Raw genomic sequence first — 56172 nt, forward strand, 5'->3', positions numbered from 1 at the left:
CCCTGGCTGGACGGATCATCAAACGCTTCGGCCTGGGCGTCGCGCTGGCGATCCTGCCGGCCGCGACCGCGCTGGGCTTCATCGGGCTTGCCACCTTCGGCTCCTTCGCCGTGCTGGTGCTGCTGGAGGCTCTTACCCGGGCGGTACAGCGTGCCATCGCCCAGCCGGCGCGCGAGACGCTGTTCACCGTGGTCGACCGCGAGGACAAGTACAAGGCCAAGGCCTTCATCGACACCTTCGTCTATCGCGCAGGTGACGTCGCCGGCGCGCAGACCGAGGGCGCGCTGGGACGGCTCGGGCTGGCGATGGGGAGCCTGGTCAGCGTGGTCCTGCCGCTGGCTTTGGTCTGGATGGTGCTCGCCCTGTGGCTGGGGCGCGCGCAGTCCCGGCGGGCGATGCCGCAGGTTCTGCACGCCCCCCGCCCGGCCGACTCCCGCCGCGGCGTCCGGCGCTCGAGTGGCGCTCCGGCAGGCAATGCGACAGGGGCTGGCGGGCCAGCGAGAGTGCATGACGGAGATCCGCCGCAGGCTCACCCGCCTCCTGCAAGGCGTGAGTTGCCTGGCACCCGGCTGGGGGCACGCCCACATGGATCGAGTCCTTGACCGCGGCGGGCTCCCGCCAGTCGCGGAGGCGCGGAGCCCGCACCCGCGGGTTTGCATTCAGACACCCGGACGTCTGGTGACGGACGGAAAAATGGTGCATCATGTTTTGCACTAAGTGCAAATTTTAGTGCTCTTAATGCAAGTTTAACCTCGAACAGGATCCCTATCATGCCCCCCTGGACAGCAGCCGATATCCCCTCTCAGCGTGGCCGTACCGCGGTCGTCACCGGCACTGGCGGCCTTGGACTCGAAGATGCGCTGGCGCTGGCCCGTGCCGGGGCCCGGGTCATCATCGCCGGTCGAAGTCCGGCCAGGGGGGCGATCGCGGTCAATCAGATCCGTCAAAGCGTTCCCGGCGCGAAAGTGGACTTCGAGGCGCTGGATCTGGCGAGGCTGGATTCGATTGCGGCTTTCGGCAAGCGGCTGCGCGCCTGCGTGGAGGGCCTCGATCTGCTGATCAACAACGCGGGTGTGATGACGCCTCCGGCGCGGCAGCTGACTGCCGACGGATTCGAGTTGCAGTTCGGCACCAATCACCTGGGCCACTTTGCCTTGACCGCCGAATTGCTGCCGCTGCTGCGTGCAGCCAGCCAGCCGCGGGTCGTCACGCTTTCCAGCATCGCCGCGCGCAGCGGGGCGATCAACTTCGACGACTTGCAGTCCGAGCGCGGCTATCTGCCTATGGCTGCCTATGCCCAGTCAAAACTGGCCTGCTTGATGTTCGCGCTGGAGTTGCAACGACGCTGCGACGCGGCCGGCTGGGGCATCCAGAGCATCGCGGCCCATCCGGGGGTGGCGCGCACCGACCTGCTGCCCAATGGGGCCGGCGCGCGGAGCATTCAAGGGATGGCGCGTCGCTACCTGTGGTTCCTGTTCCAGCCGGCCGCGCAGGGGGCATTGCCGACGCTCTATGCGGCGACCTCGCCGCAAGCGCAAGGCGGTGCCTACTATGGCCCGAACAGGCTCAGCGAAACGCGAGGCTACCCCGCAGTTGCCAAAGCCCCTCCGCCGGCGCTGGACATCGGCAGCGCCGCAAGGCTGTGGACCGCGTCGGAACGGCTGACCGGCGTGTCTTTTCCCATGGGCCGGAGCCAGGACGCGAGCCTTGGCGCCATCCGGGCCACAAGTCCTGCTTGATCCGCCAGCTGACCGTTTTTCACGACTTCCCCCGAGCCGTTTCCCCCTTCAATAAGCGCTCCGTGCCGAGGGTGGCGGCCTCCCTTCCTGCTGAACGGATCTCATGCCCGATGAACGAGCAACTTGGTTTTCTACGCAACTGGGTCAGCGCGCCGGTGCGTGTCGCCGCAATCGCCCCCTCCAGCAAGGCGCTCGCCGCGCTGATCACGAGTGATCTTTCCCCCCGCGATGCGCCCATAATCGAGCTGGGTGCGGGTACGGGGGTGTTCACCCGACGGCTGCTCGAGAAGGGCATTCCGGAGGAGAAACTTGCCGTTGTCGAGTTCGACCCAGGCTTCGCGCGGCGTTTGCGAGAGGCATTTCCGGCTGCGAGCGTCCTCTGCATGGATGCGGCCCGGCTCCGGGAGGTGGAACTGTTCGGCGGAGAAAGGGGCGGCGCCGTGGTCAGCGGGCTGCCCTTGCTGCTGATGCCGCCTTTGCAGCTTGCACGCATCCTGAGGGGGGCGTTCTCGCACCTCCGCCCTGGCGGCGCCTTCTATCAGTTCACCTACGGCCCCCGTTGCCCGGTGCCCCGCGCCATCCTTGAACGATTCGGGCTGCGGGCGCGCTACATCGGCGGAACGCTGGCGAACCTCCCTCCCGCGGCCGTCTTTCGCATTTCCCGCAAGGCCGAAGCCCCTGCAGCCGAGGCCTTCCAGCTGAAGCGGCGCAGCTTGATCGCGGGTGTCGCATGAGCGATCTCCCGCAACGGCCGCCGACTGCCGGCTGGCGTGACGCCGGGATCGACGGCACGCCGCTCAACACATGGCCGCCAGAGACGCAAATCAACCTGGGACGCCGGCGGATGAACGCCATGTTGCTGCTGGCGGCGTTGGCGGTTCCGCATTCGGCAGCCAGGGCGCAGTGCGCCGAGCCGCGCTACCTGGTGAGCGATTTCGACTGGCTTGACCATGCGCGCTTACGCCTGGTGCCCGCCCGCCTGTACTGGCCTGCAGCGCCCCTGGCCGGAAAACCCGTGCCGCTGGTGGTGTTCTCGCATGGCATCGGCGGCTCCCGGGAGGGCTACAGCTATCTCGGAAGGCACTGGTCGGCCCGCGGCGTTGCCTGCCTGCATGTGCAGCATGTCGGTAGCGATGCAGCGCTCTGGCGGGGCAACCCGTTCGGCGTGATCGGCCGATTGCAGGCCGCCGCTCAGGAGCAGGAGGCCATTGCGCGGGCTGCCGATGTGCGCTTCGCGCTCGACCGCATGCTCTCGGTTCAAACGGGTGACCTCGGCGCGATGGTGGACCGCCAGCGCATCGTCGCCGCCGGCCACTCCTACGGCGCGAACACCACCCTGCTCACGGTGGGCGCGCAAGTGGTGAGAGAGGGCCGGACCATCGATTGCCTGGACTCCCGCTTTTCCGCGGCGCTGGTCATCTCCGCGCCGCCGTTCTATGGCGAAGCCGATCTGGCGGCGGTGATGAGCAATGTGGCGGTTCCCACCCTCCATGTCACCGCGACTGACGACGTGATCGAGATCCCGGGTTATCACTCCGGGGTGGAGGACAGGCTGGCCATCTTCAATGCGATTGCCCATCCGCACAAGCTGCTTGCCGTCTTCCGGGGCGGCGCCCACAGCATGTTCACCGACCGCTTGTTTCCCGGCGGCTGGTCCCTCAACGCCAAGGTGAAGCTTGCCACTGCGGATCTCGCCCTGGCCTTTCTCGACCTGATCTTCGAGCGCGATGGCGCGGCGCTCCTGCGGTGGGAGAAGGACTGGCAGCCCATTCTGGCGCAACCGCCCAGACCCGAGGCCGCGCCCCGCATCATGCTCACCGGCGGTGCGATTCCAGTTCCGCCCGTTCGGGCGGCCGCGCCCGATGAATACAAGGCCATCTGAGGTGCGAGGGCTCCCGGGGTCTGCCGCCGCTGGTGCAAGGCCGTCCGGGCTGCCGCCTGCACCGTGCATGCCGCTGTGCGTTGCGAGGGGGCGAGCCCGCGCTCCCGTTCCGGGAGAGGCATGCGACTCGACCGATCCCTCGTCCGAACCGACTTCCGCGATTTCATTACGCCCGCCCTCGTGGCGATGCGGCAACGGGCCATTACCGGTCCAAAAGGAGAACTGAGCGTGCACAAGTACCTTGTCTATTCGGCCTACGGCTGGCTCGCCCTGAGTGGGACTCTTCATTTCGTCATCGACGTCTTATCCCAGTTCCTGCGCGGGAAGCGCCCGCCCGGCATGGAGACAGCCTTGTACTACGGGCTGAATTCCGCCTACGCCCTGGGACAGGTTGCCTTCGGGTTGCTCGGCCTGTTCCTGGCGTGGCGAGCCATGAACGTGGTCAGCCAAACCCCGGTGCTGGTCCTGACGGTCGCTGCGGCACTGGGATGGCTTGCAATCACCTTCCTCTTCATGGAGTACCGGGAGCCGAAGTTCAACATCAGCATTTTCCTCGCGCTGACGCTGGCGGCCTTCTTCACGCGCTGAGGATGCCCGTCGGCCGCGGGCTGGCGTTCTGGATGCCAGCGGACGGGTGAGGTGGGCAAATCCACGCGTCACCGGCTGGCGGCACTTGCTGGATATTTCTGGAGTTTTCCGGATTGCCGGAGTGGAGCGGGCGAAGGGAGTCGAACCCTCGTCATCAGCTTGGGAAGCTGAGGTAATGCCGTTATACGACGCCCGCCTGACGGCAGGCGGAGGGCCTGCCGGAGGAAGGGCGTCATTCTAATGGGCGGCAGGGGAGGGCGCAATCGGCGCGGCCGCGCTCCGCCGCTGGCATGGATTGCACGGCAGGGGGAAATTTCGCGCCACGGCCGGAAGGCCGCAGTGCGGGGACCATGCGGGGTTCAGCCGGCCAGCCGCTCCACCGCTTCCCGCACCCGCGCCTGCTCGTCCATCTTCAGGATGCGCTGCACCCTGGGGGCGAGTTCGCCGAGGTCGGCGCGCAGCACCTGCTGCTTGATCTCCAGGATGTGGCCGGGGTGCATGGAGAAGTTGCGCAGGCCCATGCCGAGCAGCAGCAGGGTGTAGGCGGGATCGCCGGCCATTTCGCCGCAGACCGACACCGGCAGGCCAAAGCGGGCGCCGGTGCTCAGCGTGCCGCCGATGAGCTTGAGCACCGCCGGGTGCAATGGATCGTAGAGGTGCACCACCGCTTCGTCGGAACGGTCGATCGCCAGGGTGTACTGGATGAGGTCGTTGGTGCCGATGGAAAGGAAGGACAGCCGGCGCACGAACATGCCCAGCGCCAGCGCTGCCGCCGGCACTTCGATCATGCCGCCGATCTGCACGCCTTCGTCGAACTTCACCTTCTCCGCCCGCAGTTCCGCCTTGGCCTTGTCCACCAGCGCCAGGGTCTGGTCGATCTCATGGGCGTGGGCGAGCATGGGCACCATGATGCGCAGCTTGCCGTGCACCGAGGCGCGCAGCAGGGCGCGCAGCTGGGTGAGGAACATCTTGGGCTCGGCCAGCGAGTAGCGCACCGCCCGCAGGCCCAGCGCCGGGTTGGGCTCGAAGCGGGCGTGGGCGCCGTTGAGGGCCTTGTCGGCGCCGACGTCGAAGGTGCGGATGGTGACCGGCTTGCCGGGCAGGGCCTTGAGCACGCTGCGGTAGGCCTCGTACTGCTCGTCCTCGTCCGGCAGGGTGTCGCGGCCGATGAAGAGGAACTCGGTACGGTAGAGGCCGATGCCGTCGGCATTGACGGCCTTGACCTGCGCCATGTCCTTCGGACCTTCGATGTTGGCGAGCAGGGCGATTTCTTCGCCGTCCAGCGTGGTGGGCGGGGTGTCGCGCAGGCGCTTGAGCTTGGAGCGCTCCAGCTCCAGCTCGGCGCGGCGCAGGCGGTACTCCTCGACGATGTCCTCGTCCGGGCCGACGATGACCACGCCGCGGGTGCCGTCGACGATCAGCAGTTCGTCGTCCTGCACCAGGTCGCGGATGTGGTGCAGGCCGACCACCGCCGGGATGGACAGGCTGCGGGCAACGATGGCGGTGTGGCTGGTGGGGCCGCCGACATCGGTGACGAAGCCGGCGATGTTGTGGTCGCGGAAACCGATGGTGTCGGCCGGCGACAGGTCGTGGGCGACGACGATGGTGCCCAGGCCGTCGCGGCGGCGCGGCGGCAGGTGCCCGGGCTGGCCGAGCAGTACCTTGACCAGGCGCTCCACCACCTGGACGACATCGGCCTGGCGCTCGCGCAGGTAGGGATCCTCGATCTGGCGGAACTGCTCCACCAGCAACTCCATCTGCGCCACCAGCGCCCATTCGGCGTTGTAGCGGCGATTCTCGACCAGGCCGCGGGCGGCTTCTACCAGCATCGGATCGGCCAGCATCATCAGCTGCAGATCGACGAAGGCGCCGACCTCGCTGTGGCCCTGGCCGGCGGTGGTGGCCGCCTTGAGGCCGATCAGTTCGCCCTGGACGGTGGCGAGCGCATCTTCCAGCCGGGCGACTTCATCGGCGATGTGCTTGGGCGAGATGTGGTAGTGATTGACCTCCAGCAGCGCATGCGACACCAGGTGCACATGGCCGATGGCGATACCCTGGGAGACCGGCAGACCGTGCAGGGTGAAGGGCATGGCCTACTCCGCTTCGCCAAAGCGGTCGGCAATCAGCGCGAGGATCTCCGCCAGCGCGCGGTCGGCGTCCCGGCCCTCGGTTTCCACCGTGATGGTGGCGCCGCGGGCGGCCGCCAGCATCATCACGCCCATGATGCTTTTTGCATTTACCCGGCGGCCGTTGCGCTCCAGCCAGACCTCGCAGCCGAAGCTGCTGGCGAGCTGGGTGAGCTTGGCCGAGGCCCGCGCGTGCAGGCCCAGTTTGTTGATGATTTCCGCGTCCGCTTTAGGCATTTCCCTGTTCCCGCCTGGTTGTCGTTTTATGCGTTTTATATGTTTGCTACTTGATGTGCAGTACGCCGTCGCAACCGCCTGACACCGCACGCTGGATCAGCGTGGCCATATCGCGCTCGCGGTAGGTGAGCACCCGCAGCAGCATCGGCAGGCTGACGCCGGCGATGCCTTCGACGAGGCCGGGCTGCAGCAGCTTGGTGGCGATGTTGGAGGGCGTGGCGCCGTAGATGTCGGTGAGGATGACCGCGCCCTCGCCGTGATCGACCTCCACCAGCATGCGGCGTGCGATCGGCAGCAGATCCAGCGGGTCGTCCTGGGCGGAGACGCCCAGTTGGGCGATCTGCGCCGGGCGCCGGTTGAGCACATGGCAGGCGCACTGGATCAGCGATTCGCCCAAGGTGCCGTGGGTAATGAGGAGAATGCCGATCATGGCGCCGTCCGCTGGATATCCGGGCGATTGTAGCCGATGCGCCGCGCATGGCTCATCCGCTGGAGCCTGGCGGTGCGGCGGGCGATTGCCCCGGATGGTTTCCGGGCGGCGCGTCTTCATTCCCCTTCCGGGTGATGCCGGCCGGCACTCCATCTGCTCCGATGTTTCCGCAGGCATGCAGCCTGCGGACTGGGAGAGCCTTTCGATGAATTACAACGTCAATACCGGCGTCGGGACGACTGCGTGGAACCTGCTCGCCAATGCCAACCCGCCGGCGGTCGCCGGCCCGGCGATAGAGCATCCAGCCGCCAATGCCGCGGCCTACTTCTGCTTCGCCATGGATGGCGCCGCCTCGGTGGATGCCGGCGGTCCGTATGCCGGGCTTTTCACCTGGAACCTGTGCGGGTGCATCGCCGGCTTTCTCATCCGCACCAACGGCGGCGCCGTGCGCAGGATCACCGGCTATCACAAGACGTTCCAGGACACCGTTCCCGGCGCGGCCGTCGCCCTGTTCAACGCGGCAGGCGCCAATGGCCCCCAGCCCGGTGACGTGGATTACCTCATCGTGCCGGACAAGGTTTCGCATCCTCCCTCCGTGCCCCATTCCGTTTCAGGGTTGGTGGGCCTGACGATCCATTACTACATGAACCCGCAGCGCAACGTTTCCTGGGTGGTTTCGTTCAATGGCGACATGGGAGAAATGTCGGCGGCTTTCACCGGCTCCCGTACCGCAGGGCAGAACATTACCTGGGGGACGCAGGTGGTTCTTCCCCCACCCCCGCCACCGACGAACAGTGGCTGCTGTGTCCTCATTTGAGGGCGGCGTCCGCAGAGGGCAGCGCCAGCGTTTCACCGAAGGCCTTCTCCGGCATGCCCTGCCGCGTCACCACCCCATCCAGCGGCCGTACTGCCCGGAGAAATCCTCCAGCAGCCAACTGCGGTCCAGCGTTTCCAGCGGCAAGGTGCGGCTGTGGCCGCCGCGCACCACGATCTCGGCCTCGGCCGGCGCGGCCTCGTCCGGCGCCAGGTCGGCGATGGTGGCGGCGTAGCGCTGGCTGACGCGCCCCTTCACCACGTAGAAGAACTCCTCGCGACCGTCGCGCATCACCGTCACCCCGGCGTGCAGCGGATGGCGGTCGATGAGGATCTCGCGGCCGTTGCGCCGCATCTCGGCGGCTACCTCCTCCAGCGCCGGCAGCACCGTCTCGCGGATGAAGGCGGCCAGCGCCAGCCGCGCCGGGTGGCGCATGCCGCGGCCGGCTTCGCCACGGCCGCGGGCGGCGACATAGCGCAGCCGGGCGCGCCAGTCGTCCTCCACATGCGGTGGCAGGTTGAGCGCTTCGCCGGCGGGGGCGAGGTCTTCCGCCAGCGTGGCCGGGCGCGGGCTGTCGCGCTCGGCGCGCAGCGCCTTCAGCAGGCCGGCGCACATCGCCAGCATGATCACCGCGAAGGGCAGGGCGGTGGCGATGGCCGCGCTCTGCAGCCCCTGCAGGCCGCCGGCCACCAGCAGCACCGCGGCGATGGCGCCGGTGAGCACCGCCCAGAAGGCGCGCCGCCAGGCCGGGCCGTCGCTGCGGCCGCCGTTGACGATGGTGTCTATCACCAGCGCGCCCGAATCCGCCGAAGTGACGAAGAAGGTGGCCACCAGCGCCACCGCCAGCACGGTGGTGATCTGCGCCAGCGGCAGCGACTCCAGCATCTTGAACAGCGCGGTCGGCACGTCTTGCGCCACCGCGGCGGCCAGCTTGCCGCCCTGGAACAAGTCTAAGTGGATGGCGGTATTGCCCAGCACCGCGAACCAGAAGAAGGCAAACAGCGTGGGTACGAACATCACCCCGGCGATGAACTCGCGTATGGTCCGGCCGCGGGAAATGCGGGCGATGAACATGCCGACGAAGGGCGCCCAGGAAATCTACCAGCCCCAGTAGAACATCGTCCACGTCTTCTGCCATTCGGCGTGGCGGAAGGCGGTGGTGCGGAAACTGTTGAGCACCAGCTCCTGCAGATAGAGGCCGACGCTTTCTACGAAGGTGGACAGCAGGAAGACGGTGGGGCCGGCGATGAAGACGAAGCACACCAGCGCCACCGCCAGCAGCACGTTGAGCTCGGACAGCCGGCGCACGCCGCGGTCCAACCCGGAGGCGGCGGACAACGTGGTAACGGCGGTGATGCCGGCGATCAGCAGCACATGGTTGGTGGTGGTGGCTGGCAGCCAGCCGAGGAAGGCCAGGCCGGAGCCTACCTGCAGCACGCCGAAGCCCAGCGAGGTGGCGATGCCGAACAGGGTGCCCAGCACCGCCATCACGTCCACCAGGTGCCCCAGTGGACCGTGGATGCGCTCGCCCAGCAGCGGGTAGAGGGTGGAGCGCACGGTGAGGGGCAGGCCGTGGCGGTAGCCGAAATAGGCCAGCGACAGGCCGACCACGATGTAGATGGCCCAGGCATGCAGGCCCCAGTGGAAGAAGGTGGTCTCCATCGCCTCCTTGGCGGCGGCGATGCTGCCCGGCTCGGAGAAGCGCGGCGTGCCGAAGTGCAGCATGGGCTCGGCCACGCCGTAGAACATGATGCCTATGCCCATGCCGGCGGCGAACAACATGGCGAACCAGGTGAGGTAGCCGTAGTCCGGCTCGTCCTCGTCGTCGCCCAGGCGGATGCGGCCGTAGCGGCTCAGCATCAGCCACAGGCTGAAGAACAGGAAGATGGCCACCGAGAGGATGTAGAACCAGCCGAAGCGGGTGACGATGCCGTCCTGCAGCGCGCCGGCGAGCGCGGCGGCGCGGCCGGGGAAGAAGGCGGTAGCGAGGACGAACAGCGTAGCCACCACGGCGGCGACGGTGAACACGATGCGGGAGGCTGGCATGGCGGGTTCTCCAAGTAGTCGTGGGGGCCGCCGCGGGGCGGCGACGGCAGAAACGGCTGCGCCGCCCCGGGGGGCGGCGCAGTGTGTGCAGCCGGGCGTAGAAACCCGCCCGCGGGAGCCTGTCAGTGCTGGCCCGGCATCATTCCAGGCCCTGGCTGGCGAGGTACTCCTCGTAGGTGCCGCGGTAGTCGATGATGCTGCCGTCGAGCTTGATCTCCACGATGCGGGTAGCCAGCGAGGAGACGAACTCGCGGTCGTGCGAGACGAACACCAGCGTGCCGGCGAACTTGTCCAGGCCGGTGTTGAGCGACTCGATGGATTCCATGTCCAGGTGGTTGGTCGGTTCGTCCATCACCAGCACATTGGGGCGCGACAGCATCAGCTTGCCGAACAGCATGCGGCCCTGCTCGCCGCCAGAGATGACCTTCACCGACTTCTTCACCTCGTCGCCGGAGAACAGCAGCCGGCCCAGCGTGCCGCGCAGCAGGGTCTCGTTGTCCTCGCCGGTGGCGGCGGCGGTGATGCGGGAGTAGGGCGCGATCCAGTCGGTGAGGCTGACGTCATCGGCGAAATCGGCCGAGTGGTCCTGGGCGTAGTAGCCGGCCTTGGCCTTTTCCGCCCACTTGACCTCGCCCTTCTGCGGCGTCAGTTCGCCCACCAGCAGCTTGAGCAGGGTCGTCTTGCCGACGCCGTTCTCGCCGATGATGGCCACTCGTTCGCCGGCCTCGATGGCGATGGAGAACTTGCTGATCAGCGGCTTTTCCATGCCCTCGTAGGCGAAGCTGATGTTGTCCACCTCGCAGGCCAGGCGGTGCAGCTTGTCCTTCTCGTCGTAGTCGAAGCGGATCCACGGGTACTGGCGGCTGGAGGGCTTCACGTCTTCCGGCTTCAGCTTGTCGATCAGCTTCAGGCGGCTGGTGGCCTGCTTGGCCTTGGATTTGTTGGCCGAGAAGCGGCGCACGAAGTCCTGCAGATCCTGGATCTTTTCCTTCGCCCGGGCGTTGGCGGCGGACTGGCGTTCGCGCGCCATGGTCGACGCCTCCATGTAGTCGTCGTAGTTGCCCGGGTAGATGGTGATGGTGCCGTAGTCCAGGTCCGCCATGTGGGTGCACACCTGGTTCAGGAAGTGGCGGTCGTGGGAGATGATCACCATCGTGCAGTCACGGTTGTTGAGCACGTCTTCCAGCCAGCGGATGGTGTTGATGTCCAGGTTGTTGGTCGGCTCGTCTAGCAGCAGGATTTCCGGATTGGCGAACAGCGCCTGACACAGCAGCACCCGTAGCTTCCAGCCCGGCGCCACGTTCTTCATCGGCCCGTTGTGGAACTCGGTGCCTATGCCCACGCCCAGCAGCAACTCGCCGGCGCGCGCCTCGGCGGTGTAGCCGTCGTACTCGCCGACCTTGCCTTCCAGCTCGGCGGCGTGCATGTACTCGTCCTCGGTGGCGTCCGGGTTGGCGTAGATCGCATCGCGCTCCTTGATCGCCGCCCACAGTTCCTCGTGGCCCATCATCACCACGTCGAGCACGCGCACGTCCTCATACGCGAACTGATCCTGGCGCAGGTAGGCCATGCGCTCATGCACGTCCTTGGAGACGTTGCCGGCGGTGGACTCCAGGATGCCGCAGAGGATCTTCATGAAGGTGGACTTGCCGGCGCCGTTGGCGCCGATCAGGCCGTAGCGGTTGCCCTCGCCGAACTTGACGGAGACGTTCTCGAACAGGGGCTTGGCCCCGAACTGCATGGTGATATTGGCGGCGACGAGCACGGCGGAATCCTGTTTTTCAGCTAAAACAAAGCCTTGGATTATAGCCCATAAGGCTGGAGGCCATTCGAGGATGGCGGGGAGAGCAGGCGGACGCTCAGCCGGCCGACCACACCGCCAGTTCGTAGCCGTCCGGGTCCTTGAAGTGGAAGCGGCGGCCGCCGGGGAAGGAGAAGGTGGGGCGCACCACCTTGCCGCCGGCGGCTTCCAGCCGCGCCTGGATGGCGGCGAGGTCGTCGGCGTAGAGGATGACCAGCGGTCCGCCGGGTCGCGGCGGCTCGCCGGTGGTGAGGCCGCCGGTGAGCCGGCCGTCGCTGAACTCGCAGTAGGTGGGGCCGTAGTCGGTGAAGGTCCAGCCGAATACCTGGCCGTAGAAGGCCTTGCTGCGGGCGATGTCGGCGACGTTGAACTCGATGTTGTCGATCTGCCTGTCCTGGCCGCGAACGCCCATGGTGGTCTCCTGAAATGGGGTTGGATCGTGCTGCGGGATGGCGGAGCGCTGCTCCGCCGTGCTCAGAAACTGACTTGCCCCGGTGCCGAACGTTCGTTGGCCGCCTGCGGCGTGTTACCAGCGCCGGGCGCTTACAGCCACTTCTGCAGGAACAGCGCCTGGCCGGCAGCCGGGTCCAGCACGTAGGGGCGGAAGCCGGCCTGGTCGTAGGCGGCCAGCGCGCGCTGGTTGTTGGAGAGCACTTCCAGCGTCAGCTTGCAGCAGCCGCGGGCGCGGGCTTCGGTCTCGGCGGCGGCGAGCAGCGCCTGGGCAATGCCGCGGCCGCGGTGTTCGGCGTGGACGACGATGTCGTGCACATTGAGCAGCGGTCGCGCGCTGAAGGTGGAGAAGCCTTCGAAGCAGTTGATGAGGCCGATGGCCTCCGGCCCGGAGAAGGCGAGGAAGGAGACGAAGCCGGGCCGCCCGGCGAGGCGCTGCGGCAGCTCGGCGCGCACCGCCTCCGCCAGCGGCTTGCCGCCGCCCATGGGGTCGCGGGCGTAGTGGTCCAGCAGGGCGAGGAAGGCCTGGACGTGGGCGGGGTCGTCCAGCCGGGTGGGTTCGATCTGCAGCGGGAAGCTGACCATGCGGGGGCCCTCAGTCCGGATCGGCGACGCAGCGGTTGCGGCCTTCGTTCTTGGCGCGGTAGAGGGCCTCGTCGGCACGGTTCACCAGGCGCTGGTAGTCCGGGTGGCCGTCGTGCATGGCGATGCCTATGCTGCCGGTGACGCGCAAGCTGCGCCCTTCCGGCAGCAGGAAGAGCTCCTGCTCGATGCGGCCGCGTATCTTCTCCGCCACCCGCAGCGCATGCTGGCGGTCCACTTCCACCAGCAGCACCAGGAACTCCTCGCCGCCGTAGCGGAACACGAAGTCGCCGGAGCGCACGCTGTTCAGCAGCAGGCCGGCCATCTGCTGCAGCACGCGGTCGCCGGCCTCGTGGCCGTAGTCGTCGTTGATGCGCTTGAAGTGGTCCACGTCCACCAGCAGCAGGGCGAAGCCCTTGCCCTGGTTGCGCGCCAGCTCGGTTTCGCGGGTGAGGATGGCGGGCAGGAAGCGGCGGTTGAGCAACTGGGTGAGCGCGTCCTTGCCGGATTCGAGGTCGACGAAACGCTCGAACAGGGCGCCGATGAGGAACTTGAGCTGGGCGAGCTGGTGCTGGATTTCCTTCACCAGCCGACGGGCCTCGGCGCGGTCGCCGTTGTCGATCTGCTGGCCGCACAGCGGCAGCAGGGTGTGGTCCACCGTGTCCATGGCGTTGCGGATGGCGGGCAGTTCGGCCGAGCCTTCGAACACCGCGACCGCCTTGTGTTGCAGCCACAGGCCGAAGGTGGAGCCGTGGATGGGCGGTAGTTCGTCACCGGAGCGGGCGGTGACCATGGCCTGCAGGAAGCGGTTCTCCCAGTCCAGCAGCGAGGCGCGCTGACGCTCGCGCTCCAGCGGCATGTTCTGGCCATAGGAGAACACCCGGTAGGCTTCGTCGATGCGGGCGGCGCGCTCGTGCGAGGCGACGTAGGCGGAGCTCATGACCTCGAAGGCGAGGTCGATCAGGTTGTCCACATACAGCACCGCTTCCACCAGCGCATTGCGGTCCAGGCCGCTGCCGGGCAGGCGGCGGGCGATCTCGCCCTTGAGCAGGCGGGCGCCGCGGGCCACCAGGTTCACCGGCAGGTCGATGCGGGCGTGCACCTCGCCCACATGCCGTTGCATCGCCATCGCCGAGCCGAACTGCTCATGGGTCTCACAGGAGAACAGGGTTTCCAGCCAGCGCTGCATGGAGTGGCGCAGGCGGGAATTGACCTCGTCATGGGTGAGGAAGGGGTGCGCCTCGGCATCGCTCAGCATGCGGGCGTAGAAGGCGTCGCTCATTTCCGCCTTGTGCGCCAGCACCACGTCGCGGATGGCGATGCGGGCCGCGGGGCTGGCGCTGTCGAACAGCGCCAGCCAATCGGACTGGATATAGTCGGAAACCGGGTCGGGAGAGGCGTTGGCAGGGTGCATGGCGGTGGGGCGATCGTGGGTCGGGCTATTGTGCCATGCCGGAAATGGCCCCAGCTGTTGGAATCTGACATCGGGGTTATGCTTAAGGCATTATCCGGGGCGCCCGGCGGCCCACCGCGGGCTAATCGCCGGGGGCCGGGATTTTCGTTGTTACTGCGGTCGGCATAGAATGCCGCCACTTTCCGCGATCCAGCTCCCTATGCCGCACGTTTCCCTGAAGTTGCGCTTGCTCGAGGCGGTGATCCGCATCGTTCTGCCGTTTCTCGGCATTCTCTTGCTGGTGGCGGGCTTGATGGGGGTGGTGTCCTTCGCCGCCATGCCCCTGGCCGAGGCCATGCGCAGCCGGCAGTGGGTGCCGGTACCTGCTCATGTTGAGCACATCCAGGTAATGCCGGCGGATCTCGTGCGCAACCGCCCGCTGCCGCAGCTGCAGGTGGAGTACCGCTACCGTTACGAAGGCACCTGGTACTCCGGCGACCGCCACGATCTGCACCACGGCCTGGATACCGAAAAGGCGATGGACGCGCGCCTGGCCAAGCTGGAGGATGGCGAGCCGGCTACCGCCTGGGTGAATCCCAAGGTGCCGGAGCAGTCGATGATGGACCGCTCGCTGCACTGGCCGGTGGTGGCGCTGGCGCTGCCCGCCGGGGTGGTGGCGGTGCTGGGCGGCCTGCTGGTGTTTGCCGGCATGGTGGCCTGGAACGACTGGCGGCCGGCCTGGCGGCGCACCGAGGGCGAGTGAGACGTTTGCTGGCGCCCAGGCGCCGGAATGCGAAGAAGGGGCTGAGAAGCCCCTTTTCCGTTGATGCGGGCCGTTGCTCGGGCGGGCGGCCGGGCGTTCAGACGTAGCGCGCGATGTAGCAGGGCTCGCCCGGCGCCACGCCTTCCGGCAGCGGCATCCACACCCGGCGGCCGCTGCCGGGGATCAGGCTGAGCGGCTGGCCGTCGGCATCCTCGATGCGCTCGGCGAGCGCATCCCGCGGGCCGGCCGGGGCGACGAACTCCAGCCGGTCGCCGATGCCGAAGCGGTTCTTCACCTCCACCTCCGCCAGTCCCCGCTCGCCGCTGTAGCCCACCACCTCGCCCACCAGCAGGCTGCGGCCGGATTCCGAATGGCCGCGCAGGTAGTTCTGGTGCTCCGGCGTGTGGTGGCGCTGGTAGAAGCCGTCGGTGTAGCCGCGGCTGGCAAGGCCTTCCAGCTGGCCCAGCAGGCCGAGGTCGAAGGGCCGGCCGGCGACGGCGTCGTCTATCGCCTGGCGATAGCCCTGGCAGGTGCGGGCGACGTAGTAGGGGCTCTTGGTGCGGCCCTCGATCTTCAGCGAATCGACGCCGATCTCGACCAGCTTCTGCACATGCTCGACCGCGCGCAGGTCGCGGGAGTTGAGGATGTAGGTGCCATGCTCGTCCTCCTCCACCGGCATCAGCTCGCCCGGCCGGCTGCCTTCCTCCAGCAGCCACACCTTGGCGCCCTGCGCATGGCGGGCGCCGCCGCCCAGCGCGGTGCCGACGGTGCCCATGCCCTGCGGATTGCCTAGTGGCATGTTGCCGATGGGGCGGGAATCGCCGGCCTCGTCGTCCTTGGCCTCATGCAGCTTGTAATCCCACCGGCATGAGTTGGTGCAGGTGCCCTGGTTGGGGTCGCGGTGGTTGAAGTAGCCGGAGAGCAGGCAGCGGCCCGAGTAGGCGATGCACAGCGCGCCATGCACGAACACCTCCAGCTCCATCTCCGGGCAGGCGTCGCGGATCTCCTTCACCTCGTCCAGCGACAGTTCGCGCGACAGGATGATGCGTTTCACCCCCGCCGACTGCCAGAAGCGCACCGAGGCGTAGTTGGTGGTGTTGGCCTGCACCGAGAGGTGGATGTCCACCTCCGGCCAGCGCTCGCGCACCATCATCATCAGCCCGGGGTCGGCCATGATCAGCGCGTCCGGCCGCAGCGCGATCACCGGCGCCATGTCTTCCTCGAAGCTGCGGATCTTGGCGTTGTGCGGGTAGATGTTGGCGACGAGGTAGAAGGTCTTGCCTGCGGCGCGGGCCTCTTCCATGCCGGCGGCCAGCACGTCCAGCTTGCCGAAGCTGTTGTTGCGTACCCGCAGCGAGTAGCGCGGCTGGCCGGCATAGACCGCGTCCGCGCCATAGGCGAAGGCGGTGCGCATCATTTCGAGGGAGCCGGCGGGGGCGAGGAGTTCGGGGCGGCGGAGCGGGGACATCGGCAAACGGCGGGCGGGCAAAAGCGCATTCTACGCGGCCAGCGCGGCGCTTTCCGCCGCCGCGCTGGCCGTTCAGTCCTGGCCGTTGCCGATGCGGTAGTGCAGCTGCACCAGGCCCATGCTGTGCAACCGGCTGCTGCGCAGTTGCAGCGCGGCGGGCGCGGTATCGCCGCCGAACAGCGCAATGCCGCTGCCCAGGGTGACCGGCACCACCGACAGGATGAGATCGGTGAGCAGGCCGCGTACCAGGAACTCGCCGGCCAGCTGGCCGCCGCCCACCAGCCACAGATTGCGCGCGCCGGCGGCGGCGAGTTCGCCGATGACGGTGGCCGGGTCGTCGGTGGTGATGCGGACGGTGCCGCCCCCTGCCCCGGCCTCTTCCTCATGCAGCGGCCGGCTGCGGTCGCGCGAGAATACCCGGCAGGGCTTGTCCGCATAGGGCCAGGCGCCCAAGCCCCGGCAGTGCTCGTAGGTGCGGCGGCCCAGCAGCAGGGCGTCGATGCCGGCATAGAAGTCGGCATAGCCGTAGTCGTCGCCGCTGGCCTCGAAGGGCGCCAGCCAGCCGGTGCCGCCGTTGGCGGTGGCAATGTAGCCATCCACGCTGGCGGCCACGTAGTAGGTGATGCGCAGCTCGGCGGGCATGGCGACTTCAGCGTCCCGCGCGGGCCAGCCAGGCTGCGGCGGCGGTGCCGGCACGGTAGCCGGTGGCGAAGCAGGCGGTGAGCAGGTAGCCGCCGGTGGGCGCTTCCCAGTCCAGCATCTCGCCGGCGCAGAAAGTGCCGGGGCGCTCGCGCAGCATCAGGTTTTCGTCCAGCGCGGCGAACTCGACGCCGCCGGCGCAGCTGATGGCTTCGTCCAGCGGCCGGGGCCGCGCCAGCCGCAGCGGCAGGGCCTTGATCAGCGCCGCCAGCCGCGCCGGCTCGGGGGCCAGGGCGGCGAATTCCTCTGCCGTCACCGCTTCTCGCAGCAGCCCGGCCTTGACCCCCTTGATGCCGGCCTGGCCCTGCAGATGGCTGGAGAGGGAGCGGCTGCCGCGCGGGCGCGCCAGCTCGGCGGTGAGGCGCTCCAGGCTGCGGCCGGGCACCAGGTCCAGCTCCAGCACCGCTTCGCCGCGGGCGGCGATGGCATCGCGCAGCGGCGCGGACAGGGCGTAGATCAGGCTGCCCTCCACCCCGTCGGCGCTGACCACGAATTCGCCCTGGCGCTGCAGCCATTCGCCGTTGGCGGCCTGCAGGCGGGCGACCACCGGCTTCACCGGTTCGCCGGCATGGCGGCTGCGGAAATGCGCGCTCCAGCCGGCACCCGCCGGCCCGGTGACGTCGAAGCCGCAGTTGGCCGGCCGCAGGTTGGCGACCGGGATGCCGGCGCTGCGCAGCAGCGCCACCCAGGCGCCATCGGCGCCGAACCTGGCCCAGCTGCCGCCGCCCAGTGCCAGCACGGTGGCGTCGGCGCGGATGGCGCGCTCGCCCTCAGGCCCGGCGATGCGCAGGCTGCCGTCCGCATTCCAGCCCAGCCAGCGCTGGCGCACGTCGAAATGCACGCCGGCGGCGCGCAGGCGGGCGAGCCAGGCGCGCAGCAGCGGCGCCGCCTTCATCTGCGCCGGGAAGATCCGGCCGCTGCTGCCGACGAAGGTGGCGGCACCGAGTTCGTCCGCCCAGGCGCGCAGGGCTTCGGCGCCGAAATCGGCGAGCAGCGGCGTGAGTTCGGCCGCGCGCTCGCCGTAGCGGCCGAGGAAGGCGTCCTGCGCTTCGGCATGGGTGAGATTGAGTCCGCCGCGGCCGGCGAGGAGGAATTTGCGCCCGACCGAGGGCATGGCCTCGAACAGGGTGACGTTGCGTCCGCCACCGGCCAGTTGCTCTGCCGCCATCAGCCCGGCGGGGCCGCCGCCGATCACGACGGCTTCATGGAACTGCCCGTTTTCTGCCATTTGCTGCCGCTGGAGATGTGCTGGGGGAGCGGCGATTGTACGTGCTGCGGCATGGCCGCAGGCGTGCGGCTTGGCGCGGTCTGGTGGCATGTTTCAGCGGCGGGCGAGCGCGGCCAGCCGGCGGTCGTGCAGGCGGGAGAGCAGCAGCAGGGCGGCGACGGCACCGAGCAGCGCGCAGAACATGTCGGACTGGGTGTCCCAGGGATCGCCCTGGGTGCCGAGGAATTCGTCCGCGCCCTGGCCGAGGGCGAGGGCGGCACCCCATTCGATCAGTTCGTAGGCAGCGCTGATCGCCAGCGCGATGCAGACGCAGATGAAGCCCAGCATGCGGCGGCCCCTGACGTAGGCGCCGCGCAGCAGGATCTCGCGCGCCACCATCGCCGGCACGAAGCCCTGCATCAGGTGGCCGATCTTGTCGTAAGGGTTGCGGCCGAGCTGGAAAGCCTCCTGCAGCCAGAAGCCCAGCGGCACCCGGGCGTAGGTGTAGGCGCCGCCGAGGATGAGCACCAGCGCATGCGCGGCGATCAGCAGGTAGAGCAGATCGGTGAGGGGATGGCGCCGCCAGGTGGCCGCCAGCAGCGGCAGGGCCAGCAGCACCGGCGCCACTTCCAGCAACCAGGTGCCGCGGTCGTAGGGCGCGCGGCCGGAAACGGCGAGGGCGGCGATCACCAGCAGGGCGAGCGCCGCCGGCAGCGCCGGGCGGGCGGCGGCGCGTGAGGGCATCAACGGCTGGGAGCGGGCTTGCCTTGTTGCTGTTGGGCGCGGCGCTGTTCGTTCACCGCTTCCTGGATGGCGGTTTTCAGTTGCTGCATCAAGGGCGCCAGGCGCTCCTGCGTCATCATCATGCTCTTCTGCATCACGATAGGCATCTTGCGGGTGAAGGCGTGGCCGGCCTCGCTCTCGTAGAAGCGGATCAGGCCGTCGATCTCCGGCTGGGTGAAGGTTTCGGTGTAGAGCTGGACGTAGAAGCCTTCCATCTTCTCCCACGACAGTTCGTTGCGGACCTGGCCGGCCAGCTTGGCGATGACCTTGTCGGCAACCGCCTTGGCGGCGGCGGGATCGGGCGAGTTGGCCATGTTCTGCTCGAAGGCGCGGCGCATCATCACCTCCACCTGGCCCTGGTTCTGCTCCATCAGCTTGCGGGTTTCGGTGACCGCCAGCAGCTTGTCCACCGAGGCGCGGGTAGGCGTCTGCGCCTGGGCGATGCCCATGCCGGCGGTGAAGAGGAAGAGACAGGAGATGAGGCGGATCGCGTAGCGGTTCATGACTGCGGCTCCAGGAGGGGAGAGAAGGGCCAGCGCGGTGAGGCGGCTGAGTGCGGGGCGGGCCGCGGTGGGCCCGGGGTGGGCGGGATTATCGCATGGCCGAAGCATGGACGCCGGCGCTTGCTGGCTTCTGGCCGAGCAGGAAGGCGAGGAGTTCGTCCATGTCGTGGAGCAGGGCACGCGGGGCGGTGGCCTGAAGTGCGTCCGGCAGGGTGTAGCCCCAGGCGACGGCGGCGAAGTCCAGGCCGCAGGCGCGGGCGGCCTCGGCATCGCGGATCTCGTCGCCGATGGAAACCGCCTCCGCCGCCCGCACGCCAGCCTGGTGCAGCAGCTTCTCGTACTTGCCGCGCTTGCCGAACAGCGCGCTGCCACAGGCGAAGTGGCGGAAGCGGGCGCTGTTCTGCGGGCCGAGGATGCGCTCGGCGTTGGCGCGGCTGTTGGAGGTGGCCAGCGCCAGCGCCATCCCGGAGGCATCCAGTTGGGCCAGGGCGTCATCCACGCCGGGGAAGAGGCGGATGGTGGCGATGTCGCGGCTCATCAGCCGGCGCATGTCGGCCGTCACCGCCGGCAGCTTCCACAGCGGCAGGCCGACGTGGGCGAGGATCTGGCGCGCGCCCTGGCCGCGCAGCATGTCCACTTCGTGTGCCTCGACCCGGCGGAAGCGGTGGCGCCCGGCCATCAGGTTGATGGCGCCGAGGAACCAGCCGAGCGAGTCGGCGAGCGTGCCGTCGAGGTCGAAGATGGCGAGGCGGTAGGCGGGCGGGGAGGCAGGCATGGCGGAACGGAGTGGCGGTCTGTGGCGGGAGGCCGGGGCGTGGTGATAGCCGCGTTCGCTCGCGGCAATGTCGGCGGGATTGCGTGTGGCGCGGTGCGGCCGGCCAGGCGCGGCCGGCTAGGTGCGGCCGGCCAGGCACGGCCGGCGAGCTGCGGCTCAGCCGCCGGCGATCTCCCAGAACATCGCCTCTACCTTGTGGCCGTCGAGGTCGCGCACGAAGCAGCCGTAGTAAGGCTCGCCGTAGTGTGGCCGCGGGCCGGGGGCGCCCTCGCCGCTGGCACCGGCCGCCAGCGCGGCCTGGTAGAAGGCATCCACCTCGGCGCGGGAGCGGGCGAGGAAGCCGATGTGGGTACCGTTGCCGACGGCGGCCGGCTGGCCGTCCAGCGGCGTCTGGATCCAGAACTCCGGGTAGGCGCGGCCGTAGGCGGTGGCGCCTTCGTGCTCCAGCACCCGGCGGCAGCCCAGCGGGGCGAGCACCTGGTCGTAGAAGGCCTGGGCCTTGCCGTATTGATTGGTGCCCAGGGAAACGTGTGAAAGCAGGCTGACCGGCAGGTTGTCACTCATCGGCGGCTCCGGTGGACAGGCAAGGATTCAGCTGGCGGCGGCATAGGCCAGGGCGCGCTGGCGGAAGGCGGCCGGCAAGGGCGCGATGCGGCGGGTCTGGTAGTTGAAGAAGACAATGCCGCTCTTGCCGCAGGCGATCTCCCGGCCGCTGTCGCGGTCGCTCATGCGCCATGGCAGGTCGCAGCCGTACTTGTTGAAATCATCCACGCCCATCGTTACGACCATGGTTTCGCCGTGGAAGGCCTCGGAGCGGTACTGCACCGCGGCGTCGGCCAGGATCACGCCCACGCCTTCCACATCGGATTCCTTGTAGCCCAGCGCCTTGAAGAAGCGGGCGCGGGTTTCGGACACCAGCGTGAGCAGCAGGGCGTTGTCCAGGTGGCCGGCGGCATTGAGATGGCTGAGGTAGAGCGGCAACTCGACGCGGAAGGGAAGCTGCTCGGGCAGCTCGATCTGGATGCGTGGCATGGCGGCGGGAGGCCTTGCGAAGCGCGTGGGGAGGTGGGTGGGGAGGGGCAGCCCGGCCGCGGGCGAGGCTCGCGCGGCCGGTCGGGCGCTCAGCTCTGCGGCGGAATGCGCAGCACCTGGCCGGGGTAGATCTTGTCCGGGTGCTTCAGCATCGGCCGGTTGGCCTCGAAGATGCTGGCGTACTTGTTGGCGTTGCCGTAGTACTGCTTGGCGATGGCGGACAGGGTTTCGCCGCGCATCACGGTGTGGAAGCGCGCCTCCGGCTCCGGCGTGGCCAGGGTCAGCTTGTCCTCCACCTGGGAGACGCCCTTGACGTTGCCGGCGGCGAGCAGGATGCGCTCGCGGGTGGCCTGGTCCGGCGCGGTGCCGGACACGGTGGCGGTGGTGGTGGCGCCGTCGAAGCTCACCGCCAGATCGGGCGGCGCGAGCTGCAGGGAAACGATGTAGGTCTTGATCGCTTCGCCGGCGCGGGCATTGGCGGCGGCGATCTTCTCGGCGGTGGAGGGGGGCGCGGCGGCGCTGCCCGGCGGCGGTGCGCTTGCCGTGTCGTCGCTGCCGAAGAGTTTTTCACCTGCGTCCTTGATGAAGCCGAACAGTCCCATGTGGGTCTCCTGACTGTGGGGGAAGCGAGTTGGGCAGAGCATAGACCAAGATGCCGCCCCAGGCCTATTTGGGGCAATGCTTTCCCGCTGCCCATGCCGTTCGCTTTGGTCTAGACTGCCCCGCGGTGTTGGGAAGCCGATGAAATTTGAACCCGGGTTGCTGGAGGAAGAAAGATGTTCGATCAGGAAGACGGTGAGCTGAACATAGTGATGGGCGTGCTGTTCGGCATCATCGCGCTGGTGATTGCCTTTGTCATCGGCATCGCCACCTACGCCAGCCGCGGCCAGGCCGTGGCGCCGGTCGAGGTGGAGGTGGTGCAGCTGGACGGCGGCGTGGCCTTCGTCGAGGTGGAAGAGGTGGGCGAGCCGCTGGTGAAGCTGTACTTCGAAGTAGGCGAATACAGGCTGCCGGGCGGCTTCGAGGATGCGCTGTCGCGGGTGGTGTCCGAGCTGCAGGCGCGACCGGACGCGGTGGTGCTGGTTTCCGGCTATCACGATGAAACCGGCGGTGCCGAGATCAACGCCACCCTGGCGCGCCAGCGCGCACTGCAGGTGCGCGAAGCCCTGTACGCGGTTGGCGTGCCGGAGGCGAAGGTGAGGCTGCGCAAGCCGGCGGTGACCCTGGGCGACGGCGAGGCTGCCGAGGCGCGCCGGGTGGAGATCCGGGTGCAGTAAGCCTGCACCGGGCCGCCGGCGCAGGCGCTGGCGGCAGGAGGGAGAACGCGGCCGGGATACCCGGCCGCTTTTTTTTGCCGTCGCCTGCGTAGCTGCCCAGGCCGGGCTGGGCGCCGGCGCGGCTCAGCGGGCCAGCGTGCCGGCAGTCACCGCCTCCACCGGGGTAGCGAGGGTGCCGTTTGCCGGCGCCGGCAGCGCCGAGGCCAGCGGCACTTCCGGCACCCGCTCCAGCCGGCCCAGGCTGAGGCGCGCCTCGCCCTGCAGGCTCTTCAGACCCTGCATGCGGTTGCGGATCTCGCTGCCGATGTCGCGTACATCCTGCTCGCTGCGTATCACCCGCGGGGTGATCATCACCAGCAGCTCGGTGCGCACCGTGCTGACGGTGGTGGCGCCGAACAGGTTGCCCACCACCGGCAGGTCGTGCAGCACCGGGATGCCCTGCTTGCCGCGCGTCTTGTTGTCGCGGATCAGGCCGCCGAGCACGATGGTCTCGCCGGAGCGCACTGACACCCGGCTCACCACCTGGCGCTGGTTGAAGGCGCGCTGGCCGGTGGCGGAGTCTTCCTCGCCGACGTCGGTGATGGCCTGGTTCACGTCCAGCGACACCATGTCGCCGGCGTTTACCGAGGGCGTCACCGCCAGCATCACGCCGGTGTCCTTGTACTGGATGGAGCTGGTGGTGGTGCCGCCGTCGGTGATGGTGGTGGAGGAGCGTATCGGCTGTTGGTCGCCGACCTGGATGGTGGCGGTGTGGTTGTCCTGCACCATCACCGTGGGGTTGGAGAGCACATTGAGCAGGGAGCGGGTGGCGAGCGTGTTCAGCACCGCGCGCACCGAGCCGGCCGGGTTGATCGCCGAGTAGAAGAAGCCCTGGCCGGTGTTGCTGATGGCGCCGCTGTCGGTGCTGCTCAACTGGCCCTGGCCGGTCCAGCCGCCGCGCAGGCTGTTCTGGAAGTACCACTGCAGGCCGTACTTCAGCTCGTCGCTCAGCGTCACTTCGACGATGCTGGCCTCGATCAGCACCTGGGTGGGCGCCACGTCCAGCCGCCGCAGCGCGGCCTCGATGCGGCGGTAGTCGCGCCGGCTGGCGTGGATCAGCAGGGCGTTGTTGTGATTGTCCGCCACTACGCGGATGGCCTGCCCCTGGCCCAGGCTGACCTGGGTGACCGCGGTGCCGCTGACCTGCGCGCCGCTGCCGAAGGCGCTGGTGGTGCCGGTTCCGCTGCCGCCGAACGCGCTGGTGCCCGAGCCCAGGCTGCCGAAGCTGGTGCCGGTGCTGCCCTGGCTGCGCGCCAGGCCGTTGGCGACGCCGCTGCCGCTGCTGCTTTCGATCTGGCCGCTGCCATAGAGGCCATTGAGCAGGTCGGCGAGATGCTGGGCGGAGCCGTTCTGCACCGGATAGACGTAGAGCTGGCCATCGGCGTCGCTGTCCTGCGGATTGTCCAGGCGTTCTATCCATACCCGTACCTGCTCCAGGTAGTGGGCGCGCGGGGTGACCACCAGCAGGGCGTTGAGCCGCTCTATCGCCATCACCCGGACAAGGCCGGCGAGCGGGCCGGCCTGCTCGGTGTCGGTGGTGGCGTTGGCGCCGTTCTGGTTGCGCTGGGCGGCGCGGTTGGCCTGGGCGTTGTTCGCCTGGCTGGGCGTGCTGCGGCCGGCCGAGGCATTGGCGGTGTTGCGGCTGGCCGGCGCCTGCGCGGTGCTGGCGCTGCTGTCCCGCTCCAGGATCACCGTGCTGCTGCCGAGCAGGGCGTTCAGTTCCTGGGCGAGGTCGCGGGCGGAGCCGTTGTTCAGCGGGAACAGCCCGACCGACATGCCCTTGAGGAAATCCACGTCGAAGGTGGCGATGATCTCCAGCCAACCGTCGAGCTGGTTGCGGCTGCCGGCGAGCATCAGCAGGTTGCGCACGGTGTCCACCCGCAGCAGCGCCTCGTTGCTCGCCACCGGGCGCAGGATGTCGGCCATCTCGCCGGCGCCGATGTACTGCAGCGGCACGATCACCGTACCGGCGCCGGCGGCCAGTGCGCCGGCCTGGCGCGGCAGCGGCACCGAGGATTTCAGCGCGTCCGACTTGCCCACCCGGTAGCGGCCGGCGGCGTCCGCCACCATGGCGATGCCGTTGGCCTGGAGCAGGGATTCCAGCAGCGGCAGCACCTGCTCGCGCGGCACCGGCGCCTGGGTGTGCAGACTGATTTCGCCGCTGAGCGGGGTGACCAGCGCGTAATCCACTTTCAGCAGGTCGCCGAGGATGGCGTGCACCACCTCGGTGACCGGCGCCTGCTCGAAACGCAGCGAGATGGCCTCGCCGCGGCCGCTGATCTGGCCGCGGGCGGAGGGCGTGGCGATCATCAGGTCGCTGCCCGGCTGCAGCGTGGGGGCGAGGCGGCGCCCGTCGTCCGGCTTCTCCTGCGGCGGTAGCGGGCGCGGTGCCCAGGTTGGCGTTCTGGTTTCCGCGCTGGTGGCTGCACTCGCCGCCGCACTGGCCGCCGCAGCGGATTCCGCCAGGCTGCGCTCCAGTGGCGGCGTGGTGCCGCAGGCCGCCAGCGGCAGGGTGAGGGCGAGGCAGTAGGCTGTCTTGAGCTTCATCCGGAATCGCGGCCTGTTCATCAAGAGGAAGAATCGGGTTGGGTGGGGTTCTGCGCTTGCGGCTGGGCCCGCCGGGGCGGCGTGGGGCGGGCCTCGCGCCGCGTCTGGCGGGCGGCGTCGGCGGCGGGCGCGGCCGGGGCGTCTTCGTTCTGCTGCTGGGCGGGCGCGGCGTTGTCCGCCGGTCTGGCGGCGGCGGGGGCTGCTGCGGGCGCTGCCGGCGCGGGCGGCTGGGGCGCGTGCTCCAGCTGCAGCTCCCGCGTCTCGTCGGCGCCACGGCCGAAGCGGGCGCGGCGGCCTTCGGCGCCCTGCAGCGCCCAGCCATCCAGCTGGTCGCCCGGCTTCAGCCGCAAGGTGGTCTTGCCGCTGCCGACGATGGCCACCGTCTGCTTGCCGCTGCCCAGCAGGCCGAGCAGGCGGGCATCGCCGAAGGCGCCGGACTTGCCGTCGCCATTGCTTTCCGCGGTGCTGCCATGGCGGCCGGCGATGAACAGCGGGCGTTCCTGCATGGCGTGGGCGGCGGCTGGCTCCAGCGCGGGGCGGGACACCGGCTGCAGCGCCAGCGTCGCCGGGTCGGGCGCCATCGCTGCCGCCGGCTGCCAGGGTGGCGCGGCGTACAGCCAGAAGGCGACGAGCGCGGCCAGCAGGGCGAGGTTCAGGCCGATGAGCAGCAGGCGCGGCGAGAGGTCGGGGAGCGGGCGCAGACTCATGACTGCCGCCTCAGCACGCTGAAGCGCACCTGCATGTTCAGCCGCTTCTCGCTGGCGCCACGGCGGCGCTGGGCCTGGATGTTGACGCTGTCGGCGTACACCGCCGGCGCCTGCTCGGCCAGGGCCTGCAGCATCTGCTGCAACGGGCCCAGCTCGGCTTCCAGCGTCATCGACACCGGGATCTCGTCCAGCCCGTCCTGCGGTTTGCCGGCGACGATCTGGCTGCCGACCACCGCCACGCCGGCGGCTTCGGCGGCGGCGCGCAGGCGCTGCTGCAGATCGGTGCCCAGGCGGTCGGCGTTGCTGCTGGCGGGGTAGGCGTAGCGCTCCAGCCGGGCTTCGGCCGCGGCGGCGGCCTCGGTCACCGGCGCGGCTGCATCGCGCAGGCCGGCGAGGCGGGCGTAGCGCGGGCCGACCGCTTCCAGCGTTTCGTCCGCCTGCGCGGCGAGCTCGAACAGGTGGATGAGCACCAGGCCGACCGGCAGCAGCAGGCAGAGCAGGGCGGCGGCGATGCTGAGGCGGGCGCGGTGGCGCAGCAGCGTCATCTGGCGTCCTCGGCGAGCTTGAATTCGATGACGAAGGATTCGCGCCCGGTAGCGCGGTCGCGGGTAATGGCCGAGGGGGCGCGGACGTCGTGGAAGTCCGGCTGGCCGCCCAGGGTGTCCATCAGCCCCGCAGCGTTGTCCGCCAGCCCGGCGACGATCACCGTATGGCCGCGTATCTCCAGCCGGGTGAGGTGGACCGGGTCCGGCAGCAGCGCGGTGAGGCGGGCGAGCACCTGCAGCGGGTCCGGCCGCGCGGCGAGGTAGGCGGCCACGGTCTGCAGCTGCAGATTGGTCTTGCCCAGGGCGTCGCGGGCGCTCATCGCGGCGGCGGCCTCGCGGCCCAGCGTCGCCAGCCTGGCTTTCGCCTCGGCGGCCTGCTGCTGGCGATGCAGCGCCGGCGAGGCGGCCAGCGCCAGCAGCAGGACCAGCGCGAGGCCGGACAGGGCGGCGGTGTGGAGATGGGCGCGGCGCTCGCGGGTGTGGCGCCGGGCTTCGTCGTAGCCGGTCAGCGGGATGAAGGGCGCGCCGTCGGCCCAGACTTCCACGCCCTGGCCAGGAAGGCGCTTGCGCACGGGATGTTCCGCTGCGCTGCCGCTCTCGCCCGGCGCGTCCTCGAACAGCTGCGCCAGCCAGGCGGCGATGTGGGCGCGCGAGGCGATGGCGATGTCCGCCTGCAGGCCGCCGCCGCGTGCCTCCACCTGGCAGCCCCAGGCGATGGCCTCCGGCGGGAAGGGGCTGGCGGCGCGCACCGCCAGCGCGAGTGCTGCCGCCTGCTGGGCGGCGGGCAGCAGCGGCAGTTGCAGGCGCTGGCGCAGCACCTGGGCTTCCGGCAGCAGCACCGCCAGGGTGCGCGGCGTGGCCTTGGCGCCGCCGGCGCGCGCCGGCCAGTCGCTTTCGCGGCCATCGGGGTGCAGCAGGCACACCGGCTCAGCCGGCAACAGGCGGCGGAACAGCGGCCAGCGGCGGGCTTCGGCGCAGCCCTGGCGCCAGTGCTCCCACAGCTGGCGCAGGTCCAGGCCGAAAAGACTGAAGTTGTTGCGCGGCTGCGCCATGTCTAGCTCCTGGCCGGGTCGGCGCGCAGCCGTACCGGTTCGACGGCGATGGTGCGCCAGGGCGCGCCACCGGGATGGGCACCCAGCAGCAGCCAGCGGCCGCGTATCGCGCTGCGGCCGCCCTCCAGCGGCAGGTGGGCTTCCACATGCAGGATGGTGCCGAGGGTGCCGTTGCGGATGAAGCCGGCCTCCAGCTGGGTGAGGTCCACGCCCTGCTCGCCGGCGTCGCGGGCGACGGCGATGCGGTAGGCGACTTCCTGCTTGCCGCGGGCGGCGAGGTAGAGCACTTCCGGCGGCGCGGCGTAGGCGTTGATGCCGGGCGCGCCGCCGGCCCAGACGGTGATCAGCGGGCGGAGGCGCTGGTAGAGGTCGAAGTCCATGCCCAGCACCTGCATCAGGTCCTCCGGCACCAGGAAGCTGCCGTTCCTCGGCCGCCAGGGCACGCTGGCGGCTGCATAGGCGGGCGCCTCGGCGCCGCCGGGCAGCTCGACCTCGTTGCGGTCGCGCCAGTCGACGATGCGTTTCGCCATCGTCTCCGCCTCGGTCGGCGCCAGGCCGCCGCCGAACTGCAGCAGCACCGCCAGCAGGGCCTGGGAGGCGGTGTTGAGGTCCACATAGCCGCTGGCAGGCACCAGCCGCACCGCCACCGGCCGGCCTTCGACCAGGTAGTCGGTGTGCAGCAGGCGGTCCGGCGCGGGCGAGCGCGTTTGCCAGTCCAGCACCGCCAGCTGGATGGCGGCGTCGCCCAGGGCGGTGGCCTGGGCGAGCTCGCTGCGCACCTGGGTGGCCTTCACCTCCGCCCGCGAGATAGCCAGCATGCCGGCCACCAGCAGCGACAGCGCGGCCGTCATCCACAGCACGGCGATCAGCGCCATGCCGGCGCTGGGCGGAGAGGGAGGGGATGGGCGCGGCATGCTCATCGGGTGGAGGGGGTATTCACCAGGCGCAGGCCATCGCTGTTGTCCACGCCGGCGATGGTGATGAAGAGCGGCGGCCAGGTTTCACCGGCGGCGGCGATGTCCAGGCGCACCCGCTCCGGCAGGCGCTCCGGGTCGGTCCAGCTGTCGCTCCAGACCGCTTCCTCGGCGGGCGTCACCGGCCGGCTCTGGTAGGCGATGCGCAGGCCGTCCAGTGCGTCCGCCAGCACATGCACCGCGGCGCTTTCGTCCATGGCCGCGCTCACGCCGGTGTCGGGCACATAGGGCAGGTATTGCAGCAGCAGCCGCGGCGGCGAGCCCGCGGCGGCGAGGCGGAAGCGGTGCAGACCGCCGCTGCCGTAGCGCGCCGGCATGGTGCCCAGCCAGCTCAGTTCGGCGGCGTCGCCGCGAAAGAAATTGACCTTGCTGCCGTCCGGCAGGGTCTGCTTGAGCTGGCGCACGCCGCTGGCCAGCGCGGTGCGCAGCAGGCCGCCGACCAGCCAGGCGTCGCCGGCACGGCCGGCCCGTTCGTCCAGCCGGCTGGCGGTGGCACCGAAGCCGCCCAGGGCACTGACCAGACCGAGCATGATCAGCGACACCAGGCTGAGCGCGATGACGACTTCGACCAGGGTGAAGCCGCGCGCCGCGCGCCGCCGCGCATCCCGAGCTGCCCGGTTCCGCGCCGAAGACGCCGCCAGCCGGCGCGGCGCGCTCACTGGACTACCCTTGTGTCGCTGCGCGGCGGAGGGCCGGCTTTGCATGGCCGGTCCGCTGCGCAGGCGTGCAGCAGTGCTGCGCGAAACCCCTGCTTCGCCCTCTCCAAGGGAGGAGGTGCGCCCCCTGCGGGCGGCCGGGCGCTGCGCGCTCATTCCGCCCGCTCCAGCGCGGCCCGCCGCTCCGGCAGCAGGCTGACCAGGCTCAGTGCCTGCCCGCGCCGGCCCTCGCCCCAGGCCACCGCCGCCTCCACCCGGTACAGCGGCCAGCCGGGGCTGGCCTCGTGGCCGGTGGGGTAGGGCCGGGCGCTGAGATGCCAGCGCAGGCCGGCGTCGCTGCCGCTTTCGTCCAGGCCGCCGGCCGGGATGGTGCTGCGCGAGTCCAGCAGCGACAGTGCAAGGGCCAGCGCCCGGGTGCGCGTTTCGCCGGTGTGCACGCCGCGCACGCTGCCGCCGGCGGCGTGGTAGAGGGCGGCCAGTGAGAAGGCCATGATGGCCAGCGCCACCAGCACCTCCATCAGCGAGAAGCCGGCGGCGGTCGGTCGGGCGGGGAGGAGATGGCAGCGCAGCAGCGGCCTCATCCGGCGATGCGCTCCTGGCTGACGTGGCCGAGCAGCCAGTCCACCCGCAGGCGGACGCCGCCGCCCTGGGGGCGGCGCAGCTCCAGGCTGCCGCCGGTGGCGCCGCCTTCGGGCTGGAAGCGGATGTAGCCGCGCGCATGGCTGTCGCGGAGGCCGATCGCCTCGCTGCCGGCGACGATGAAGCGCACCTCCAGCTCCTCCGGAAAAACACTCTCCGGCCGGCCTTCCACGCCATAGCTGCGGCGCCCCAGATCCACGCCGAAGGCCACCGGCCGGCCGCTGCGCTGCGCTTCGCTGCGGGCCAGCTGCAGGCCGGCGAGCATGCCGCGCACCGTGCTCTGGTAGGCCATGGCCTGCTGCAGCCGGCTGTAGTTGGCGGCGGTGGCACCCACCGCCAGGGCGACGATGGCGAGCGCCACCACCAGCTCGACCAGGGTGAAGCCGCGGGCGGCGCTCATGGTGGCGGGGCCTCGATGGCGCAGCAGCAGGCCGCGTTACTGCCAGTTGCCGACGTCGGCATTCTCGCCATCGCCGCCGGCGGTGCCGTCCGCACCCAGCGAGTAGATGTCGATGTCGCCGCGCTTGCCCGGCACCTCGTAGAAATAGGGCTTGCCCCAGGGGTCTTGCGGCACGCCGCCCTTCTTCAGGTAGGGGCCGTTCCAGCCGGGTGCGCTGCCGGGGCGGCTGACCAGCCCTTCCAGCCCCTCCGCCGCGGTGGGGAAGCGGCCGACGTCCAGCTTGAACAGCTCGGCCGCGTGCTCCAGGTCCTTCACCTGCACCGCCGCCGTCTTGCTCTTGGCGCCGCCGAGCTGGCCGAGCACCCGGGGGCCGACCAGGCCGGCGAGCAGGCCGAGGATGGCGAGCACCACCAGCAGCTCGACCAGGGTGAAGCCGGCGTGGCGGCGATGGGGCGTGTTCATGGCGGAGGCGGGGTTCGGGTTCATGGGTGGGCGCATGGCGTGGTCAGGAAAATGGGAAGGGCTCTGTTGGGAGGGACTCAGTTCGCCAGCTCGTTCACCGACAGGATGCCGAGCAGGATGGAGACGATGATGGCGGCGATGACCGCGCCCAGCAGCAGGATGAGCAGTGGCTCCAGCAGGGTCAGCGTGCGCTTGATGCCGGCCTGCACCTCGCCGTCGGTGACGTGGGCCAGCTCCAGCAGCATGGCGTCCAGCCGGCCGGTTTCCTCGCCCAGCCGCACCATGTTCAGCGCCAGCGGCGAGAACAGCGCGCAGCCCTGCAGCGCATCCGCCAGCCGGCCGCCCTGCTTGATCGCCGGGGCGACGCCGGCCAGCGCGGCGCGCAGGCGCTGGTTGGACAGGGTGTCGGCAGCGATGCGCAGCGCCTGCACGATGGGCACGCCGTTGCCCAGCAAGGTGCCCATGCCGCGGGCGAAACGGGTGACTTCGTATTTGCGCACTACGCCGCCCAGCACCGGCAGGGCCAGCAGGCGGCCGTCGCGCCAGTCGCGGCCGGCGGGTGTGGCCAGCCAGCGGCGCAGCGCCCCGGTGCCGGCTGCTGCGGCCAGCGCCATCAGCCAGCCCCAGTCCGCCACCAGGTGGCCGGCGGCGACGATGAGGCGGGTGGGCAAGGGCAGGGCGTCGCCCATGTCGTCGAACAGGCTTTCGAATTGCGGCACGACGAAGCCCAGCATCAGGAAGACGGAGATGGCCGCCACTACCACCAGGATGGCCGGATAGGTGAGTGCCGAAATCACCGACTCGCGCAGCGCCTTCACCCGCTCCAGGTGCTCCGCCAGCCGTGCCAGCACGTCGGCCAGCTGCCCGCCTGCCTCGCCGGCGCGCAGCATGTTGACGTAGAACTCGCCGAACAGCGGCAGGTAGGGCTGCAAGGCCTGGGAGAGGCCCTTGCCCGCCTTCACCGCCTTCAGCACTTCGTCCAGCAGCGCGGCCACCGAGGGCTTGGTGGCCATGCCCTGCAGCACGCGCAGAGCGCGGTCCAGCGGCAGCCCGGCGCGCAGCATCACCGCCAGCTCGCTGGTGAAGGCGTGGACGTCCGCCGAGCTGGGGCCCTTGTCACTAGCCAGGAAGCCGCCGGCGAAAGCTTTGCGGCCGGGCACGGCCTGATCGATGGCGGCGGATGGCGCGGCCTCGCCCCGGCCCGCCTCCACCTGCAGCGGCGTCAGCCCGCGTGCCTGCAGCTGGCGGATGGCGGCTTCGCTGCTGGCGGCTTCCAGCGTGCCGCTGCGCAGCTGGCCGTCTCCGGCGGCGGCGCGATAGGCGAAGTCAGGCATGGCGCTGGTCCTGGGTAACGCGCAGCACCTCGTCCAGCGCGGTTTCGCCCTGGGCCACCTTGCGCAGGCCGTCTTCATACAGGGTGATCATGCCGCCGCGACGGGCGGCGGCGTGCAGGCTGGTGGCATCGGCGCCGCCGAGGATGGCCTCGTGGGCGGCGGCGTCCATGACGAAAAGCTCGTGGATGGCGCTGCGGCCGCGATAGCCGCTGTGCTTGCATTCCGGGCAGCCGCGGGCGGCATAGACCTGGCGGCTGCCGGCGGGCAGGAAGCGCGCCAGCCCGGTGCGCTCCACGATTTCGGCAGACAGTTCGGCCGGCGCCTTGCAGGCGGAACAGAGCCGGCGCACCAGCCGCTGCGCCAGCACGCCATTCACCGAGGAGGTGATGAGGTAGCGCTCCACCCCCATGTCCTCCAGCCGCACGATGGCGCCGGCGGCGGTGTTGGTGTGCAGGGTGGACAGCACCAGGTGGCCGGTGAGGGCGGACTGCACCGCGATCTGCGCCGTCTCGGTGTCCCGCATCTCGCCGATCATGATGATGTCCGGGTCCTGGCGCAGGATGGAGCGCAGCGCATGGGAGAAGCTCATGCCGATCTGCGCCTGTACCTGCACCTGGTTGATGCCGCCCAGCTGGTACTCCACCGGGTCTTCCACGGTGAGTATCTTCAGCGCGGCGGCGTCCAGCTTGGCGAGCGAGGCGTACAGCGTGGTGGTCTTGCCCGAGCCAGTGGGGCCGGTCACCAGCAGGATGCCGTGCGGGCGCGCGATCAACTCGCGGTAGCGGGCCAGCGTGTCGGGCGAGAAGCCCATGTCCTCCAGGTTCAGCCGGATGCTGGCGCGGTCCAGTACCCGCATCACCACGCTTTCGCCATGCACCGTCGGCAGGGTGGAAACCCGCAGGTCCAGCTCGTGGCCCTTCACCCGGTTCTTGATGCGGCCGTCCTGCGGCAGGCGGCGCTCGGCGATGTTGAGGTGGGCCAGCAGCTTGATCCGCGAGGTGACGGCCGCCGCCAGCGACAATTCGGCCAGCTCGCCCTCCTGCAGCACGCCATCCACACGGTAGCGGATGTGCAGGCCGTCCTCGAAGGGTTCTATATGGATGTCGGAGGCGCGCAGGTCGATCACCCGGGAAATGATCTGGTTCACCAGCCGGATCACCGGCGCCTCGCTGGCGAGGTCCTTCAGGTGTTCGACGAACTCGCTGTCGCCGGTGTCGGTGGCGAGCGGGCTGTCGCCGCCTTCCTCCACCTCGTCCGGCTCCAGGTAGAGCCGCTCCAGCGCCGCCTGCAGTTCCGATTCCAGCGCCAGCCGTGGCGCCACCTTCAACCCGGTCGCCAGCCCCAGCGCCTTCAGCAGGAAACCGTCCTGCGGCGTCGCCATTGCCGCCAGTAGCCGGCCATCGGCTACCTGCAGCGGCAGTACCGCATGCGCGATCAGGTAATCCGGCGACAGACCGGCCACCTCCACCGGCAGCTCCGGGAAATCGGCCGCCGCCACCAGCGGCATATCCAGCTGCTCCGCCAGCGCCCGCCCCACCTCGGCCTCCGACACCAACCCGAGGCGAACCAGCACCCGGCCGATCAGGTCGCCGATCTCCTGCTGCGCTGCCAGCGCCTGCTCCAGATCCCGCGGCGAGAGGCGGGCCGCCTGTACGAGCAATTCGCCCAGCCTGGGCCGCGCTGCCGGAAACGCGGGGGCTGTGTCTTTCGAGGGAAGCGCCGTGGAGGGCTGCACGATATATAGACAGGAACGCAATGACGTAAGGGTTCTTTACTGCTAGGCAAATAGTGAGCCAATCGGCATCCGGGAGCCTTGGCAGGCGCGATCTCCCGATAGCAGTAGAAAGGGCGGTATCGGGAATGTCGGATATGGGACAAAGCTGTTCTTTTTTGTTTACATGACTACATATATAGGTGCGTCATGGATGAACAGGCAGGCGCCCTGCCCGAGGGCGCCGCGGCGCCGCTTGCCCGCGTGCCTTTCGGATGAGTCGAGGCCTCCGGAGACGGGCATCCCCACCGCGCTCGCGTCAGCGCGCTACTTGTCTGTGAGCGCGGCCAGATCGAATCAAGGAGGCTGTTTTTCGCCAGGATGCGCAGATTTCGTCCCGAGCCTCCTTCCCTCTGCGCTACAGCGTGTTTCCCCGTCGCGCTCAAGCGGGTGAATTGAACCCACGACCTTGTGGGTACCTACTGCCCAGCGCCGAAGCGTGCCCGTTCTGTTGGGTCGACGACAGAAAGTTCGATTCCTACGTCTTATTGTCTACTTGACTACATATAAAAAATAAGACGGTCGATGAAGCTTTGTCACACGACGTTCAAAACATCCCGGAAACAAAGCCGCTACAGGCCGATACAAGGAGGGATAAAACATTCATGCAAATGATGTTATGACCTTGGCACGAGGGTTGCTGACGAGACGTTATATTTTCACGGATATTGAAAATGCATTTCTCTCAGTCCTCATCAATGCAGTGCCGGAGAACGCGGATCGCGGTGGCGATCTCCGCTGCGTTGGCTGCTTTTGTCTCCCCTTCCTTTGCTGCGCCCACCGGAGGCGTGGTCACCAGCGGTAGTGCATCCATCTCGCAATCAGGCAGCGTGACCTCGGTTGCCCAAAGCTCGCAGAAAGCTGCCATCAACTGGCAGAGCTTCAGCATCGCGCCCACCGAAACGGTGAACTTCAATCAGCCCAACGCGGCTGCCATCACCCTCAACCGCGTTGTGGGCAACGAACGCAGCGTCATCGAAGGCACGCTCAACGCCAACGGTCGCATCTTCCTGATCAACTCCAACGGCGTGTTGTTCACCCAGGGCAGCTCGGTCAATACCGCCGGCCTGGTCGCAAGCACGCTGAACCTGAGCGATGCCGATTTCGAGCAGGGAAACTATGTGTTCCAGGGCAATGGCAGCGGTGCCTCCGTCATCAACCTCGGCACGCTGACTGCGGATGAGGGCGGCTACATCGCCCTGTTGGGCGACACCGTCTCCAACCAGGGTGTGATCGCCGCAACCAAGGGCACGGTTGCCCTGGCCGCGGGCGAGAAGATCACGCTCAACTTCAACGGCGACTCGTTGCTGTCGGTGACGCTGGATGAAGGCGCGCTGAGCGCATTGGTCGAAAACAAGCAGGCGATCTACGCCGACGGCGGCAAGGTCTTCTTGACTGCAAAGGCTGCGGATGAGGTTTTGGGCAGTCAGGTTAATAACACCGGCATCGTGCAGGCGCGCACGCTGGGCGACCTCAAGGGCGAGATCGTCGCTTATGCGTATGGCGGTACCGCAAACATCGGCGGCACGTTGGACGCTTCCGCGCCTGATGGTGGTGATGGTGGCTTCATTGAAACCAGCGGCGACAAGGTCAGGTTTGCGGATGACCTGCTTGTCACCACCAAAGCTGTTAGCGGCATCACCGGGGAGTGGCTGATTGATCCTGATGGTTACACCATCGCTGCTAGCGGTGGTGACATAACCGGTGCTCAGCTCGCCAGTTTCCTCGCGGCCGATACGACCAGCCTTACTATTCGCTCAACTCTGGGTTCTGGCTCGGATGGCGCCCTGAATGTGAATGACGCCGTGAGTTGGACCAGTAATGCCAAGTTTACCTTGGAGGCCACTGGCGACGTCAATGTCAATGCGGCAATTACCGCGACAGGTAACTCGGCGGGGCTGACTCTTACTGCGGGCGAGGATGTCAACGTCAATGCCGACATCACGCTAAGTGGAAGTAATGCCGCGTTGGCGATGAATTACGGTGGTCATTACAACATTCTCACCCCCGCTACTTACAGCGGTGCCATTGCAGACGCAAATGGCAATCCCGTCGCCAACAGCGCTCCTCGGGGTACTGAGTACGCAAGCATTACGCTCAGTGGCGCGAATGCCAGCCTGAAGATCAATGGTAGCAACTACAGGCTTATCCATAGCATGGATCAGCTGGCCGCAATAGATGATGAGACCGGGACTGCCGCGGGCTATTTCGCGCTCGCGCAGAGCTTGGATGCGACTGCATGGAGTACGGCAAACCTGGGGCAAGCCGTAGTTGTTTCCAATCTCGACGGTGTATTCGAAGGGCTTGGAAATACGATCAGTAATCTGACGTTGAGTGCGCAGTCTTATTACGACCCTGTAAATGATGTGGTCGCCAATAGCGTCGTGGCGCTGATCGCAAGTGCGACCAGTAGCTCGATATCGCATCTCAGCATTGTGAATGCAAACCTGACGTCTGATGCGAGCACAGCGATTCTTTTAGGCTCGGGAACCGATGTCGCCATTTCCAATGTCGCGGTTCAAGGAACCTTGTCGCAAGGCGCAGGACTGGTTGGCGTTATGGAGAGAGGCTCCATCGCCAATTCTCACGCCGCGATTGAGATGGGTGAAGGAGGAACTGCGGGAGCTGCGGGGAAAGTGGCGGGACTGGTCGCTAGGGCAACCGGTACTACGATCACCAAGTCGCATTCCGCCGGCACGATCCAGATGGGCCTCAACGGAGGAGGGGGGTTAATCGGGACGGCGAATGGCGTATCCGTTGAGTACGCCTATTCCAGTGTTGACATGCTCGGAACCCGTTCGACTGATCTGGTCGGGGGCCTTATAGGCACCCTCACCTCAGAAACGATGAGCGACGCGGCCAATTCGGTGCGGAACTCCTTTGCTACCGGGGATGTTGAGGGCGGCTCCGGCTTGGGCGGTCTTATCGGCTCGGTTGAGGGGCGCCGTCCGGTTGTCATTGACAACGTTTATGCAACAGGCAACGTTCATGCGATGGGTTCGACCTATGACGGCGTTGGTGGCCTCATAGGTCGGGTTTCACTGAACAGCACTAGCAGCGTTGCAATCAGCAATGCCCATGCCTACGGAAATGTTGTTTCGGTAGGGGGGGCAGTTGGCGTTGGCGGGCTCATTGGTGATTTCAGCGGGGCCACTAATGGGTCGAATATTGTGGTCAATTCACATGCCACCGGCGATGTGAGTTCGAATGGGACTGGTACCGGTGGCCTGATTGGTAAAACCACCAGGTTGACCTTGCTGGATCAGTCGTATGCAACCGGGAATGTGTCCGGGGCCGGCCGGGTGGGCGGTCTTATAGGCTGGACCGCCAGAACGACTGTTACCAACTCTTATTCCACAGGTTTGGCCACGGGCACCAGCGAGGTTGGCGGCTCCATTGGCTATGCGGCTACCGGAACAGTACTGGATAACGTCTTCTTCAACGCGGCAGGTGGAAGTGAGGCTTTGGGCGGCTGGGATATACGTTATGCCCCGCCCGAGGCCAGCGGGCTTACACCTGAAGCCCTCTCCGATATCAGTTATTACCTCGACGGCACGATTGAGCAGGTTCTCGCACAGAGAGCCGAGCAGGCTGCAGCTGTGGCCGAGGCGGCGCGCCTCGCACAACTCGCCGCCGCTGAATTGATGCGTTTCTCGGAGGAGGCGGCTGGAATAGGGAGTACTCAGGCCTCCAACGCAGCTAGAAATGGAGCGACTAACCCTCAGCGCTTTACTGGTGATCCAACTGCAATGGCGTCTGTTGAGGGGAACCTTGTGCTTTTTGGAGAAGATGGATTCTCCGCAAACCTGAACCGTATTGAGATCGATGGAGTTGTTTATGACTTGACAGAGGAGGAGAAAAAGGCCGAGTAAATTTTCCACATTTTTATTATTTCGCAGTGTTGCGCTATTTGTGGTTAGTCAATTCATTGATCCGGATTTTTCACTGGAGAGAATCATGGTTGGTAGTGCAAAAGGTACCTTCAAGCTGGTTAGTGCTGCAGCGCTGTTGATGGCGTCAGCCTACTCATATGCGGTCGATTGCCCGGGCGGGACGAATTTCTATCACACTGCGACGGGCTCAGTTTCGCCTATCACCACGACTATCAATGTCGTCGTAGCGTCCAACTTCAAGGACCCGGCTGAAGATCTGGCTGACGACTTCGTTGTCGGTACGTCCTATCAAGTCAATCTGTGTCATGGCGCCTCTGGCACGATTGCCACCAGTATCAATGGCGGCAACCCGTACAACCTTTCGCTTTTCATGGCCGCTGATGAAGGCTATGCGCAGGATGTGGCCGATGGGTCTTATGGCCTGGGTGATATCTTCCTCTACGCTTACGGCGTGCCGGTCTGGTACCTCTCGCCGAATGCCTATGCTTCGAATAATGCATCTGCCTATTTCTTTACGGGTCAGGCTAGCGGTGCTACTGCCGAAGGACTTGCTTCGAAGGTTGTTCTCAAGCATTCCACCGGCACCCCTAATGCACCTACGATTGCGATCGGAAATATTCCGAATGCTCCGTATGGGAATGCGGCCAACGTTATCCTTGGTCAAATGGGGTTGGCGAGTACATCCTATATCTACAACGCAGGTACCAATGTGACCTCTGCGTGCTCGGGCCTGATATCGGGCAGTCAATGGCAGTGCATGTACAGCAATATTGACAACACGCTGCTGGCCATTGAGAACAATGCGGTTACCGGTGGGTTTGTTGGCTGGTCGCAGGTTTGCTCCAAGCCGACTGCACGCTATGTCAAGTTCCCCGATTACCTCACTGAGCAATACGGGGTTTTGGTGGAAACCGGAAATTCCGGCAAGAACAGTGCCGCTGCAGCCTTTGTTTCGTTCATGAACATTGGTTCCGCTGGCTGGAACACGTTCCTGGGCAATAATTGCTATGAAGCAATCTAAATAGAAATGCGTTGGGGTGAGCCCATGGCATGGGTTCGCCCCATATGTTTTTCTCTCCGCATTAAGGCGATTTATACGGTCAAAGCTATGGGCTATGGATGCCTTTTGCATGAAATTTGAGCGCTTAATCATTCGTTTAAGAATTTATTGAATAGTATTTTTTGCAAGAAGCCATGAGCCACTTCCGTACAAATAACCTGCCGAGTTCGAAAAGAAAAAAACTCCTGCTTGCCATGCTAGCGTGGCTCTCATCGGCCGGCGCTATTGCGCAATCGGCCTTGCCCCCCGGAATCGGCGAAGCCATCAAAGAAACTCAACCCCCGCGCCCGCAAGCACCGCAACAAGCCCCCGCCCCGGTAATCATCCAGCAAGACGAAGCCCCCCTACGTCTGCAATCCAGCGAAACACTGATGGTTCAGGCCTTCCGCTTTGAGGGCGCCGATTTCATTCCCGAGGCGGAGTTGCAGGAGCGGGTAGCGTCCTACCGGGGGCGTGCGCTGAACATGAGGGATATCGAAGAGGCGGCGGGGCGGATTACCGCGCTTTACCGCAGCCGGGGTTATCCGGTGGCGCGTGCTTATGTGCCGCGGCAGGACGCGCGGGAGGGAACGCTGACCATCCGAGTGCTGGTCGGCAAGTACGGCAAGGTGTCGTTGCGCAACCGCTCGCTGGTGGGGGATGGCGTGTTGAAGGACGCGCTGGCGCCGCTGGAGGCGGACGCGGCGGTGTCGCGGGAGACGTTGGAGCGGGCGATGCTCATCGTCGGCGATATGCCGGGGGCGGAGATGCCGCGTATCGCCATCTCGCCGGGTGAGCGGCAGGGCAGTTCCGACCTCGAGGTGGAGGTGGAGGCGAGCAAGCGCTTCGGCGCTTATGCGGTGGCGGACAACCAGGGCTCGCGCTACACCGGCCGGAATCGCCTGCGTGCCGGGGTGGATCTGAATTCCCCGCTGGGCATTGGCGATCGGCTCTCGCTGTCTGGCATGGCCTCCGAGAACGAAGGGCTGGCGAATGGCCGGCTGGCGTATGGCTTCCCGCTGGCGGCCAATGGTTTGCGGGGCGAGATCGCGGCATCCAAGACCACCTACGAGTTGGGCAAGGAATACAAGGATCTGGACGCGACCGGCGATGCCTATTCCATAGAGGGCACGCTGAGCTACCCGCTGATCCGCAGCCGGGAACGCAATCTCTATCTCAGCCTGAACCTGGCCGCCCGGCGCATGCGCGACGAGATCGAAGCGACCGATACGAGCAACAGCCGCAAGAGCAAGGTGGGCACGCTGGGGGCGCAGTATGAAAGCTGGGGCAGCCTCCTTGGCTATTCCAGCTACAGCGGTTTCAGCCTGGGCCTGACCTATGGCCACCTTGAACTGTTGAACGCAGACGAAGAAGCCCTCAACAAAGCCGGCGCCAATACCGGCGGCGATTACGGGCGGCTGAACCTGGCCTTCGCCGGCAGCTTCGCCCTGAGCGAGATGTTCAGCCTCTCGGTGGCGCTGAGCGCTCAGAAAGCGCTGATGGGCAAGAACCTGGATGGCACCGAGCAGATGAGCATCTCCGGCACCAACGGCGTGAAGGCTTACCGCGAGGTGGTGCTGGGCGACAACGGCTACCTGGCCAATGCCGAGCTGCGTTACGTGCTGCCTGAGGTGGCCGGGCTGAATCATTCGTTTGGCCTCTTCACCGATACCGGCCGCATCCATCTGCAGAACGCCGACTACACGACGACCAATGGCGTGCGCCTGTCAGACGTCGGCGTGGCGTATTACGTTGGCTACAAGGCGCTGATGGGCAGTATCCAGGTGGCGCGCAAGGTGGGGCCGCGTCCCGGCGTGGTCGAGGAAGACGACAAGACCCGCGTACTGCTGCAGGTCGGCCTTGCGTTCTAGGTTCTCGCTGAGGACGGCGGGAGCGGGCGCCTTGCTGTTGCTCGCCGCGGGCTGCGCACACGCTGAACACGAGTACACCGCCGAGCAGTTCGTGCGGGCAACAAAGTGGTGCCACGACAACGCCCGCATGGACCAGGGGCTGCAGCCGGATGCTTGGTTCTCTCGCTTCGTGGCTTGCCGCCGCGAGCATGTGATGCCCTTCGAAATCCAGGTTTTCCGGCGCGAGAAGGAGGTCGGGGAGATGTACGACGAACTCGCCCGCATCGCGCCGCTGGTGGACAAGAAGCAGGTATCCGCCCGGTGCGCGATGATGAAATGGCAGCAGCTGATGCAGGAAAAACTGGCCATCGATTGCGCCATCACCGTCGAGCATGCGGACGGCGGCGGGCAGTGCGCCGGCTTGCGGGCCGTGCAGGTGCGGTGAGTCACCCTGTTTTCCATCGAGACCGGGGCCCTTTCCGGCGCTCGCTCGATGGAACCGGTCGCCCGCGGTGCCGGCGCGGCGCGTGACGCGCCTCCCTCTGATCGGCCATGCCCCCGGGCTGCGTGCGGACGTTGCGTGCCGCCGCGCCGTGCTGTCGCCCGCCCGATCATGACGCGGTGAGGCAAAAGAACGAGCAGATAAGGCGGCTTATGCCGGACGCCAATCCGTCCTGTCCGGATTCCAACATCGTTATGTAGTCGACAATATTCATGTCGTATTCCCGGCAAGCCAGACCGCAGGTGGTACCGCTGTCGCATCTCGGCTTGTAACGGGAAGTCGTGCTGCTGCAGTGATCTGAGGCAATCTCCGGGGTGAGCGCGGCGGCGGGTCCGCCTGGCATGCCGATTGCGTCAGCCGCTAATGCTATATATCGTCGTATATAGATAAGCCTGCAGTCCTGTGCGGGCGGCGCGATGCGAGTCATGGGTTTTCCCCTTTTCTGCAAGGAGCAGGCGACATGAACATGGAGTGGCTTTCCGGTGCGATCGACTACGGCGTGATCGGGCTGCTGGCGGTGCTGAGCGTGGTGATCGTGGCGATAGGGATGGAGCGCTATGCGTTCTATCGCCGGCTGGATGTGAAGGCGGTGGGCGACATCAAGTCGCTGGAGCTGATGCTGTCGCGCAAGCTCTTCGTCATCGCCTCGGTGGCGAGCAACGCGCCCTACCTCGGCCTGCTCGGCACGGTGTTCGGCATCATGCTCACGTTCTACAAGATGGGCCAGGATGCCGGCATCGACACCGCGCAGATCATGGTCGGCCTGGCGCTGGCGCTGAAGGCTACGGCGGTGGGCCTGGGCGTCGCGCTGGTGGCGGTGGTGCTCTACAACACCCTGCTGCGCAAGGCCAAGGTGATGATGCTGGAGTGGGAGATCGCCAATGGACGATAAGCCCTTCGAGAGCATGAACATGATCCCCTTCATCGACATCATGCTGGTGCTGCTCACCATCGTGCTGACGACATCCACCTTCATCGCCAGCGGCCGCATCCCGGTGAACCTGCCCCAGGCCAGCGCCAGCGAGCAGGACACCAGTAAGACCGAGACGATAGAGATCGACGCAGCCGGCACCATTTACCTCGGCGGCGAGGCGGTCAGCACTGACTTGCTCAAGAGCCGCCTGGGCGCGGTGGCCAAGGACACGCCCTTCGTGCTCCGTGCCGACAAGGCGGTGCAACTGCAGCGCTTCATTGACGTGGCGGATGTGCTCAAGCAACTGGGTTTTGCCAAGGTGGCGGTGCAGACGGAGGTGGGGCGATCATGAGTACGGGTCGCGCAGCGCTGGCTCTGCGCCAGCAAAGTGAAGCAGAGCGCATGGCAACGCCGCAGGCCGTACCCGCCCGCCGGAGCAGTCTGAAGCTGGTGAGGCCCGTGGGCAGGACGGGAACGAGCGTGTTCGGCATGCTGGACGGCTTTGCATGGTCGGTATTGCTGCATGCGGTGGTGATCTTTCTTTTCTCTGCGCCGGGCTGGTTCCTGGTGAAGCCGCAGCCCCAGCGCGACCAGCTCGTGGTCGAGCTGTTCGGCATGGTGAGCAACCGGCAGGAGCAGGAACAGCAGGCCGGCGCAAAGACCACCCAGCCGCCGCAGGAGGCTGCGCCCACGCCGCCCGCACCCATGCCACCCAAGCCGGTGATGAAGCGCGAACCGGTGCGCCATGTGCAGGAAGCCCCCAGCCCGGTGGCGGTAGCCAAGCCCGAGGACAAGCCGGAGGAAGAGGTGCAGGAACAGGTAACGGAGGCGCGTCAGCAGGTGGCTCCGCAGCATGCCGGCGCGGAGGAAAACCGCGTCCAGCAGACCCTGCAGCGCCAACCGACCGAAGCTGACCTGCTGCGCATGTACGTAAGCAGCCTGGCCAAGGCCATCCGTGAAAAGCTGGTGTATCCGCAGGCCCTGCGGGCGAGGGGCTATGTCGGGACCGCGGCGGTGCGCTTCACCGTGACCGAAAGCGGCGATCTGCTGCCGGGGTCGCTGGTGGTGATGCGCAGCAGCGGCTACCCGGAGCTCGATGACAGCGCCCTACGCTCGGTTCAGGCCAGCCTGCCCCTGCCCCGGCCGGATCGCCAGCGGGTGGTGGTGGTGCCGGTGACTTTCAGCGGGAGTTGAAGGTGGCGCTGGTGTGTATTTCTGCCTGCCCGATGGGGGCGGGAAGGTCGGGCATTTCTCCCGGCTGTGGGTGGTCTCTGGCTGGGAAGCGTCGGGACAACCCAGACAGGTTGATTGCCCCGCCGCGCTGCTTTCCCCCTCTCCCCTCGCGCACAGCTAGTCCACCTGTCTGGCCTGCAGCCGCTATAAAAAAAGCAATCCATCAGTACCCGTATTGATGGGGGAATTCGCTCTCATAGGAAGCAGCTCACGCATTCATGCAAAGCAAATGGGCAAGTTCTTGCTCGGTAGAGCAAGAACTTGCCCATTTTTCTTTATGAATATCAATTAATTGCGAAACATCGGGCGAGGGCTTGCTCGATTTTTCAATGTCGCAATGCACTTGTGCGAGAGGTCAGGGCGCTCACTCTGGAGCGTGACGGGAACAACTCGTCTAAGCCAATGTAATAAAGCCACTTTTTGAACAATACCCTCTCTTGGAATGCGAATTGCATGGGGCTCGCCAGCACTCTGGCAACCAAGCTACGCCGGCCCTTTCGTCTTAATCATCAAGAACGGAGCACCATGCCAACTCCCGCGTACATCAGCATCCGGGGCAACATTACCCAGGGTGCTTTCACCTCCGACGCCGTCGGCAAGGTCTACGTCGAAGGCCACGAAGATGAAATCCTGGTCCAGGAAATCAAGCACCGCATCGCCACCCCGACCAACCCGCAGAGCGGTCAGCCATCGGGCCAGCGTGTGCATGAACCCTTCGTCCTCACCTGCGCGCTGAACAAAGCCACGCCGCTGATGTACTAGGCCCTGGCCTCGGTGAAATGCTGCCCACGGTCGAAGTGAAGTGGTACCGCGCTCCCATCGAAGGCAAGCAGGAGCACTTCTTCACCCCCCATCTGGAAGACGCCACCCGCGTTGTCATCGACGGCACTGCCGCACGCCCAAGACTTCAACAAAGCCGAGTGCACGCAGCTGGTCGATGTCTCCATGGGCTACCGCAAGATCACCTGGACTCACGCTATTGCCGGCATCGAGGCCTCGGACGACTGGCGCAAGCCGCAGGAAGCCTGACTCCGGCCCCTGCTTTGCGGCCGGCAGCCCGGGTTGCCGGCCGTGTCGCGCTGATCTGCCGCAGGGGATTGCCGCGGCCTGAAAGGAGCACCTAATGCCCAGCCAATCCAACCTGCGCTTCACCTTTACTGTGGGCGAGACCGAATTCGACGTCATCGAGTTCACCCTCGACGAGGGCCTCTCCGAGGGCTGCCAACTGGCGCTGGAACTGGCCAGCCACGACCCGGCCATCGACTTCGCCAAGGTCCTCGACGCCCCCGCCCACTTCATCCTCTGGCACGGCGAACACCCCGTGCGCCATGTCCACGGCAAGGTCAGCCGCTTCGAGCAAGGCACCACCGGCTTCCGCCGCACCCGCTACCGTGCCCTGGTCGAACCGCCCCTGGCGCGGCTCGAGCTGTGCGCCGACTGGCGCATCTTCCAGCAAAAAACCGTGCCGGAGATTCTGGACCAGCTGCTCGCCGAGCACGGCATCGCCCCGTACCAACAGAACCTCACCGAACAACACCTCACCCGCGAGTACTGCGTCCAGGCCGGCGACACCGACCTGGACTTCCTCCTGCGCCTGGCCGCCGAGGAAGGTCTCTTCCACCGCTTCGACCACCGCCCCGACGGCTGCACCCTGATTCACAGCGACCGCCTCCACATCCAGGGCGCCATCGCCGGCGGCCCGGTGCGCTACAACCCCACCCCCGGCGGCGACCGGCCCGAACCGGCCTTGCGCACCTTCACCTACGCCGAGCACGTGCGCACCACCCGCCAGACCCAGCGCGACTACACCTTCAAACACCCGCAGTACGACCAGCAGCGCAGCGCCATGGCTGAACGGCCGATCGCGGCCGAGCGGGACTACGAGGACTACCGTTACCCAGGGCGCTACAAGGACCTGTCTGGCGAAGCCTTCACCCGCGACCGCCTACGTGGCCTGCGCGGCCAGGCGCAGATCGCCACGGTCGAAGGCGACGACCCGCGCCTGGTCCCCGGCCTGGCCTTTGACCTCATCGGCCATCCCCGCCAGGACTGGAACCACGGCTGGCGTCCGGTGCACATCCGCCATGAAGGCCGCCAGCACACCAGCCAGGCCGAGGAAGGCGCCGGGGCGCAGAGCGGCACCCGCTACCAGTACACCGCCCAGCTGGTGCCCGACCGCGTCGAATGGCGCCCCATGCCGCGGCCCCGCCCGCTCGTCCCGGGCCCGCAAGTGGCCACCGTCGTCGGCCCCGAGGGCGAAGAGTTCCACGTCGATGAATTCGGCCGCGTGCGCGTGCAGTTCCCCTGGGACCGCGAAGGCGCGCACAACGAACACAGCTCCTGCTGGATTCGCCCGCTGCACGGCTGGGCCGGCAGCGGCTGGGGGCAAATCACCCTGCCGCGCATCGGCCAGGAGGTCATTGTCGCTTTCCTCGATGGCGACCCGGACCAACCGGTGATCACCGGCCGCAGCTACCGGGTGGGCAACCGCCCACCCTACGAACTGCCCAAGCACCAGGTGCTCAGCACCCTCAAGAGCAAGGAACACAAGGGCCAGCGTGCCAGCGAACTGCGCCTGGACGACACCACCCGCGAAATCAGTGCCGCGCTGATGAACGACCATGGCCAAAGCCATCTCCACCTGGGCTACCTCACCCACCCGCGGCCCGATGGCGGCCAGCCGCGCGGCGAAGGCTTCGAGCTACGCACCGACCTGCACGGCGCCTTGCGTGCGGCGCAGGGCATGCTGCTCAGCACCGAGGCACAAGCCAGCGCCAACGGCGGCCTGCTCGACCGCGCCCAACTGGTCAGCACCCTGGAGGCGGCGCTGGAACTGGCCAGGACCCTGGGCGACTACGCCGGTGAACACCAGGGCCTGCCCCACCACGCCCAACCCCAAGAAGTGCTGACCGAGGCCGTGCGCAACCTGGGCCACGGCGCCAATGACCAGGCCGACGGCGGCGGCAAGGGCAATGAAGCCGTCATCGCCCTATCCGCGCCGGCCGGTATCGCCCTGGCCAGCCCGCGCAGCATCGCCCTGGGCGCCGGCGAACACATCGATGCCGCCGCGCACGAGCACGTGCAACTGACCGCCGGCGAGCAGATGTTGCTCAATGCCGGCCAGGGCCTGGGCACCTTTGCCCAGAGCGGCGACATGCGCCACATCGCTCACCAAGGCCAGTTGCTCCTGCAGGCGCAGCACAACAACGCACGCCTGGAGGCCGACCAAAGCGTGGAGATCAGTGCGAGCCAACAGCACGTCCTATTCGCCGCAAAGCAGCACATCACCCTGCTGTGTGGCGGCGCCTACGTGAAGATCGCCGACGGCAATATCGAGATGGGCATGCCGGGAGATTTTGTCGTCAAGGCGGGCAAGCACAGCCTGGTGGGGCCGGGCTCCGCCAGCTTCCCCCTGCCTCGGTGGTCGAAAAGCGATGCCGGCAACTGGATCGAGATCAACCACCGCGGTGCCGACGGCCAGCCGTTCGCAGGGCAGGAATACCGGATTCTTTTCGAGAACGGCCAGAACATCACCGGGAAGCTCGACGCCCAGGGGTACGCCCGCCACGAAAATGTGCCCGAGAAAGCCGTCAAGGTCGAATACGCCCCCCTAGAACCGCGTGAGGATTCCGTCTGGGAACCCCTGCGGCACCTGATCGACGCAGCCCGAAACAAACTGGGTTAAGGACGGCCTATGTGGGAAGAACTCGAAAACGCATTGGCCTGGTACGCCGCCGCCCCCGCGCGCTGGCTCGGTAGCGCCAGGCAGGACCTGGGCGCCGCCGCCGAATGGCTCTGGATCGTCCTGCAAGGGGACTTCGCCGAAGAGCAGAGCACCGCCCAGGTGGTGACCGGCACGGTGATCTCGATGATCCCCATCGCCGACCAGTTGTGCGATGTGCGCGACCTGGTGGCCAACTGCCGGAAGATCAACGCCGACAGCAGCAACCACTGGGCCTGGATCGCCCTGGTCCTGACCCTGATCGGCCTGTTTCCCGTGCTCGGCTCGCTGGCCAAGGGCTGCTGCAAGATACTCTTCGCCTACGGGCGCAAGTTCGCCGTGCGCTCCGGCGCGGCGCTGAAGGTCGAAGGTTTCTGGGACGCCAGCCGGCCCTTCGTCGAAGCCGGTATCGGCAAGCTCAACCAACATCTGCAGACGCCCGTGGTCCGCAGTAGCCTGCGCGCCCTGAACATCCTGAACCCCTATCAATGGCTCGCCGGGAAGCTGCGGGAGGTGATCGCGCAGCTCAAGGTGGCGGAACTGACGAGGGTCTTCGACGAACTGATCGATACCCTGCGCCAACTGCTCGACCTGGTCCGGCGCTGGGGCAGCGCGGCCATGGCCAGCCGCGCCGGGCAGTTGCTGGAGTCCGTGCTGAACGTACGGCGCATGGCCAACCAGAAGCTCGAAGGCCTGCTCGGCCCCGTGCGCGACTGGCTGGAGCGGCTGGCCCGCCGCCTGGATATCGAGGCGGACATGAACTACCGGGCCCAGGTGAACGCGCGGAATCACCACGGGACGCCACGCCTTCAAGCTGAAGATGATGCGCTGGAGTTCGAGCGGAACAAGCCGGAGTGGGTGGATAAGACGGGTAAGTTGATTCACAGAGAAATGGCAAAAACTCCTTCAAAGCCTGGCTGGCCAGATATCAGTGGGACCGCTCCGAAGCCACTGGAGAATGCTTTCAAGACCTTCAAGAAAGCCTCACCAGTTACCCTGCAGCCCGGTGAACGACTCTATCGCGTGGTGGCACCCAACTCTTTCGACAACAGCATCTGCTGGATGCGCGAGGCCGAGTTCCTCGCCCTGAGCGGTCGTGACGACTGGCGCCGCCGCTTCGCCGTCTGGCGCTACTGGAACCGCAACGGCGAGTATGTCGTCTACACCGTGCCGCCGGGCAAGGGCCTGAATGCCTGGGAAGGGCCGGCTGCCAGCCAGAAGCTGGAAGAGGCCAGTCCCTATGTGCTCGAAGGCGGCGCCCTGCAGATCGTCCTCGACCCCCGGCAGTTGCAGCCGGAGCACCTGAGCCGGCGCCGGCCCACCCAGTGGGGCTACAGCGACTTCCCCGGCGAGAGCGATGAATTCCTCGGCCTGCCCAAACTGACCAACCATATCGATGGGCGCAACCTGCCGCCCGACTCCAAACTCGATCTCTGAAAGGATGCCTTATGCCGACCCCTTTGAGACCCCAGGAAATCTACCTGCTCGAACGCTTCAGTTCCAAGGAGTACTACCAGCAGATGCAGGACGCCTGGGCGGCAATGCTCAAACATGTGGAAGACTGCCTGCAACGCTTCATGCGGCAGTTACCGGCGGACTACCGCAAGCGCGGCCTGCCGATGCAACCGGATATCGTCTGGGGCGACACCGTATTGCCGAACTTCCGCCGAACTATGGATGCGCTGAACAAGTGCTTCATTAATCTGGTCCATGGTGATTACAGCAGCTTGCTTGCGGCTCATCGAGTTTCAAATGACATGCGAGGCCAGCGGGAGTATTGGAGCGGCTGGCTGGATGAAGTGGAGCCCGGTGCGGATGACCAATACTGGGGCCTGATCGGGCGGGCTTCGCACTTCGCTAGCAATATTTTGGCAACCGCTGAAGCATATTGGGTAACAACTTTTCTAACCATCGGATACAGCGAAGAGCGTGGCCCCCTTGACCCTCCTCCCGCCTGGCCACGTTATCGCCTGAATCCCCAGGTGCAGGTCCGTACTGGAGAGCCGGTTCCGCAAACAGGTGTCTACCTGCCCGATGTGGATGACGCCTGTGCACAGTTCCTGATCGCTTCCCATCATTTCACCAGTTATACGCGTAACGCTCCTGAAGCCAGCGTCGGCTACGACCCTGACACTTTGCAAAACATCTCCGAGGCTCCAACTCTCTGGACCGTGGTCGAACGTGTACCCGGCGAAACCGTGCCTTTCGAAGAAGGACTCGGCCCCTTGCCCGTGCCACCTGTTTACGCTGGCCAGCCCTGCCCACGTGCCGGCTTCTGGTTTACCCTCGCTCAGCACGATTCGCGCCGCCACTTCCAGCAGGGCGAGATTTTCCCCGAAGTGCCGCGCGGCCTCGCCAAGGGCCATGTGCTCTGGCTATGGGATGAAGGACAGGACGGCACACCGGCGGTTTTATCCTCCAGCGCTGCCACGGTCGACCTGTCCACGCCAGTGGCGGATACCCCCAGCGCGTTCGCCAACAGCGGCGAACCGGCGCCCCGTGCCGGGCTGTGGCAGGTAATAGACAACCCCAGCGTTCAGTTCCGCGCCGGTCAGGCAGGCGAAGCCTTGCCCACCTACCAGGGCCAGCCGCTGCGCTGGCAGTGGATCGAACAGCCCGGAACAGGTTTGCGCGCCACCTCCGGCCAGCCTTGCCCCTACCCTGGCGTATGGAGTTGCGAGGACTGGCCCACTGGCCCACACACCTTCCTGCACGGCGTGCCTCTGCCAAAGGTGCAGGGCCGCGATGTCACCTGGTTCCTGGTCAGAACGCAATGAGCGCTGGATGCCCCTTTGAACTCAGCCTTACGCAGAAACGCCAGGCGACCTTGATTTACCACTTCACCTCCCTGGACTACCTCCAGGGTCTGTTGTTGCGCCTCGATGGCTTGCTCCAGTACGCGGACTACCTGCTGGAGCGGCGCAAGGTAGTGGAGCCCTTCATGTACAGCGCGCAGTGGGGCGCGCGCAATACCGGCGCCAACTGGAGCAGCACGGCCTATCCGGGCATGAGGGATTTCCGAGAGCAGGTGCTGATAGCGATCGCCTCGCGCGACATGGAGGTCTCCGAAGACTCCGGAGCGGCGTTCTGCAGCCGCATGCTGGCCGAGCACTCGATGATGTGGATGAGCCCGGACCAGGAGAAATCCTTCAAGGAACGTTTTGAAGAGGTCTCCAACTACGCGGGCGCAATGGATGGCATCGTGGGGCTTCTGGGACGTGCCACCCCCTGGGGCGACTTTGATTTTTGGTCTGCCTGGCAGCAGCACAAGGCCCTGTTCCCCCGGCTCCCGAAATTCCGGGTGCACACCGATATCGTCGGCCGCTCCGGCGAGGTGCCGCCGCGCACGGGGGCCTACGTGCCAGCCGATGACCCGCACGGGGCCATGCAGTTCGCCTGGACCGGCACCACCCTGGATGGTTATCGAGAGGGGGAACTGCTCAAATGTGACACCTTCAACGACATTGGCCTGGATGCCTTGGCGGCCGTGGGGCGTGAGGGGCTGTGGAGCGACGATGTTGGCTTGGCGGCCTTCCTCGGCAAGGTTTGGCATCGGATACCCGATGCCGGCAGCAAGTTCAATTGGTGGGTACTGGACAAGAACGGCGCCATCAAAACCAAACCAGGCATTGCCGCATCCGCCATTGCTCAGAACGCCACCGAGTATCGTGCCTGCGACTGGTATTTCGTGGAGTTGCTGGAAGGCGAGTTCGAAGACGGCGAGGCCACGGAGCTGGCGGAGAGTGGCCAGAACGTGCCTCCGCCTCAGCGAGCCCGCGACGTCTGCCCCGCCACCGGCTGGTGGTCCTCCCCGGCCAGGCACGATTCCCGCCGCCACTTCCTGCGCGGCGACCTGTTCCCCGACATCCCTAGCGACACCACGTTCGGCTACGTGCAGTGGCAATGGGACGACAACCAGCAGGACTCGGCCTTGCCGCCGGAACTGCCGCTGGAGGCCAATAGCCTCCAACCCGCCCCGCGGGCCGGGCTCTGGCTACAGGCCAAGCAGCCCGAGGTGCGCTGCCGCGTCGCCGAGGGCGAGCCGCTGCCCCTGGTCGATGGCTTGTCCGTGCACTGGCAATGGGCCCAGCAACCGCCGCCCGGCATGCGCGCCACCAGCGGCCAGCCTTGCCCCTATCCGGGCACCTGGTGCTGCGAAGACCTGCCCACCGGCCCGCACGCCTTCCTGCACGGCGTGCCTCTGCCAAAGGTGCAGGGCCGCGATGTCACCTGGTTCCTGGTCAGAACGCAATGAGCGCTGGACAGCTCATTGAGTTTCTACCCGAGCAATGAAGGAGCTACCGGCTAAATAAACGGCCGTAAGCTGCGGCCGTTCGTGACCTAGCCGTGGTGCAGACAGATGCGCGATGCGGCTCCGCACTGGGCCCGGGCATTTTCGGGGCAGGCCATTTCGGCGACCAGGGCGGCGAAGCTCGCCACGCCTGAACTACGCAATGGACGGTAGGGGATGTTGAAGCGTTCGCAGCCACGTTTGAGCAGCGCCACCGAGTTGTGGGAGATGCAATCCACCGGGAACACCACCAGGTCGGCGCCGGCCAGGGTGGTGGTGAGCATGCCGCGGCGGTCTTCAATGCCGCCGTCGTGCAGCAGCAGTTCGCCGCCAGCGGCTTCGACCAGGGCGCGTATGGTGTTGGCGGCCTGCGGCCGGCCACCGACGTAGACGATGCGTTTGCCCTTGAGCGGGGTGGGCGCGGCTCCGGCCTCGGCCTGCGGTGCGAAGGTGTCGGCGAGGTGGGTTTCCACCGCGTCCAGCTCTTGTTGCTGGGCGTTGATCTGGCGATGCGCCTCGATCAGCGCGGCTTCCAGCGTGGAGGCCCAGTCTTCCGCTTCTTTCAGCCGGGCCTCCGCCTTCTCCAGCCGGCCGGCATGGTGGGCGCTGGCCTGCTCGCTGGCTTGCAGGGCCATCTCGTTGTTCTTCAGGGTGGTTTCCAGCGCCCGCACCCGCTCGTCGGCAGAGGTTTCCGCCGGTCTGCTGCGCTCCTGCCGGGCGAGTGCTGCCTGGGCGGCGCCAAGGTCGCGCAGGCGCTGCTGTTGTCGGTCCACCTTGTCCTTGAGGGTGGTGTTTTCTTCTTCCAGCGCCAGCAGGCGGCGGATGTCGGCGCGGTTCGCCGCGCCCACCAGGTGGGACAGCATGTGCACTTCGCCGAAGGCGTGCTGGCGCAGGCCGGGGGTAGCGGCCGGGTGCGTCATCAGCGCCCAGTAGGCGCCGGGCACGTCGCCGTGCTTGAGGCATCCGGCCCAGGCGGCTTCCACCTCGGCCTCGCTCTGGTAGCGGCGGAAGCGCTTGATCTCAGGCGCGTACACCGTGTCCAGCAGCTTGTGCAGCGCGCGGGCGCCGTCGCCGCCTTCGGTGGCCAGTTGGACTGCCATGTGGTGGATGTCGAGATCGCTGGCCTTGGCACGGACCAGGTCGCAGAACTTGGGCACCAGTTTGCGCAGGGCGGTGGTGCTGAGGCAGGTGCCGATGATGGAGCAGTGCAGGTGCGGATCCAGCTCGTGCAGCCGGGCGCCGCGCGGCAGGAAGGCTTTGGCAGGGACCGGCGCCGGCGGCCTGCTGGCGCGGGGCAGCGCGCGCTGCGCCCATGAGGAGGGCGGCGCGGCGTTAGCCTGGGTCTGGAAGATGTGGGCGGGCTGGCTCATGACGACCTCGGCAAGGGCAGCGGCTGGGAGTGACTTATGTATGTAGTCGACTATACAGCGAAAGGCCGTGGCTGGAACGGGGCCATGCTGCGCTGCGAGGCCGCCCTTGTTCCCCGCGGGTTGGGGCTGCGGGCGGCAGGGCGGTTGACGGGGCAGGCCGGTTGAGGGGCGCAACTGCCGAAGGGCGGCCGGGGGAGATGCCTGCGGTTGCCCGGCCGCGCGCTTCGCCGTGGCGCGCTCAGTTGTGCTCAGCCGCGTGGCGGCAACTGCCAGTCCACGCTCTGCGGCCGCCCCGGCAGATCCAGGCTGGCGGTGGCTGCCGGCGTGCGGGCGACGATGTGGCCCTTGCGTATCACCGCCAGCCGGGTGGCGCGCAGGCGGATGGCTTCCACCGGGTCGCGCGCCTGCAGCAGCACCAGGTCGGCGCGGCAGCCCGGTTCCAGGCCGTAGCCTTCCAGGCCGAGGATGGCGGCCGGCGTGGTGGTGACCGCCTGGAAACAGGCGCGCATCGCCTCCTGGCCGGTCATCTGGGCGACGTGCAGGCCCATGTGGGCCACTTCCAGCATGTCGCCGCTGCCCAGGCTGTACCAGGGGTCCATCACGCAGTCGTGGCCAAAGGCCACCGGGATGCCGGCGGCCAGCAACTCCGGCACGCGGGTCATGCCGCGGCGCTTGGGATAGCTGTCGTGGCGGCCCTGCAGGGTGATGTTGATCAGCGGGTTGGCGACGGCGGCGACGCCGGCTTCGCGCATCAGCGGCAGCAGCTTGGAGACGTAGTAGTTGTCCATGGAGTGCATGGAGGTCAGGTGCGAGCCGGTGACGCGCCCGTGCAGGCCGAGGCGGTGGGCGTGGAAGGCCAGCGTCTCGATGTGGCGGGACAGCGGGTCGTCCGACTCGTCGCAGTGCATGTCCACCCGCAGGCCGCGATCGGCGGCGAGTTCGCACAGGATGCGCACCGATTCCGCGCCGTCCGCCATGGTGCGTTCGAAGTGTGGGATGCCGCCGACCACGTCCACGCCCATGTCCAGCGCGCGCTTCAGGTTGTCCAGCGCACCCGGGCTGCGCAGCGCGCCGTCCTGCGGGAAGGCGACCAGCTGCAGGTCCAGCCAGGGCTTCACCGTCTCCCTCACCTGCAGCAGGGCCTCCACCGCCAGCAGGCGCGGGTCGCAGACGTCCACATGGCTGCGGATGGCCAGCAGGCCCTTGGCCACCGCCCAGTCGCAGTAGCGCAGCGCGCGCTCCACCAGCGCCTCCTGCGTCAGCGCTGGTTTCAGCTCGCCCCACAGGGCGATGCCCTCCAGCAGCGTGCCGGACTGATTCACCCGCGGCTGGCCGTAGGACAGGGTGGCGTCCATATGGAAGTGGGCGTCCACGAAGGGCGGGGTGACGAGCTGGCCGGCGGCGTCCACCACGCTGTGGGCGACCGCCGGCAGCACCGGCTCGACGGCGACGATGCGGCCGTCGCGTATGCCGATGTCCAGGCCCTGGCGGCCGTCGGGCAGGGTGCAGTTGCGCAGGACGAGATCGAGCATGGGGCCTCCCTGAAGGTGCGGCGTTGCGGTTTCTTCCGCTTGTACCGGAAGGCCTGGCCGGGTGTAAACGCCGGCGGAGGGCCGGGGGCTCAAAGCGGGCGGCGGGAATGCGGGTTGCTGCTGGTTCCCGATGGGATAGCCGATGGTGATCGGCCTTCCAGGGCAAAAAAACCAGAGGAGCCTGTCATGACGATACCCAAGACGAAGGATGCAGCGCAGGGCGGTGCCACCCTGCATGACCAGCAGGTGGGCCGCGGCACCGGAGGCGAGACGCACCAGGTGGCCGGCGTGGATGTTCCGGTACTCACCACCGCCCAGGGCGTGCCGGTGGCCGACGACCAGAATTCCCTGCGCGCCGGCGCCCGCGGCCCGACGCTGATGGAAGATTTTCATCTGCGCGAGAAAATCTTCCACTTCGACCACGAGCGCATCCCGGAGCGGGTGGTGCATGCCCGCGGCTACGGCGCCCACGGCTACTTCGAGAACTACGACAGCCTGGCCGACCTCACCCGCGCCGACCTGTTCCAGCGCCCCGGCGAGAAAACGCCGGCCTTCGTACGCTTCTCCACCGTGGCTGGCAGCGAGGGTTCGCCCGACCTGGCGCGCGACGTGCGGGGCTTCGCCGTCAAGCTCTACACCAAGGAGGGCAACTGGGACATCGTCGGCAACAACATCCCGGTGTTCTTCATCCAGGACGCGATCAAGTTTCCCGACCTGATCCACGCCGCCAAGCCGGAGCCGGACAGCGGCTTTCCGCAGGCGCAGACCGCCCACGACAACTTCTGGGACTTCATCTCGCTGACGCCGGAGTCGATGAACATGGTCATGTGGATCATGTCCGACCGCACCATCCCGCGCTCCTTCCGCTTTATGGAAGGCTTCGGCGTTCACACCTTCCGCCTGGTGGACGCCCAGGGCGGTTGGCGCTTCGTCAAGTTCCACTGGAAGCCCAAGCTCGGCATGCAGTCGGTGGTGTGGAACGAGGCGGTGAAGATCAACGGCGCCGATCCCGACTTCCACCGCCGCGACCTGTGGAACGCCATCCAGTCCGGCGACTTCCCCGAGTGGGAGTTGGGCCTGCAGGTGTTCGACCAGGCCTTCGCCGACAGCTTCGACTTCGACGTGCTGGACGCCACCAAGATCATCCCGGAAGAGCTGCTGCCGGTACGCAAGGTCGGCCGGCTGGTGCTGGACCGCATGGTGGACAACTTCTTCGCCGAAACCGAGCAGGTCGCCTTCTGCACCCAGAACATCGTGCCCGGCATCGACTTCAGCGAAGACCCGCTGCTGCAAGGGCGCAATTTCTCCTACCTGGACACCCAGCTCAAGCGCCTGGGCAGCACCAACTTCACCCACCTGCCGATCAACGCCCCCAAGTGCCCCTTCCACAACTTCCAGCAGGATGGCCACATGGCCATGCACAACCCGCGCGGCCGCGCCAACTACGAGCCCAACTCCTGGGGCGGCGCTGCGGGCGGGCCGCGCGAATCGCCGGACCGCGGCTTCACCACCGTACCGGTGAGCGATGACGGCCCCAAGCAGCGGGTGCGCTCCGAAACTTTCGCCGACCACTACAGCCAGGCGCGGCAGTTCTACCGCAGCCAGACGGAGATCGAGCAGGGCCACATCGCCGCCGCGCTCACCTTCGAGCTGAGCAAGGTGAAGACGGTGGCGATCCGCGAGCGCATGGTCTCCCATCTGCTGAACATCGACGGCGCGCTGGCGGACCGGGTGGCCCAGGGCCTGCGCCTCAAGGGCATCCCCCAGCCGGCGACGCCGGCGATGGCGCCGCGCGACCTGCCACCCTCGCCCGCGCTCAGCATCCTGGAGAACGGCCCGGACGGCTTCAGTGGCCGCAAGCTGGGCGTGCTCGTCACCGACGGCAGCGACGCCGGCCTCCTCGCCGCGCTGCGCAAGGCGGTAGAGGACGTCGGCGGCATGGTGGAGCTCATCGCCCCGGAGGTCGGCGGCATCACCGCCTCGGACGGCAGCCACGTGGCCGCCGACGAGCGCCTGGATGGCGGCCCCTCGGTGCTCTACGACGCTGTCGCCGTGCTGCCCTCCGAGGATGGCGTGGACGCCCTGCTGGAGAAGCCGCCGGCGCGGG

The 56172-nt window shown here is 67.3% G+C and carries 51 protein-coding genes, 1 tRNA gene and 1 pseudogene (2 of these 53 running past the window's edge); 22 read left to right on the top strand and 31 right to left on the bottom strand.

The window, feature by feature from the left end:
* From C7389_RS13605 to C7389_RS13625, 5 genes are all read left to right on the top strand, one after another.
* A protein-coding gene (locus C7389_RS13605) for an NTP/NDP exchange transporter (RefSeq protein WP_133592329.1) crosses the window boundary here: on the top strand, positions 1 to 602 show its 3' end. 919 nt of this gene lie to the left of the window's left edge; 602 of the gene's 1521 nt are visible here — the last part of the coding sequence; its start codon lies off the left edge, out of view; it ends in the stop codon at positions 600 to 602.
* Between the two features lie 168 nt (positions 603 to 770).
* Positions 771 to 1739 carry an SDR family oxidoreductase gene (locus tag C7389_RS13610; protein ID WP_133592331.1) on the top strand — a complete coding sequence of 323 codons (969 nt, stop codon included), beginning with the start codon at positions 771 to 773 and terminating at the stop codon, positions 1737 to 1739.
* A gap of 110 nt (positions 1740 to 1849) precedes the next feature.
* Complete coding sequence (locus C7389_RS13615; protein WP_133592333.1) at positions 1850 to 2473, top strand: class I SAM-dependent methyltransferase; 624 nt, start codon at positions 1850 to 1852, stop codon at positions 2471 to 2473.
* A complete protein-coding gene (locus tag C7389_RS13620) occupies positions 2470 to 3621 on the top strand; it encodes an alpha/beta hydrolase family protein (RefSeq protein ID WP_211168303.1) in 1152 nt (383 codons plus the stop codon). The genes C7389_RS13615 and C7389_RS13620 overlap by 4 nt, the downstream gene beginning before the upstream one ends.
* Before the next feature lie 120 nt (positions 3622 to 3741).
* Positions 3742 to 4209, top strand: coding sequence for a hypothetical protein (locus C7389_RS13625; RefSeq protein WP_211168302.1), 468 nt, complete (start codon positions 3742 to 3744; stop codon positions 4207 to 4209).
* A gap of 122 nt (positions 4210 to 4331) precedes the next feature.
* On the opposite strand, the gene C7389_RS13630 is transcribed toward C7389_RS13625, so the two are convergent.
* From C7389_RS13630 to C7389_RS13645, 4 genes are all read right to left on the bottom strand, one after another.
* Positions 4332 to 4405 (bottom strand) — tRNA-Gly (locus tag C7389_RS13630).
* Between the two features lie 163 nt (positions 4406 to 4568).
* Positions 4569 to 6299, bottom strand: a complete 1731-nt coding sequence (ptsP, locus tag C7389_RS13635; RefSeq protein ID WP_133592335.1) for a phosphoenolpyruvate--protein phosphotransferase — start codon at positions 6297 to 6299, stop codon at positions 4569 to 4571.
* Positions 6300 to 6302: 3 nt separating this feature from the next.
* The gene (locus C7389_RS13640; protein WP_133592337.1) at positions 6303 to 6572 is read right to left on the bottom strand and encodes an HPr family phosphocarrier protein; all 270 of its coding nucleotides are present in this window, start codon (positions 6570 to 6572) and stop codon (positions 6303 to 6305) included.
* A 46-nt stretch (positions 6573 to 6618) separates the two neighbouring features.
* On the bottom strand, positions 6619 to 7002 hold the full coding sequence (locus C7389_RS13645) for a PTS sugar transporter subunit IIA (protein ID WP_133592339.1): 384 nt from the start codon (positions 7000 to 7002) through the stop codon (positions 6619 to 6621).
* A gap of 205 nt (positions 7003 to 7207) precedes the next feature.
* Between C7389_RS13645 and C7389_RS13650 the strand changes: the two genes are divergently transcribed.
* Positions 7208 to 7819, top strand: a complete 612-nt coding sequence (locus C7389_RS13650; RefSeq protein ID WP_133592341.1) for a hypothetical protein — start codon at positions 7208 to 7210, stop codon at positions 7817 to 7819.
* 66 nt (positions 7820 to 7885) lie between these two features.
* Here C7389_RS13650 and C7389_RS25480 read toward each other — a convergent pair.
* From C7389_RS25480 to C7389_RS13680, 5 genes and pseudogenes are all read right to left on the bottom strand, one after another.
* Positions 7886 to 9862 (bottom strand): annotated as a pseudogene (locus tag C7389_RS25480) (BCCT family transporter).
* Positions 9863 to 10001: 139 nt separating this feature from the next.
* Positions 10002 to 11627 carry an ABC-F family ATPase gene (locus tag C7389_RS13665; RefSeq protein WP_133592346.1) on the bottom strand — a complete coding sequence of 542 codons (1626 nt, stop codon included), beginning with the start codon at positions 11625 to 11627 and terminating at the stop codon, positions 10002 to 10004.
* Between the two features lie 94 nt (positions 11628 to 11721).
* Positions 11722 to 12075, bottom strand: coding sequence for a VOC family protein (locus C7389_RS13670; protein ID WP_133592348.1), 354 nt, complete (start codon positions 12073 to 12075; stop codon positions 11722 to 11724).
* Positions 12076 to 12206: 131 nt separating this feature from the next.
* The gene (locus C7389_RS13675; RefSeq protein ID WP_133592351.1) at positions 12207 to 12698 is read right to left on the bottom strand and encodes a GNAT family N-acetyltransferase; all 492 of its coding nucleotides are present in this window, start codon (positions 12696 to 12698) and stop codon (positions 12207 to 12209) included.
* Between the two features lie 10 nt (positions 12699 to 12708).
* Positions 12709 to 14109 carry a diguanylate cyclase gene (locus C7389_RS13680; RefSeq protein ID WP_133592353.1) on the bottom strand — a complete coding sequence of 467 codons (1401 nt, stop codon included), beginning with the start codon at positions 14107 to 14109 and terminating at the stop codon, positions 12709 to 12711.
* A gap of 199 nt (positions 14110 to 14308) precedes the next feature.
* Between C7389_RS13680 and C7389_RS13685 the strand changes: the two genes are divergently transcribed.
* Positions 14309 to 14851, top strand: coding sequence for a DUF3592 domain-containing protein (locus C7389_RS13685; RefSeq protein WP_162851737.1), 543 nt, complete (start codon positions 14309 to 14311; stop codon positions 14849 to 14851).
* 97 nt (positions 14852 to 14948) lie between these two features.
* On the opposite strand, the gene trhP is transcribed toward C7389_RS13685, so the two are convergent.
* The 9 genes from trhP to lysM all read right to left on the bottom strand — a co-directional run bounded on the left by trhP (position 14949) and on the right by lysM (position 21920).
* Complete coding sequence (gene trhP, locus C7389_RS13690) at positions 14949 to 16319, bottom strand: prephenate-dependent tRNA uridine(34) hydroxylase TrhP (protein ID WP_133592357.1); 1371 nt, start codon at positions 16317 to 16319, stop codon at positions 14949 to 14951.
* A gap of 72 nt (positions 16320 to 16391) precedes the next feature.
* The gene (locus tag C7389_RS13695) at positions 16392 to 16961 is read right to left on the bottom strand and encodes a dihydrofolate reductase family protein (protein ID WP_211168301.1); all 570 of its coding nucleotides are present in this window, start codon (positions 16959 to 16961) and stop codon (positions 16392 to 16394) included.
* Between the two features lie 7 nt (positions 16962 to 16968).
* Positions 16969 to 18246, bottom strand: a complete 1278-nt coding sequence (locus C7389_RS13700; protein ID WP_133592359.1) for a TIGR03862 family flavoprotein — start codon at positions 18244 to 18246, stop codon at positions 16969 to 16971.
* A 93-nt stretch (positions 18247 to 18339) separates the two neighbouring features.
* A complete protein-coding gene (locus C7389_RS13705; RefSeq protein ID WP_133592361.1) occupies positions 18340 to 18969 on the bottom strand; it encodes a DUF2238 domain-containing protein in 630 nt (209 codons plus the stop codon).
* Positions 18969 to 19511 (bottom strand): DUF2059 domain-containing protein, encoded by a 543-nt coding sequence (locus C7389_RS13710; protein ID WP_162851738.1) that lies wholly within the window; start codon positions 19509 to 19511, stop codon positions 18969 to 18971. Before C7389_RS13710 ends, C7389_RS13705 begins: the two co-directional genes overlap by 1 nt.
* 88 nt (positions 19512 to 19599) lie before the next feature.
* Entirely contained in the window at positions 19600 to 20286 is a 687-nt protein-coding gene (locus C7389_RS13715; protein ID WP_133592365.1) for an HAD hydrolase-like protein, read from the bottom strand.
* A gap of 156 nt (positions 20287 to 20442) precedes the next feature.
* The gene (locus tag C7389_RS13720) at positions 20443 to 20850 is read right to left on the bottom strand and encodes a VOC family protein (protein ID WP_133592367.1); all 408 of its coding nucleotides are present in this window, start codon (positions 20848 to 20850) and stop codon (positions 20443 to 20445) included.
* Between the two features lie 27 nt (positions 20851 to 20877).
* Entirely contained in the window at positions 20878 to 21318 is a 441-nt protein-coding gene (locus tag C7389_RS13725) for an acyl-CoA thioesterase (protein WP_133592369.1), read from the bottom strand.
* An 89-nt stretch (positions 21319 to 21407) separates the two neighbouring features.
* Positions 21408 to 21920, bottom strand: a complete 513-nt coding sequence (gene lysM / locus C7389_RS13730; RefSeq protein WP_133592371.1) for a peptidoglycan-binding protein LysM — start codon at positions 21918 to 21920, stop codon at positions 21408 to 21410.
* Positions 21921 to 22094: 174 nt separating this feature from the next.
* Here lysM and C7389_RS13735 point away from each other — a divergent pair, with 174 nt between their 5' ends.
* On the top strand, positions 22095 to 22595 hold the full coding sequence (locus C7389_RS13735; RefSeq protein ID WP_133592373.1) for an OmpA family protein: 501 nt from the start codon (positions 22095 to 22097) through the stop codon (positions 22593 to 22595).
* Positions 22596 to 22718: 123 nt separating this feature from the next.
* On the opposite strand, the gene gspD is transcribed toward C7389_RS13735, so the two are convergent.
* The 11 genes from gspD to C7389_RS13790 form a co-directional block, all read right to left on the bottom strand.
* Positions 22719 to 25181, bottom strand: coding sequence for a type II secretion system secretin GspD (gspD, locus tag C7389_RS13740; protein ID WP_162851739.1), 2463 nt, complete (start codon positions 25179 to 25181; stop codon positions 22719 to 22721).
* Positions 25182 to 25201: 20 nt separating this feature from the next.
* Positions 25202 to 25888 carry a hypothetical protein gene (locus tag C7389_RS13745; RefSeq protein ID WP_133592377.1) on the bottom strand — a complete coding sequence of 229 codons (687 nt, stop codon included), beginning with the start codon at positions 25886 to 25888 and terminating at the stop codon, positions 25202 to 25204.
* Complete coding sequence (gene gspM, locus C7389_RS13750; RefSeq protein WP_133592379.1) at positions 25885 to 26433, bottom strand: type II secretion system protein GspM; 549 nt, start codon at positions 26431 to 26433, stop codon at positions 25885 to 25887. Before gspM ends, C7389_RS13745 begins: the two co-directional genes overlap by 4 nt.
* Positions 26430 to 27485: a PilN domain-containing protein gene (locus tag C7389_RS13755; RefSeq protein ID WP_133592381.1), complete on the bottom strand. Its 1056-nt coding sequence runs from the start codon at positions 27483 to 27485 to the stop codon at positions 26430 to 26432. The genes gspM and C7389_RS13755 overlap by 4 nt, the downstream gene beginning before the upstream one ends.
* Positions 27486 to 27487: 2 nt before the next feature.
* A complete protein-coding gene (locus C7389_RS13760) occupies positions 27488 to 28360 on the bottom strand; it encodes a type II secretion system minor pseudopilin (RefSeq protein ID WP_162851740.1) in 873 nt (290 codons plus the stop codon).
* A 41-nt stretch (positions 28361 to 28401) separates the two neighbouring features.
* Positions 28402 to 29118, bottom strand: a complete 717-nt coding sequence (locus tag C7389_RS13765) for a prepilin-type N-terminal cleavage/methylation domain-containing protein (RefSeq protein WP_162851741.1) — start codon at positions 29116 to 29118, stop codon at positions 28402 to 28404.
* A 149-nt stretch (positions 29119 to 29267) separates the two neighbouring features.
* Entirely contained in the window at positions 29268 to 29696 is a 429-nt protein-coding gene (locus tag C7389_RS13770; protein ID WP_133592387.1) for a type IV pilus modification PilV family protein, read from the bottom strand.
* Entirely contained in the window at positions 29693 to 30154 is a 462-nt protein-coding gene (locus C7389_RS13775) for a GspH/FimT family pseudopilin (RefSeq protein ID WP_133592389.1), read from the bottom strand. The genes C7389_RS13770 and C7389_RS13775 overlap by 4 nt, the downstream gene beginning before the upstream one ends.
* A 36-nt stretch (positions 30155 to 30190) precedes the next feature.
* A complete protein-coding gene (gene gspG, locus C7389_RS13780; RefSeq protein WP_133592391.1) occupies positions 30191 to 30640 on the bottom strand; it encodes a type II secretion system major pseudopilin GspG in 450 nt (149 codons plus the stop codon).
* 53 nt (positions 30641 to 30693) lie between these two features.
* The gene (locus tag C7389_RS13785; RefSeq protein ID WP_133592393.1) at positions 30694 to 31950 is read right to left on the bottom strand and encodes a type II secretion system F family protein; all 1257 of its coding nucleotides are present in this window, start codon (positions 31948 to 31950) and stop codon (positions 30694 to 30696) included.
* A complete protein-coding gene (locus C7389_RS13790) occupies positions 31943 to 33610 on the bottom strand; it encodes a GspE/PulE family protein (protein WP_246034765.1) in 1668 nt (555 codons plus the stop codon). Before C7389_RS13790 ends, C7389_RS13785 begins: the two co-directional genes overlap by 8 nt.
* 785 nt (positions 33611 to 34395) lie before the next feature.
* On the opposite strand from C7389_RS13790, the gene C7389_RS13795 reads away from it, so the two are divergent.
* From C7389_RS13795 to C7389_RS13850, 13 genes are all read left to right on the top strand, one after another.
* A complete protein-coding gene (locus tag C7389_RS13795; RefSeq protein WP_133592395.1) occupies positions 34396 to 37593 on the top strand; it encodes a two-partner secretion domain-containing protein in 3198 nt (1065 codons plus the stop codon).
* 85 nt (positions 37594 to 37678) lie between these two features.
* Positions 37679 to 38635, top strand: a complete 957-nt coding sequence (locus tag C7389_RS13800) for a substrate-binding domain-containing protein (protein ID WP_133592397.1) — start codon at positions 37679 to 37681, stop codon at positions 38633 to 38635.
* A 410-nt stretch (positions 38636 to 39045) separates the two neighbouring features.
* Positions 39046 to 40524, top strand: coding sequence for a ShlB/FhaC/HecB family hemolysin secretion/activation protein (locus C7389_RS13805; protein WP_162851742.1), 1479 nt, complete (start codon positions 39046 to 39048; stop codon positions 40522 to 40524).
* A 31-nt stretch (positions 40525 to 40555) separates the two neighbouring features.
* A complete protein-coding gene (locus C7389_RS13810) occupies positions 40556 to 40948 on the top strand; it encodes a hypothetical protein (protein ID WP_133592401.1) in 393 nt (130 codons plus the stop codon).
* A 517-nt stretch (positions 40949 to 41465) separates the two neighbouring features.
* On the top strand, positions 41466 to 41897 hold the full coding sequence (exbB, locus tag C7389_RS13815) for a TonB-system energizer ExbB (protein WP_133592403.1): 432 nt from the start codon (positions 41466 to 41468) through the stop codon (positions 41895 to 41897).
* Positions 41887 to 42270 carry an ExbD/TolR family protein gene (locus C7389_RS13820; RefSeq protein ID WP_133592405.1) on the top strand — a complete coding sequence of 128 codons (384 nt, stop codon included), beginning with the start codon at positions 41887 to 41889 and terminating at the stop codon, positions 42268 to 42270. Before exbB ends, C7389_RS13820 begins: the two co-directional genes overlap by 11 nt.
* 50 nt (positions 42271 to 42320) lie before the next feature.
* Positions 42321 to 43112 carry a TonB family protein gene (locus tag C7389_RS13825; protein WP_162851743.1) on the top strand — a complete coding sequence of 264 codons (792 nt, stop codon included), beginning with the start codon at positions 42321 to 42323 and terminating at the stop codon, positions 43110 to 43112.
* 564 nt (positions 43113 to 43676) lie between these two features.
* Positions 43677 to 43913, top strand: a complete 237-nt coding sequence (tssD, locus tag C7389_RS25715; protein ID WP_281275385.1) for a type VI secretion system tube protein TssD — start codon at positions 43677 to 43679, stop codon at positions 43911 to 43913.
* Positions 43914 to 44024: 111 nt separating this feature from the next.
* Positions 44025 to 44180: an Hcp family type VI secretion system effector gene (locus tag C7389_RS25720; protein WP_281275386.1), complete on the top strand. Its 156-nt coding sequence runs from the start codon at positions 44025 to 44027 to the stop codon at positions 44178 to 44180.
* 94 nt (positions 44181 to 44274) lie between these two features.
* Positions 44275 to 46836, top strand: a complete 2562-nt coding sequence (locus tag C7389_RS13835) for a type VI secretion system Vgr family protein (RefSeq protein WP_133592409.1) — start codon at positions 44275 to 44277, stop codon at positions 46834 to 46836.
* A gap of 9 nt (positions 46837 to 46845) precedes the next feature.
* Positions 46846 to 48309 carry a hypothetical protein gene (locus C7389_RS13840; RefSeq protein ID WP_133592411.1) on the top strand — a complete coding sequence of 488 codons (1464 nt, stop codon included), beginning with the start codon at positions 46846 to 46848 and terminating at the stop codon, positions 48307 to 48309.
* Positions 48310 to 48320: 11 nt separating this feature from the next.
* Complete coding sequence (locus tag C7389_RS13845; protein WP_133592413.1) at positions 48321 to 49649, top strand: hypothetical protein; 1329 nt, start codon at positions 48321 to 48323, stop codon at positions 49647 to 49649.
* A complete protein-coding gene (locus C7389_RS13850) occupies positions 49646 to 51127 on the top strand; it encodes a hypothetical protein (protein WP_133592415.1) in 1482 nt (493 codons plus the stop codon). The genes C7389_RS13845 and C7389_RS13850 overlap by 4 nt, the downstream gene beginning before the upstream one ends.
* Positions 51128 to 51213: 86 nt before the next feature.
* On the opposite strand, the gene C7389_RS13855 is transcribed toward C7389_RS13850, so the two are convergent.
* Positions 51214 to 52533, bottom strand: a complete 1320-nt coding sequence (locus C7389_RS13855) for a DUF2325 domain-containing protein (protein ID WP_133592417.1) — start codon at positions 52531 to 52533, stop codon at positions 51214 to 51216.
* Between the two features lie 248 nt (positions 52534 to 52781).
* Positions 52782 to 54065 (bottom strand): amidohydrolase family protein, encoded by a 1284-nt coding sequence (locus tag C7389_RS13860; protein ID WP_133592419.1) that lies wholly within the window; start codon positions 54063 to 54065, stop codon positions 52782 to 52784.
* Positions 54066 to 54251: 186 nt separating this feature from the next.
* Here C7389_RS13860 and katE point away from each other — a divergent pair, with 186 nt between their 5' ends.
* Positions 54252 to 56172: the 5' portion of a catalase gene (katE, locus tag C7389_RS13865; RefSeq protein ID WP_133592421.1), read on the top strand. 191 nt of this gene lie beyond the right edge of the window; the window shows 1921 of its 2112 coding nt (coding positions 1–1921); its start codon is at positions 54252 to 54254; its stop codon lies beyond the right edge, outside the window.

The sequence above is a fragment of the Azoarcus indigens genome, assembly GCF_004361735.1.
In the GTDB taxonomy this organism is placed as follows: Bacteria; Pseudomonadota; Gammaproteobacteria; order Burkholderiales; family Rhodocyclaceae; genus Azoarcus; species Azoarcus indigens.

What these genes read in the sequence shown, in the direction of transcription:
- C7389_RS13720 (WP_133592367.1), bottom strand. Translation starts at nt 20,850, where the DNA reads ATGAGTGACAACCTGCCGGTCAGCCTGCTTTCACACGTTTCCCTGGGC.
- C7389_RS13755 (WP_133592381.1), bottom strand. Translation starts at nt 27,485, where the DNA reads ATGGCGCAGCCGCGCAACAACTTCAGTCTTTTCGGCCTGGACCTGCGC.
- gspD (WP_162851739.1), bottom strand. Translation starts at nt 25,181, where the DNA reads ATGAAGCTCAAGACAGCCTACTGCCTCGCCCTCACCCTGCCGCTGGCG.
- C7389_RS13640 (WP_133592337.1), bottom strand. Translation starts at nt 6,572, where the DNA reads ATGCCTAAAGCGGACGCGGAAATCATCAACAAACTGGGCCTGCACGCG.
- gspG (WP_133592391.1), bottom strand. Translation starts at nt 30,640, where the DNA reads ATGAACCCGAACCCCGCCTCCGCCATGAACACGCCCCATCGCCGCCAC.
- C7389_RS13745 (WP_133592377.1), bottom strand. Translation starts at nt 25,888, where the DNA reads ATGAGTCTGCGCCCGCTCCCCGACCTCTCGCCGCGCCTGCTGCTCATC.
- C7389_RS13835 (WP_133592409.1), top strand. Translation starts at nt 44,275, where the DNA reads ATGCCCAGCCAATCCAACCTGCGCTTCACCTTTACTGTGGGCGAGACC.
- C7389_RS13645 (WP_133592339.1), bottom strand. Translation starts at nt 7,002, where the DNA reads ATGATCGGCATTCTCCTCATTACCCACGGCACCTTGGGCGAATCGCTG.
- C7389_RS13710 (WP_162851738.1), bottom strand. Translation starts at nt 19,511, where the DNA reads ATGAACCGCTACGCGATCCGCCTCATCTCCTGTCTCTTCCTCTTCACC.
- ptsP (WP_133592335.1), bottom strand. Translation starts at nt 6,299, where the DNA reads ATGCCCTTCACCCTGCACGGTCTGCCGGTCTCCCAGGGTATCGCCATC.
- trhP (WP_133592357.1), bottom strand. Translation starts at nt 16,319, where the DNA reads ATGTCCCCGCTCCGCCGCCCCGAACTCCTCGCCCCCGCCGGCTCCCTC.
- C7389_RS13805 (WP_162851742.1), top strand. Translation starts at nt 39,046, where the DNA reads ATGGTTCAGGCCTTCCGCTTTGAGGGCGCCGATTTCATTCCCGAGGCG.
- tssD (WP_281275385.1), top strand. Translation starts at nt 43,677, where the DNA reads ATGCCAACTCCCGCGTACATCAGCATCCGGGGCAACATTACCCAGGGT.
- C7389_RS13860 (WP_133592419.1), bottom strand. Translation starts at nt 54,065, where the DNA reads ATGCTCGATCTCGTCCTGCGCAACTGCACCCTGCCCGACGGCCGCCAG.
- C7389_RS13685 (WP_162851737.1), top strand. Translation starts at nt 14,309, where the DNA reads ATGCCGCACGTTTCCCTGAAGTTGCGCTTGCTCGAGGCGGTGATCCGC.
- C7389_RS13850 (WP_133592415.1), top strand. Translation starts at nt 49,646, where the DNA reads ATGAGCGCTGGATGCCCCTTTGAACTCAGCCTTACGCAGAAACGCCAG.
- C7389_RS13680 (WP_133592353.1), bottom strand. Translation starts at nt 14,109, where the DNA reads ATGCACCCTGCCAACGCCTCTCCCGACCCGGTTTCCGACTATATCCAG.
- C7389_RS13800 (WP_133592397.1), top strand. Translation starts at nt 37,679, where the DNA reads ATGGTTGGTAGTGCAAAAGGTACCTTCAAGCTGGTTAGTGCTGCAGCG.
- C7389_RS13700 (WP_133592359.1), bottom strand. Translation starts at nt 18,246, where the DNA reads ATGGCAGAAAACGGGCAGTTCCATGAAGCCGTCGTGATCGGCGGCGGC.
- C7389_RS13625 (WP_211168302.1), top strand. Translation starts at nt 3,742, where the DNA reads ATGCGACTCGACCGATCCCTCGTCCGAACCGACTTCCGCGATTTCATT.
- lysM (WP_133592371.1), bottom strand. Translation starts at nt 21,920, where the DNA reads ATGGGACTGTTCGGCTTCATCAAGGACGCAGGTGAAAAACTCTTCGGC.
- C7389_RS13845 (WP_133592413.1), top strand. Translation starts at nt 48,321, where the DNA reads ATGCCGACCCCTTTGAGACCCCAGGAAATCTACCTGCTCGAACGCTTC.
- C7389_RS13855 (WP_133592417.1), bottom strand. Translation starts at nt 52,533, where the DNA reads ATGAGCCAGCCCGCCCACATCTTCCAGACCCAGGCTAACGCCGCGCCG.
- C7389_RS13650 (WP_133592341.1), top strand. Translation starts at nt 7,208, where the DNA reads ATGAATTACAACGTCAATACCGGCGTCGGGACGACTGCGTGGAACCTG.
- C7389_RS13825 (WP_162851743.1), top strand. Translation starts at nt 42,321, where the DNA reads ATGGCAACGCCGCAGGCCGTACCCGCCCGCCGGAGCAGTCTGAAGCTG.
- C7389_RS13820 (WP_133592405.1), top strand. Translation starts at nt 41,887, where the DNA reads ATGGACGATAAGCCCTTCGAGAGCATGAACATGATCCCCTTCATCGAC.
- C7389_RS13620 (WP_211168303.1), top strand. Translation starts at nt 2,470, where the DNA reads ATGAGCGATCTCCCGCAACGGCCGCCGACTGCCGGCTGGCGTGACGCC.
- C7389_RS13735 (WP_133592373.1), top strand. Translation starts at nt 22,095, where the DNA reads ATGTTCGATCAGGAAGACGGTGAGCTGAACATAGTGATGGGCGTGCTG.
- C7389_RS13770 (WP_133592387.1), bottom strand. Translation starts at nt 29,696, where the DNA reads ATGAGGCCGCTGCTGCGCTGCCATCTCCTCCCCGCCCGACCGACCGCC.
- exbB (WP_133592403.1), top strand. Translation starts at nt 41,466, where the DNA reads ATGAACATGGAGTGGCTTTCCGGTGCGATCGACTACGGCGTGATCGGG.
- C7389_RS13615 (WP_133592333.1), top strand. Translation starts at nt 1,850, where the DNA reads ATGAACGAGCAACTTGGTTTTCTACGCAACTGGGTCAGCGCGCCGGTG.
- C7389_RS13715 (WP_133592365.1), bottom strand. Translation starts at nt 20,286, where the DNA reads ATGCCTGCCTCCCCGCCCGCCTACCGCCTCGCCATCTTCGACCTCGAC.
- C7389_RS13775 (WP_133592389.1), bottom strand. Translation starts at nt 30,154, where the DNA reads ATGAGCGCCGCCCGCGGCTTCACCCTGGTCGAGCTGGTGGTGGCGCTC.
- C7389_RS13670 (WP_133592348.1), bottom strand. Translation starts at nt 12,075, where the DNA reads ATGGGCGTTCGCGGCCAGGACAGGCAGATCGACAACATCGAGTTCAAC.
- C7389_RS13695 (WP_211168301.1), bottom strand. Translation starts at nt 16,961, where the DNA reads ATGCCCGCCGAGCTGCGCATCACCTACTACGTGGCCGCCAGCGTGGAT.
- C7389_RS13785 (WP_133592393.1), bottom strand. Translation starts at nt 31,950, where the DNA reads ATGCCTGACTTCGCCTATCGCGCCGCCGCCGGAGACGGCCAGCTGCGC.
- gspM (WP_133592379.1), bottom strand. Translation starts at nt 26,433, where the DNA reads ATGACGCTGCTGCGCCACCGCGCCCGCCTCAGCATCGCCGCCGCCCTG.
- C7389_RS13795 (WP_133592395.1), top strand. Translation starts at nt 34,396, where the DNA reads ATGCATTTCTCTCAGTCCTCATCAATGCAGTGCCGGAGAACGCGGATC.
- C7389_RS13760 (WP_162851740.1), bottom strand. Translation starts at nt 28,360, where the DNA reads ATGGCGCTGATCGCCGTGCTGTGGATGACGGCCGCGCTGTCGCTGCTG.
- C7389_RS13725 (WP_133592369.1), bottom strand. Translation starts at nt 21,318, where the DNA reads ATGCCACGCATCCAGATCGAGCTGCCCGAGCAGCTTCCCTTCCGCGTC.
- C7389_RS13610 (WP_133592331.1), top strand. Translation starts at nt 771, where the DNA reads ATGCCCCCCTGGACAGCAGCCGATATCCCCTCTCAGCGTGGCCGTACC.
- C7389_RS13705 (WP_133592361.1), bottom strand. Translation starts at nt 18,969, where the DNA reads ATGCCCTCACGCGCCGCCGCCCGCCCGGCGCTGCCGGCGGCGCTCGCC.
- C7389_RS13840 (WP_133592411.1), top strand. Translation starts at nt 46,846, where the DNA reads ATGTGGGAAGAACTCGAAAACGCATTGGCCTGGTACGCCGCCGCCCCC.
- C7389_RS13675 (WP_133592351.1), bottom strand. Translation starts at nt 12,698, where the DNA reads ATGGTCAGCTTCCCGCTGCAGATCGAACCCACCCGGCTGGACGACCCC.